Annotated in this window: 47 protein-coding genes (1 of these 47 running past the window's edge); 31 read left to right on the plus strand and 16 right to left on the minus strand. The window is 66.3% G+C overall.

Features of this window, described 5'->3' with window-relative positions; all coding sequences use genetic code 11:
- From FHW81_RS23720 to FHW81_RS23730, 3 genes are all read left to right on the plus strand, one after another.
- On the plus strand, positions 1–3,258 hold a 3,258-nt coding region (locus tag FHW81_RS23720), incomplete at its 5' end, for an MBG domain-containing protein (protein ID WP_429480611.1).
- A gap of 62 nt (positions 3,259–3,320) precedes the next feature.
- Complete coding sequence (cdrB, locus tag FHW81_RS23725) at positions 3,321–5,027, plus strand: two-partner secretion system transporter CdrB (protein ID WP_003094915.1); 1,707 nt, start codon at positions 3,321–3,323, stop codon at positions 5,025–5,027.
- A gap of 302 nt (positions 5,028–5,329) precedes the next feature.
- Positions 5,330–5,719, plus strand: coding sequence for a hypothetical protein (locus FHW81_RS23730; RefSeq protein WP_003106768.1), 390 nt, complete (start codon positions 5,330–5,332; stop codon positions 5,717–5,719).
- Positions 5,720–5,878: 159 nt separating this feature from the next.
- Here FHW81_RS23730 and FHW81_RS23735 read toward each other — a convergent pair whose 3' ends face one another.
- On the minus strand, positions 5,879–7,090 hold the full coding sequence (locus tag FHW81_RS23735) for an MFS transporter (RefSeq protein ID WP_003110884.1): 1,212 nt from the start codon (positions 7,088–7,090) through the stop codon (positions 5,879–5,881).
- A 310-nt stretch (positions 7,091–7,400) separates the two neighbouring features.
- Here FHW81_RS23735 and FHW81_RS23740 point away from each other — a divergent pair, with 310 nt between their 5' ends.
- Genes FHW81_RS23740 through FHW81_RS23760 form a run of 5 tightly spaced genes read left to right on the plus strand, consistent with a single transcriptional unit; the run spans position 7,401 to position 13,564 of the window.
- A complete protein-coding gene (locus FHW81_RS23740) occupies positions 7,401–10,232 on the plus strand; it encodes a xanthine dehydrogenase family protein molybdopterin-binding subunit (RefSeq protein ID WP_009316241.1) in 2,832 nt (943 codons plus the stop codon).
- On the plus strand, positions 10,225–10,764 hold the full coding sequence (locus tag FHW81_RS23745) for a (2Fe-2S)-binding protein (RefSeq protein ID WP_003110882.1): 540 nt from the start codon (positions 10,225–10,227) through the stop codon (positions 10,762–10,764). Before FHW81_RS23740 ends, FHW81_RS23745 begins: the two co-directional genes overlap by 8 nt.
- Before the next feature lie 2 nt (positions 10,765–10,766).
- Entirely contained in the window at positions 10,767–12,014 is a 1,248-nt protein-coding gene (locus tag FHW81_RS23750; protein ID WP_034054407.1) for a cytochrome c, read from the plus strand.
- Between the two features lie 3 nt (positions 12,015–12,017).
- Positions 12,018–12,989 carry an XdhC family protein gene (locus tag FHW81_RS23755; RefSeq protein ID WP_034037353.1) on the plus strand — a complete coding sequence of 324 codons (972 nt, stop codon included), beginning with the start codon at positions 12,018–12,020 and terminating at the stop codon, positions 12,987–12,989.
- On the plus strand, positions 12,989–13,564 hold the full coding sequence (locus FHW81_RS23760) for a nucleotidyltransferase family protein (protein WP_034054408.1): 576 nt from the start codon (positions 12,989–12,991) through the stop codon (positions 13,562–13,564). The genes FHW81_RS23755 and FHW81_RS23760 overlap by 1 nt, the downstream gene beginning before the upstream one ends.
- Here the strand turns inward: FHW81_RS23760 and FHW81_RS23765 are convergent, their stop codons facing one another.
- Positions 13,565–14,689, minus strand: a complete 1,125-nt coding sequence (locus FHW81_RS23765; protein WP_003112793.1) for a methyltransferase — start codon at positions 14,687–14,689, stop codon at positions 13,565–13,567.
- 327 nt (positions 14,690–15,016) lie between these two features.
- Here FHW81_RS23765 and FHW81_RS23770 point away from each other — a divergent pair, with 327 nt between their 5' ends.
- Both FHW81_RS23770 and FHW81_RS23775 read left to right on the plus strand, forming a co-directional pair.
- Entirely contained in the window at positions 15,017–16,015 is a 999-nt protein-coding gene (locus tag FHW81_RS23770) for a DctP family TRAP transporter solute-binding subunit (RefSeq protein ID WP_003094894.1), read from the plus strand.
- 106 nt (positions 16,016–16,121) lie between these two features.
- Positions 16,122–16,898 carry a ferredoxin--NADP reductase gene (locus tag FHW81_RS23775; RefSeq protein WP_023084835.1) on the plus strand — a complete coding sequence of 259 codons (777 nt, stop codon included), beginning with the start codon at positions 16,122–16,124 and terminating at the stop codon, positions 16,896–16,898.
- A gap of 104 nt (positions 16,899–17,002) precedes the next feature.
- Here FHW81_RS23775 and mscL read toward each other — a convergent pair whose 3' ends face one another.
- Positions 17,003–17,416, minus strand: coding sequence for a large-conductance mechanosensitive channel protein MscL (gene mscL / locus FHW81_RS23780; protein WP_003104883.1), 414 nt, complete (start codon positions 17,414–17,416; stop codon positions 17,003–17,005).
- 42 nt (positions 17,417–17,458) lie between these two features.
- Between mscL and FHW81_RS23785 the strand changes: the two genes are divergently transcribed.
- The 4 genes from FHW81_RS23785 to FHW81_RS23800 all read left to right on the plus strand — a co-directional run bounded on the left by FHW81_RS23785 (position 17,459) and on the right by FHW81_RS23800 (position 20,419).
- Positions 17,459–17,947 carry a hypothetical protein gene (locus FHW81_RS23785; RefSeq protein WP_169433242.1) on the plus strand — a complete coding sequence of 163 codons (489 nt, stop codon included), beginning with the start codon at positions 17,459–17,461 and terminating at the stop codon, positions 17,945–17,947.
- The gene (gene katB / locus FHW81_RS23790) at positions 17,944–19,485 is read left to right on the plus strand and encodes a catalase KatB (protein WP_003094881.1); all 1,542 of its coding nucleotides are present in this window, start codon (positions 17,944–17,946) and stop codon (positions 19,483–19,485) included. Before FHW81_RS23785 ends, katB begins: the two co-directional genes overlap by 4 nt.
- A 53-nt stretch (positions 19,486–19,538) precedes the next feature.
- On the plus strand, positions 19,539–20,090 hold the full coding sequence (locus tag FHW81_RS23795) for an ankyrin repeat domain-containing protein (protein ID WP_003121338.1): 552 nt from the start codon (positions 19,539–19,541) through the stop codon (positions 20,088–20,090).
- A 74-nt stretch (positions 20,091–20,164) separates the two neighbouring features.
- A complete protein-coding gene (locus FHW81_RS23800) occupies positions 20,165–20,419 on the plus strand; it encodes a YdcH family protein (RefSeq protein ID WP_003104887.1) in 255 nt (84 codons plus the stop codon).
- A gap of 61 nt (positions 20,420–20,480) precedes the next feature.
- Here FHW81_RS23800 and FHW81_RS23805 read toward each other — a convergent pair whose 3' ends face one another.
- Positions 20,481–20,915 (minus strand): CopD family protein, encoded by a 435-nt coding sequence (locus FHW81_RS23805; RefSeq protein ID WP_003104889.1) that lies wholly within the window; start codon positions 20,913–20,915, stop codon positions 20,481–20,483.
- Positions 20,916–21,024: 109 nt separating this feature from the next.
- Between FHW81_RS23805 and radA the strand changes: the two genes are divergently transcribed.
- The gene (gene radA, locus FHW81_RS23810; protein WP_003094867.1) at positions 21,025–22,386 is read left to right on the plus strand and encodes a DNA repair protein RadA; all 1,362 of its coding nucleotides are present in this window, start codon (positions 21,025–21,027) and stop codon (positions 22,384–22,386) included.
- A gap of 6 nt (positions 22,387–22,392) precedes the next feature.
- Here the strand turns inward: radA and mapZ are convergent, their stop codons facing one another.
- Positions 22,393–22,770 (minus strand): cyclic di-GMP-binding protein MapZ, encoded by a 378-nt coding sequence (gene mapZ / locus FHW81_RS23815; protein ID WP_003094864.1) that lies wholly within the window; start codon positions 22,768–22,770, stop codon positions 22,393–22,395.
- Positions 22,771–22,972: 202 nt separating this feature from the next.
- On the opposite strand from mapZ, the gene FHW81_RS23820 reads away from it, so the two are divergent.
- The 5 genes from FHW81_RS23820 to FHW81_RS23840 all read left to right on the plus strand — a co-directional run bounded on the left by FHW81_RS23820 (position 22,973) and on the right by FHW81_RS23840 (position 27,602).
- Positions 22,973–23,479 carry a DUF3015 domain-containing protein gene (locus FHW81_RS23820; RefSeq protein ID WP_003094862.1) on the plus strand — a complete coding sequence of 169 codons (507 nt, stop codon included), beginning with the start codon at positions 22,973–22,975 and terminating at the stop codon, positions 23,477–23,479.
- A 337-nt stretch (positions 23,480–23,816) separates the two neighbouring features.
- Positions 23,817–25,883: a carbon starvation CstA family protein gene (locus FHW81_RS23825; RefSeq protein ID WP_003094859.1), complete on the plus strand. Its 2,067-nt coding sequence runs from the start codon at positions 23,817–23,819 to the stop codon at positions 25,881–25,883.
- Between the two features lie 48 nt (positions 25,884–25,931).
- A complete protein-coding gene (locus tag FHW81_RS23830) occupies positions 25,932–26,135 on the plus strand; it encodes a YbdD/YjiX family protein (protein WP_003094856.1) in 204 nt (67 codons plus the stop codon).
- Positions 26,136–26,194: 59 nt separating this feature from the next.
- Positions 26,195–27,199: a GTPase gene (gene yjiA, locus FHW81_RS23835; RefSeq protein ID WP_106120554.1), complete on the plus strand. Its 1,005-nt coding sequence runs from the start codon at positions 26,195–26,197 to the stop codon at positions 27,197–27,199.
- A gap of 22 nt (positions 27,200–27,221) precedes the next feature.
- Entirely contained in the window at positions 27,222–27,602 is a 381-nt protein-coding gene (locus tag FHW81_RS23840; protein WP_106120555.1) for a hypothetical protein, read from the plus strand.
- A 77-nt stretch (positions 27,603–27,679) separates the two neighbouring features.
- Here FHW81_RS23840 and glyA read toward each other — a convergent pair whose 3' ends face one another.
- The 3 genes from glyA to nfxB form a co-directional block, all read right to left on the minus strand.
- The gene (gene glyA, locus FHW81_RS23845) at positions 27,680–28,933 is read right to left on the minus strand and encodes a serine hydroxymethyltransferase (protein WP_010792235.1); all 1,254 of its coding nucleotides are present in this window, start codon (positions 28,931–28,933) and stop codon (positions 27,680–27,682) included.
- 122 nt (positions 28,934–29,055) lie between these two features.
- Entirely contained in the window at positions 29,056–33,303 is a 4,248-nt protein-coding gene (morA, locus tag FHW81_RS23850; RefSeq protein ID WP_003112799.1) for a cyclic di-GMP receptor MorA, read from the minus strand.
- Between the two features lie 243 nt (positions 33,304–33,546).
- A complete protein-coding gene (gene nfxB / locus FHW81_RS23855; protein ID WP_003094842.1) occupies positions 33,547–34,110 on the minus strand; it encodes an efflux pump transcriptional repressor NfxB in 564 nt (187 codons plus the stop codon).
- Between the two features lie 160 nt (positions 34,111–34,270).
- Between nfxB and mexC the strand changes: the two genes are divergently transcribed.
- Genes mexC through oprJ form a run of 3 tightly spaced genes read left to right on the plus strand, consistent with a single transcriptional unit; the run spans position 34,271 to position 40,038 of the window.
- Positions 34,271–35,434 carry a multidrug efflux RND transporter periplasmic adaptor subunit MexC gene (gene mexC, locus FHW81_RS23860; protein WP_004352726.1) on the plus strand — a complete coding sequence of 388 codons (1,164 nt, stop codon included), beginning with the start codon at positions 34,271–34,273 and terminating at the stop codon, positions 35,432–35,434.
- A gap of 27 nt (positions 35,435–35,461) precedes the next feature.
- Complete coding sequence (gene mexD, locus FHW81_RS23865; protein WP_003116285.1) at positions 35,462–38,593, plus strand: multidrug efflux RND transporter permease subunit MexD; 3,132 nt, start codon at positions 35,462–35,464, stop codon at positions 38,591–38,593.
- 5 nt (positions 38,594–38,598) lie between these two features.
- Positions 38,599–40,038 carry a multidrug efflux transporter outer membrane subunit OprJ gene (gene oprJ, locus FHW81_RS23870; protein WP_003112802.1) on the plus strand — a complete coding sequence of 480 codons (1,440 nt, stop codon included), beginning with the start codon at positions 38,599–38,601 and terminating at the stop codon, positions 40,036–40,038.
- Between the two features lie 50 nt (positions 40,039–40,088).
- Here oprJ and escR read toward each other — a convergent pair whose 3' ends face one another.
- Positions 40,089–40,607, minus strand: a complete 519-nt coding sequence (gene escR, locus FHW81_RS23875) for a TetR/AcrR family transcriptional regulator EscR (protein WP_003134987.1) — start codon at positions 40,605–40,607, stop codon at positions 40,089–40,091.
- Positions 40,608–40,803: 196 nt separating this feature from the next.
- Positions 40,804–40,989 (minus strand): hypothetical protein, encoded by a 186-nt coding sequence (locus tag FHW81_RS23880; protein WP_003161789.1) that lies wholly within the window; start codon positions 40,987–40,989, stop codon positions 40,804–40,806.
- Positions 40,990–41,099: 110 nt separating this feature from the next.
- Here FHW81_RS23880 and ettA point away from each other — a divergent pair, with 110 nt between their 5' ends.
- The 8 genes from ettA to gdhA all read left to right on the plus strand — a co-directional run bounded on the left by ettA (position 41,100) and on the right by gdhA (position 52,257).
- Positions 41,100–42,764, plus strand: coding sequence for an energy-dependent translational throttle protein EttA (gene ettA / locus FHW81_RS23885; RefSeq protein ID WP_003094829.1), 1,665 nt, complete (start codon positions 41,100–41,102; stop codon positions 42,762–42,764).
- Positions 42,765–43,270: 506 nt separating this feature from the next.
- On the plus strand, positions 43,271–43,957 hold the full coding sequence (locus tag FHW81_RS23890) for an ABC transporter ATP-binding protein (protein ID WP_003103142.1): 687 nt from the start codon (positions 43,271–43,273) through the stop codon (positions 43,955–43,957).
- Positions 43,954–45,147 carry an ABC transporter permease gene (locus tag FHW81_RS23895; RefSeq protein ID WP_003103140.1) on the plus strand — a complete coding sequence of 398 codons (1,194 nt, stop codon included), beginning with the start codon at positions 43,954–43,956 and terminating at the stop codon, positions 45,145–45,147. Before FHW81_RS23890 ends, FHW81_RS23895 begins: the two co-directional genes overlap by 4 nt.
- On the plus strand, positions 45,140–46,621 hold the full coding sequence (locus FHW81_RS23900; protein WP_003123404.1) for a TolC family protein: 1,482 nt from the start codon (positions 45,140–45,142) through the stop codon (positions 46,619–46,621). The genes FHW81_RS23895 and FHW81_RS23900 overlap by 8 nt, the downstream gene beginning before the upstream one ends.
- Positions 46,611–47,888, plus strand: coding sequence for an efflux RND transporter periplasmic adaptor subunit (locus FHW81_RS23905; RefSeq protein WP_106120556.1), 1,278 nt, complete (start codon positions 46,611–46,613; stop codon positions 47,886–47,888). The genes FHW81_RS23900 and FHW81_RS23905 overlap by 11 nt, the downstream gene beginning before the upstream one ends.
- Before the next feature lie 596 nt (positions 47,889–48,484).
- Positions 48,485–48,973: an alkane oxidation protein activator PraA gene (gene praA / locus FHW81_RS23910; RefSeq protein WP_003119407.1), complete on the plus strand. Its 489-nt coding sequence runs from the start codon at positions 48,485–48,487 to the stop codon at positions 48,971–48,973.
- Between the two features lie 259 nt (positions 48,974–49,232).
- Positions 49,233–50,624 carry an outer membrane protein transport protein gene (locus tag FHW81_RS23915; protein ID WP_003123403.1) on the plus strand — a complete coding sequence of 464 codons (1,392 nt, stop codon included), beginning with the start codon at positions 49,233–49,235 and terminating at the stop codon, positions 50,622–50,624.
- A gap of 295 nt (positions 50,625–50,919) precedes the next feature.
- Positions 50,920–52,257 carry an NADP-specific glutamate dehydrogenase gene (gdhA, locus tag FHW81_RS23920; protein ID WP_003094817.1) on the plus strand — a complete coding sequence of 446 codons (1,338 nt, stop codon included), beginning with the start codon at positions 50,920–50,922 and terminating at the stop codon, positions 52,255–52,257.
- A 58-nt stretch (positions 52,258–52,315) separates the two neighbouring features.
- Here the strand turns inward: gdhA and ccpA are convergent, their stop codons facing one another.
- The 6 genes from ccpA to FHW81_RS23950 form a co-directional block, all read right to left on the minus strand.
- Positions 52,316–53,356 carry a cytochrome-c peroxidase CcpA gene (gene ccpA, locus FHW81_RS23925; protein WP_003094815.1) on the minus strand — a complete coding sequence of 347 codons (1,041 nt, stop codon included), beginning with the start codon at positions 53,354–53,356 and terminating at the stop codon, positions 52,316–52,318.
- Between the two features lie 123 nt (positions 53,357–53,479).
- Positions 53,480–53,857, minus strand: a complete 378-nt coding sequence (locus tag FHW81_RS23930; RefSeq protein ID WP_003107850.1) for a hypothetical protein — start codon at positions 53,855–53,857, stop codon at positions 53,480–53,482.
- Between the two features lie 101 nt (positions 53,858–53,958).
- Entirely contained in the window at positions 53,959–54,984 is a 1,026-nt protein-coding gene (rtcA, locus tag FHW81_RS23935; protein ID WP_003112809.1) for an RNA 3'-terminal phosphate cyclase, read from the minus strand.
- Positions 54,981–55,793, minus strand: a complete 813-nt coding sequence (locus FHW81_RS23940; RefSeq protein ID WP_003105094.1) for a nucleotidyltransferase domain-containing protein — start codon at positions 55,791–55,793, stop codon at positions 54,981–54,983. Before FHW81_RS23940 ends, rtcA begins: the two co-directional genes overlap by 4 nt.
- A 36-nt stretch (positions 55,794–55,829) precedes the next feature.
- Complete coding sequence (locus tag FHW81_RS23945) at positions 55,830–57,044, minus strand: RtcB family protein (RefSeq protein WP_003161782.1); 1,215 nt, start codon at positions 57,042–57,044, stop codon at positions 55,830–55,832.
- 55 nt (positions 57,045–57,099) lie between these two features.
- Positions 57,100–57,671: the end of a slipin family protein gene (locus FHW81_RS23950; RefSeq protein WP_023090851.1), read on the minus strand. Its footprint extends 574 nt past the window's final position; the window shows 572 of its 1,146 coding nt (coding positions 575–1,146); the start codon falls outside the window, past its right edge — the gene reads right to left on this strand; the stop codon is at positions 57,100–57,102.

Here is a 57,671-nt window from a genome sequence, read left to right on the forward strand (position 1 = left end):
ACCAAGGCGCTGCTGAATGTGATCGCCGACGCCAAGACCAAGGTCTACGGCGATGCCGATCCGAGCCTGACCTACCAGGTCAGCGGCCTGAAGAATGGCGATACCGCTGGCGCGGTGCTCAACGGCGGCAGCCTGAGCCGCGTGGCTGGCGAGAATGTCGGCGTGTACGGCATCAACCAGGGCGACCTGGCATTGAACAGCGGCAACTACGATCTGAGCTACCAGGGCAACAACCTGACCATCACCAAGGCGCTGCTGAATGTGATCGCCGACGCCAAGACCAAGGTCTATGGCGATGCCGACCCGAGCCTGACCTACCAGGTCAGCGGCCTGAAGAATGGCGATACCGCTGGCGCGGTGCTCAATGGCGGCGGCCTGGTTCGTGTCTCCGGCGAAAACGTAGGCAACTATGCGATTCAGCAGGGTGGCCTGGGTCTGGTCAGCGGTAACTATGACCTGGCTTACCAGGGCAACAACCTGACCATCACCAAGGCGCTGCTGAATGTGATCGCCGACGCCAAGACCAAGGTCTACGGCGATGCCGATCCGAGCCTGACCTACCAGGTCAGCGGCCTGAAGAACGGTGATACCGCCGGTTCGATCCTGACCGGTGGGTTGAACCGCGCCGCAGGCGAGAACGTGGGTGTGTATGGCATCAACCAGGGCGACCTGGCATTGAACAGCGGTAACTACGACCTGAGCTACCAGGGCAATAACCTGACCATCACCAAGGCACTGCTGAATGTGATCGCCGACGCCAAGACCAAGGTCTACGGCGATGCCGATCCGAGCCTGACCTACCAGGTCAGCGGCCTGAAGAACGGTGATACCGCTGGCGCGGTGCTCAACGGTGGCAGCCTGAGCCGCGTGGCTGGCGAGAATGTCGGCGTGTACGGCATCAACCAGGGCGACCTGGCATTGAACAGCGGTAACTACGACCTGAGCTACCAGGGCAATAACCTGACCATCACCAAGGCGCTGCTGAATGTGATCGCCGACGCCAAGACCAAGGTCTACGGCGATGCCGACCCGAGCCTGACCTATCAGGTCAGCGGCCTGAAGAATGGCGATACCGCTGGCGCGGTGCTCAATGGCGGCGGCCTGGTTCGTGTCTCCGGCGAAAACGTAGGCAACTATGCGATTCAGCAGGGTGGCCTGGGTCTGGTCAGCGGTAACTATGACCTGGCTTACCAGGGCAACAACCTGACCATCACCAAGGCACTGCTGAATGTGATCGCTGATGCCAAGACCAAGGTCTACGGCGATGCCGATCCGAGCCTGACCTACCAGGTCAGCGGCCTGAAGAACGGCGACAGCGCCGGTTCGATCCTGACCGGCGGGCTGAACCGCGCCGCAGGCGAGAACGTGGGTGTGTATGGCATCAACCAGGGCGACCTGGCATTGAACAGCGGTAACTACGACCTGAGCTACCAGGGCAACAACCTGACCATCACCAAGGCACTGCTCAATGTGATCGCCGATGCCAAGACCAAGGTCTACGGCGATGCCGACCCGAGCCTGACCTACCAGGTCAGCGGCCTGAAGAACGGTGACAGCGCCGGTTCGATCCTGACCGGCGGGCTGAACCGCGCCGCAGGCGAGAACGTGGGTGTGTATGGCATCAACCAGGGCGACCTGGCATTGAACAGCGGCAACTACGATCTGAGCTACCAGGGCAACAACCTGACCATCACCAAGGCACGGTTGAATGTGATCGCCGACGGCAAGACCAAGGTCTACGGCGATGCCGATCCCAGCCTGACCTACCAGGTCAGTGGCCTGAAGAACGGCGATACCGCTGGCGCGGTGCTCAACGGTGGCAGCCTGAGCCGCGTGGCTGGCGAGAATGTCGGCGTGTACGGCATCAACCAGGGTGGACTGGGCCTGGTCAGCGGTAACTATGACCTGGCTTACCAGGGCAACAACCTGACCATCACCAAGGCACTGCTGAATGTGATCGCTGATGCCAAGACCAAGGTCTACGGCGATGCCGATCCGAGCCTGACCTACCAGGTCAGCGGCCTGAAGAACGGCGACAGCGCCGGTTCGATCCTGACCGGCGGGCTGAACCGCGCCGCAGGCGAGAACGTGGGTGTGTATGGCATCAATCAGGGCGACCTGGCATTGAACAGCGGCAACTACGATCTGAGCTACCAGGGCAATAACCTGACCATTACCAAGGCGCTGCTGAATGTGATCGCCGACGGCAAGACCAAGGTCTATGGCGATGCCGATCCGGCACTGACCTACCAGGTTTCCGGGCTGAAGAACGGCGATACCGCTGGCGCGGTGCTCAATGGCGGCGGCCTGGTTCGTGTCTCCGGCGAAAACGTAGGCAACTATGCGATTCAGCAGGGTGGCCTGGGTCTGGTCAGCGGTAACTATGACCTGGCTTACCAGGGCAACAACCTGACCATCACCAAGGCACTGCTCAATGTGATCGCCGACGGCAAGACCAAGGTCTATGGCGACGCCGACCCGAGCCTGACCTACCAGGTCAGCGGCCTGAAGAACGGTGACAGCGCCGGCTCGATCCTGACCGGCGGGCTGAACCGCGACGCAGGCGAGAACGTGGGTGTGTATGGCATCAACCAGGGCGGCCTGGTGCTGACCAGTGGCAACTATGACCTGGCCTACCAGGGTAATGACCTGACCATCACCAAGGCGCTGCTCAACGTATTCGCCGATGCCAAGAGCAAGCAGGTCGGCACCGCCGACCCGGCGCTGACCTATCAGGTTTCCGGCCTGAAGAATGGCGATAGCGCCGGTCAGGTGCTCGCCGGCGGGCTCGGTCGGGTGGGCGGCGAAGCCGTAGGCCAGTACGACATCCTCCAGGGTGGGCTTGCCCTCACCAGCGGCAACTACCAGCTCAACTACCAGGGCAACCTGCTGAGCATCCTGCCGCTGCCGGTCACGCCGGGCGACCTGGGGCAACTGGCAGCGCTCTCCGACTTGCGCGAACTGCAGAAGGGGCGCGATCCGGATACCCCCGGGGATGCGGTCTACCGCACCACCACGCTGGAAAACCCGTTCCTCGAAAACCCGTTCCTGCGCGCCTACGCTCTGGGCATGGACGTCAGCGATCCTAACCTGCTGCCGGCTACCGCCGCGGGTCCGGCGGAGGACGCCAGCGCCAAGCGGGTGGGGCAGTTCACCGATCGTCCGCTCAGGGCAGAGGCCGAGAGTGGGGCGGGTTGCTCGAACCAGAGCTACCTGGCCGACTACTGGAGCTGCTTCAACAAGCCTCTGAATTTCTAACCCTTTTCGCAATGCGCACTATCGTCTCCGGGCGGTAGTGCGTCATCTGCCCGAGGTGAATGATGAAACCTTCGCAATGGACGCTTCGCTGGGTGACGCTCTGTGGCTGCGGGATGCTGGCAGCTTCCGCCGCCGCCGTGGAGTTGCCAGGGACTGTACAGCCATCCCAGCTCGATGAACGCTTCAAGCCCCGCAGCGAGCCGCAGGCCAAGCCCGAGGCGCCGCTGGTGGTGCCCAAGCAGGTCGCGCCGCAAGGCAGCGAACAGATCCGCTTCGAACTGCGCGAGATACGCATCGAAGGCAACACCCGCTATGACAAGGCGGTGCTCGAGTCCTATTACCAGCATATGCTCGGCAAGCAGGTGTCCCTGGCCGAACTGGTCGACCTGGCCAACCGCCTCACCGCCAAGTACCGCCAGGACGGCTACCTGTTGACCCAGGTAGTGGTGCCGGAGCAGAGCATCGAGGGCGGCAAGGTACGCCTGCAGGTGATCGAGGGTTACCTCGAACACGTGCAGATCAAGGGAACCGTCGATGGGCCGCGGGTGCGGGTGGAGGAACTGCTCGCACCGCTGACCGAAAAACGTCCGCTGGATGCCGATACCCTGGAGCGCGGCCTGCTGCTGGTCGGCGACCTACCGGGGGTCAACGTGCAGAGCGTGCTCAGCCCGGGTCAGGCGCTGGGCTCGTCGAACCTCGACGTGGCCTTGCAGCAGCAGCGATACGAAGGCTTCGTCAGCCTCGACAACCGCGGTTCGCACTACACCGACCCGACCACCCTGGCCTTCGGCGCCACCGAGTTCTCCCGCCTGGGCTTCTACGAGCAGATCGACGTGCTCGGTGCGATCTCGCCGTTCAGCGATGCCACCCGCTACATCCAGTTGCGCGGCACGTTGCCGCTGGGCGGCATGTTCGCCGGCGATACCCTGCAGATCATGGGTTCCTATTCGAAGGTCAACCCGGACATCCCGGACTCGGTATTCCCCTTCGACAGCGTCAGCAAGAGCACCGAAGGCAGCATTTCCTACAACCATCCCTTCATCCGCTCGCGCTCGCAGAACCTGAGCGGCGGCCTGGCGTTGCAGTGGAAGGATACCGAGACCCGCCTGCGCGACTTCGCCAGCGACGCCTCGAACCCCGGTCGTGACCATGTGCGGGTGTTCCAGCAACGCCTGACCTATGACTGGGTCGACCGTTGGATGGGCATCAACCTGGCGGAGGTGCGCAACAACATCGGCCTGGACATGTGGGGCGCGACCAAGAAGGACGATGAACGTCGTTCCCGCGAAGTGGCCGACGGACGTTTCGTCTATCTCAACGGCAACATCGGGCGTCTGCAAGGGCTCGGCGGACCCTGGTCGGTGTATGGCGAGTTGCAATGGCAGTACAGCTTCGACCCGTTGCTGCCGAGCGAGCGCTTCGGCGTTGGCGGCAGCGGGATCGGTCGCGGCTTCGCCCCGGGCAACATCACCGGTGACCGTGGCTTCGCCCTGAAGCTCGAACCGCGCTATGGCCAGGCGGTGGGCTATAGCTGGCTGCGCAGCTACCAGGCCTACGCTTTCTACGACTGGGGCAAGACCTACAACCTCGACGTGGACGATGACGAGCAGCAGAAGCTCGGCTCGATCGGTGCCGGGGTGCGCTTCAACCTCACCGACCAGTTGTCGTTCAACCCGGAGATTGCCCGCCAGGTCATCGGCGAGCCAGCCGACCAGCGCGATGGGAAGCGCGAGACGCGGGTCCTGTTCAACGTGGTGGCGCGCTTCTGAACCCTGCCGGCCTCCGTTCCGGAGGCTGCTGACGGAGCCCCTCTCCGGTTCTGCGGAGAGGGAGGTCCGTGCTCAATTCCGAGTGTTTTTCTCAAACTTTCGATTTCTTCGATTCTTCATATCGATGCCGTCAATCCGTGTCGAGGTCGGTCGGAGAGGCGTATTCTTGCTGTAACTGCTGTGCTAGAGCGGTTATTCGCACTATTTCAAACGTCGATGAATACTATTGGCGCGCTTCGTTTTCCAATCGAGTTTCCCGAACAGAGAATGGCCCCACGTAACGAATACCTGGAGCCACTGCCATGAAACGCCCGCTGATCCTCGCCATCGCCCTTGCTACCCTGACCGCCAATGCCGCCTTCGCCGCACCGCGGGTCGAATCCATCGCCCTGCGCGGTGCCCAACAACTGATCGCCTCCGACGGTTCCGACCGTACCCTCGAGCGCCTGCGCAAGACCCAGGCGCCGCGCGTCCAGGAAGAACGCCGGGTCGCCGAAAGCGGCAGCGAGCAGACCATCGATCGCTTGCACCGCGACATGACCAGCCGCGAGGCGCGCCTGGCCGAGAACGGCAGCGAACAGACCGTCGACCGTCTGCACAAGGACATGGGGCGCGTCGATCTGCGCCTGGCCGACAACGGTAGCGAGCGCACCGTCGACCGCCTGCATCGGGAGATGCGGCGCCCCGCCTGACACCGCGGATCACGCCGCAAGGTGCGAGAAAAGCCCGGCTCGATGCCGGGCTTTCTTATTGCCGAGAAGGTGCGGTGTTCCATGGGGAGGACGGATAACGCCCCAGGCGTTATCGCCGATACGCCGCTGTCGGGGCAGCGACGCGCGACGGCATTGGCCTCAGTGCAGGCGGTCGCGTTGCGCCAGGCTAGGGAACAGCTTCATCCATGCTCCGGTGACCACCAGGGTGCCGATCCCGCCGAGGACCACTGCCGGTACCGTGCCGAACCAGTGTGCGGTGAGCCCGGACTCGAACTCGCCGAGCTGGTTCGAGGCGCCGATGAACAGGCCGTTCACCGCGCTGACCCGGCCGCGCATCTCGTCGGGGGTCTCGAGCTGCACGAAGGCGCCGCGGATGACCATGCTGACCATGTCCGCGGCGCCGAGTACCACCAGCACGCCGAGGGACAGCCAGAACGATTTCGACAGGCCGAAGGCGATGGTTGCCAGGCCGAAGATGCCCACGGAGAGGAACATGATCCGCCCGACGTTGCGTTCGATGCTGAAGTGCGCCAGCCAGAACGACATCGCCAGGGCGCCCACCGCTGGAGCCGAGCGCAGCAGGCCGAGGCCCCAGGGCCCGGTGAGCAGGATGTCCTTGGCGAACACCGGGAGCAGGGCGGTGGCGCCGCCGAGGAGCACGGCGAACAGGTCGAGGGAGATTGCGCCGAAGATGTCCGGTCGGCTGCGGATGAAACGGATGCCGGCGAGCAGCGAGTCGAGGGTGGCCTTGCCCTGGGTGAGCGGCTGGTTGCGTACCGGCAGGCTGAGCGTCAGGACGCAGGCGAGGACGTAGAGAGTCGCGGTCGGCACGTAGACCCAGGAGGCACCGAACGCATAGAGCAGGCCGCCGAGGGCCGGGGCGGCAATGGTCGCCGCCTGCATCGCCGAAGCCGAAGCGGCCACCGCGCGCGGGAACAGTCCGGCCGGTACCAGGTTCGGCAGCAGCGCCTGGGTGGTCGGCATTTCGAAGGCGCGGGCGGTACCGAGGGCGAAGGCGAGGACGAAGATCATGTTGCGGGTGATCTCTCCCGAAGCCGCGCCGAGCACCAGCGCCACCGCCACCAGGGCCTGGCCGGTCTGGCAGAGGGCGGCGATTCTGCGTCGGTCGTAGCGGTCGGCAACGTGCCCGGTGTGGAGCATGAACAGTACCCGCGGGAGGAATTCGACCAGGCCTACCAGGCCCAGGTCGAGGACATTGCCGGTCAGTTCGTAGATGTGCCAGCCGATGGCCACGGTGAGCATCTGGAAGCCGCTGGCGGTGCAGACGCGGGCCAGCCAGAAGGCGAGGAAGGGACGATGGCGGAGCAGGGAGCTGGGTTGGCTGGACATGCTGGGGTCGGGCGTTTCGAGAGGAGGGCGGAGAGTAACATGCGGTTACCTCTTGGCTGTTGCCATTGCCGAAATCGAAGATTCAGAGAAGCGCACGAAAAGGTTGGAGCCGACCTGGCGGACGACCAAAGTCGAGTGTCCATGGGGCCTTCCAGCGGTAGACGGGACTTTTCCTCGGGTGCGACTTGTCGCTAAAATTAACTACTGAGTCAGGTTTTTCCGCCTGCGTGCTCCACCTCGTCCGTCCGGACGAGCTGTTCAAGCCTGAATAACGACATGGGTGGGAACCGTACCACCCAGAGGAACTTGCATGTCCAACCGTGATATATCCCGGCGCGCCTTTCTCCAGGGCGGGTTGATCGCCGGCGTGGGTGTCACCCTGGCGCCGCTCGGCAGCCAGGCGTTCGCTGCCTTGTTCGAGAACCAGGTGACCGTTTCCGCCCAGCGCTGGATGGCGGGCAACGGCCAGGTCCGTTTCCGTAACGACGCCTTGTCCAAGGTCTGCGGCAACAAGGTGTTCGCCCGCGATATCCGCGCCAGGGACATGCCCGGCTGGCCGCAGCAGCAAGGCCACGCCATGTTGCTGAAGACCGTTCGCGCCGACCGCATCTACGAAGGCCACGACCTTTCCTGGCTGGGCGCCGAATTGCAGCCGGACCGTATCGTCACCGCCGCCGACCTGGAGAAGGACGGCATCGTCTTCCCCGAGGCGCATTCGCCCGATCCGCTCCTGCCGCCGGGCAAGGTGCCGATGTTCATCGGCCATCCGGTGGCGATCCTGATCTGGAACGACTTCGAGCGCTTCCGCCGGGCCAAGCTCAAGCTCAAGTTCAACGACAAGGCGATCCGCTATGGCGCCCAGGCCCCGCTGTACCAGGGCGATCCCTACGGCAGCTATCGCTTCGTCCGGGTCGGCGGCAAGACGCCCTACGAGGACGACGAGTTCTCCAGCCTGAAGGACTCGATGCTGTTCCCCACCATCCTCAACCGCAAACCGGTATGGACCCGCGAGCCGAAGCTGCACGGCGACCTCACCGAGCAGGGGCTGTTCCATGCCAAGCGCATGGCCGAGCAACTGGAAAACCCGCCGCAGGACTGGCTGGTCTTCGACGAGCGCTACAAGACCCCATCGATCGAGCCGGCGGCACTAGAGCCGGACAACGGCAACGGCTGGTACGACGCGGCGAGTAAGACCTTGCACTTCGTGGTCGCCACCCAGTGCCCGTTCGAAGTCGCCTACGAAAGCGTGCACATGATCAAGCCGTCGCGCTTCGCCCTGGAGAAGCTCAACATCCATCCGGGCTATACCGTCGGCTACGGCTCCAAGGACAACAACATCTTCGTCTTCTATGCCGCGCTCGCCGCGCTGTATGGCGAGGGTGTGCCGGTGCGCCTGGCCAACGACCGCTACGAGCAGTTCCAGAGCGGCATCAAGCGCCACCCGTTCGACATCCGCTACCAACTGGCGGTAGACAGGAACGACCTCGGCTTCCGCATCTTCCGCGCCGACATGAGCGCCGACGGCGGCGGGCGCGCCAACTACAGCGCCTCGGTGGCGGCGGTGGGCGCCACCGCCGCGCAGTCGATCTACTACATGCCGCAGAACGACCTGGCGGTCACCGCCTATCATTCGCGCGGCGTGGAGGCCGGCTCGATGCGCGGCTACGGTACCCTGCAGACCATGGCCGCGACCGAGATGATGGTCGACGAGATCGCTGGCCGGCTGGGCGTCGACGCCATCGACCTGCGTCGTCGCAACGCCCTGCGCTCGGGCATGAAGAACACCCAGGGCGCGGTCCCGGCCGGTGCCCTGCGCCTGCACGAGATCCTCGACAAGGCCGCTGCCCACGAGGTCTGGAAGGACCGCGACGCACGCAAGAAGCGCTACGACGCGGAGGACCCGGACAACTGGTATGGGGTCGGCTTCGCCATTTGCCAGAAGGACTTCGGCACCGGTGCCGAGGCGCCGATGGCGAGCATCGAGTTCAGCGCCGACGGGCGCATCAGCCTGCGCCACATCGGCACCGAGATCGGTACCGGGATGTCCACCTCGCAGGCCTTCGTGGTCGGCGACTTCCTCGGCCGTCCGGCGGACGAGGTGAAGACCGCCGAGACCGAATGGCCCGAGCTGCGGCTCACCACCAAGGGCAATCCCTACCTGATGAGCCAGGCCGAGCAGGACGCCGCGCTACGCGATCCGCGCTGGGTCGGCAAGCTGGCCTCGCCGTCGTCGGCGACCAACTCGGCGTTCTATTTCAGCCACGCCACCCGCGAAGCCGCGCGCGTGCTGTTCAACCACGGCCTGTGGCCGGCGGCCCTGGAGCTGTGGCGCAGCGGTCCGTTCGGCGGCCAGGCCAATCCCTATGTGGTGCGCCGCGAAAACGCGGTATGGGTCGACGGCCAGTTGACCGGCAACGGCCTGGCGCCGATTCCCTTCGCCGAGCTGGCGAAGAAGGCCCACGAGATGGGCCTGGTCACCGGCGTCAGCGTCCACGGCTTCAACCGCTGGAGCTGGGCCGAGGCGGACTTCGTCATCGATGGCGTGCGCGAACGCCTGCCGCTCGACGCCATGGCGGTGAAGTACGGCGACGGTGCGCCGGGAGTGAAGAAGGCGATGATGAACAGCGCCGGCTTCCACCTGCTCGACCGGCAGAATCCGGCTTATCCGGCGACCCAGCTGAACAACGCGATGGTCACCTACTACAGTCCGGTGGCGACCCTGGTCGAGCTGAAGGTGAACAAGGGCAGCGGCGAGGTGCAGGTGCTCGACCACCATTCCTGGATCGAGTGCGGCCGGGTGCTGGTGCCGGAGCTGGTCAAGGGCCAGCTGGAGGGCGGCATCGCCATGGGTATCGGCCATGCGCTGCTGGAGGAAATGCCGCTCTACGAGGGCGGCCCCGCGGAAGGGGACTGGAACTTCAACCGCTACCGATTGCCGCGGGCGAAGGACGTGGCGGTGTGGAACCAGACGGCGGAGATCCTACCGCCGCTGTCACCGACCGATCCGGCCAAGGGCATCGCCGAGGTGGTGATGATCCCGGTGGTCGGCGCCATCGCCAACGCCGTGGCGCACGCCACCGGCAAGCGCGTCCGCGACCTGCCCATCACTCCCGCCCGCATCAAGGAGGCCCTCCATGGCTAACCGCAAGCTCCAGATGACCCTCAACGGTCAAGCCGTCGGTCCGGTGGAGGTCGCCGAAGACCTGCCGATGATCGACTACCTGCACGAATACCAGAACCTCACCGGCTCGCGCCTGGGCTGTGGCCAGGGCATCTGCCATGCCTGCGTGGTGATCGTCGACAATCCGGACGGCACCAGCGAGGAAGTGCGCACCTGCATCACCGGCGCGCACTACTTCGACGGCAAGAAGGTTCGCACCATCGAGGGCCATGCCCAGCGCGACGAGAACGGCGACATCCGCGAGCTGAGCCCGATCCAGCAGAAGTTCGTCGACCAGTTCGCCTTCCAGTGCAGCTATTGCGCGCCGGGCTTCGTCAACGCCGCCACCGTGCTGGTGGAAAAAGCCCAGCGCCAGCCGATCAAGCGCAGCGAGCTGGAGCAGGCGATCGAGGACAGCCTCGGCCATCACATCTGCCGTTGCACCGGCTACGTGCGCTACTACAGCGCCACCCGCGACGTGCTCGACGAACTCGGCCTGGTCAAGGAGGCTTGAGGATGAAGTGCACCCTTTCCGGCCTCGCCCTGGCGCTGGCCGCGCTGTCGCCGTTCCTGGCCTCCGCCGCCGGCGCCGACGCGGCGCTGGTCAAGCGCGGCGAATACCTCGCCCGCGCCGCCGACTGCATGGCCTGCCATACCGCCGAGGGCGGCGCGCCGTTCGCCGGCGGGCTGCCGATCCAGTCGCCGTTCGGCACCATCTACGGCACCAACATCACCCCGGACAAGGAACACGGCATCGGCGCCTACAGCGCCGACGAGTTCTTCGCCGCTCTTACCGAGGGCAAGCGCAAGGACGGCGCCTACCTCTATCCGGCGATGCCCTACACCTCCTATCACCTGATCGAGCGCGAGGATGCCGACGCCATCTACGCCTACCTGATGGCCCAGGAGCCGATCGCCCGGCCGGCGCCGCAGACCAGCCTGAGCTTCCCGTTCAACGTGCGCATGGGCCTGGCCGGCTGGAACCTGCTCTACGGCAAGAGCGTGCGCTTGCAGCCGGAGGAAGGGCGCAGCGAGGCCTGGAAGCGCGGGCAGTACATGGTCGAGGTGCTCGGCCACTGCGGCGAGTGCCATACCCCGCGCAACCTGGCCGGCGCCCTGGAGCAGGACAAGCGCCTGAGCGGCGGCCTGCTCAACGGCTACCTGGCGCCCAGCCTGCTGCCCGGCGACCTTGCCGCGCGCGGTTGGACCCAGCCGGACCTGGCGAGCTTCCTCAAGCACGGCATGAGCGCCCAGGGCAGCATGTTCAACGAGATGTTCCCGGTGGTGCACCACAGCACCCAGCACCTCGACGACAGCGACCTGGCAGCCATGGCCACCTACCTGCTCGGCGACCAGCCGCCGCCGGCCAAGGTGGTCCAGGCGCTGCCCGAGGCGCAGCTGAACGACAGCGGCAAGCGCGGTCGCCAGCAGTACCTCAACGTCTGCGCCGGCTGCCACGGCGGCGAAGGCGAGGGCAAGCCGCATATCGCGGTGGCGATGAACGGCAACACTACCCTGCGCCTGCAAGACCCGCGTAATCTGTTGCGAGTGATCGAAGACGGCATCGTCGAACAGCAGTTCACCGGCTTCGAACGCATGCAACCGATGCCCGGTTTCGCCGGGAAACTCGACGACGAGCAACTCACGGACCTGCTCAACTACCTGCGCCAGACCTGGGGCGGATTGCCCGGTGACCTCGGTCCCCAACAGGTCGCGCAATTGAAGATGGAGAGCGCTTCGGCGCATACCGTCAAGGTGAAGTGAATCGTGCAACACCTCGATCTACAGGTGGTCCGCAAGGCGCTGAAGTGGTCCGTGGGCGGCGAACGGGTGTGGTTCTGTACCGTGCTCACGACCTACGGCTCGGCGCCCCGCGCGCCGGGATCGCTGCTGGCGGTGAACGCCAGCGGTGAATGGATCGGCTCGCTGTCCGGCGGCTGCGTCGAGGATGATTTCCTCGAGCGGGTCGCCGCCGGCGGTTTCCCCGATCCCGCGGTGATCGTGCGCTACGGCGAGGCCGACGACCCGAACTCGAACATCCGCCTGCCCTGCGGCGGCATCCTCGACGTACTGGTGGAAAACCTGGCGCCGGGCTGCGATGTCCAGGCCCATCTGCGCGAGCTGGAGTCGGCGTTGCTTGGTCAGCGCCGCCTGCTGCGCGAGGTCGAGCTGGGCAGCGGCGCGCGCAGCCTGCGCGACGATTCCAGCCACGGCCCTCGGGCTGAACGCGACGGCGAGTGCGTGCGCTTGCGCGTCGGCGCTGCCCAGCGCCTGCTGCTGGCCGGCTATTCCAGCGTCGCCCATGCCTGCGCCGAGTTCGGCAAGGGCCTGGGCTTCGAGGTGATCCTCTGCGACCCGCGCGAAGAAGCCTTGCGCGGCGTGGTGCTGGAGGGCATCGAGATCCGTCGCGAGCTGCCCTCGCTGTTCATCGCCGACGGCGGTTGCCACGCCGATACGGCGGTGGTGGCGTTGACCCACGATCCGAAGATCGACGACCTGGCGATGCTCGAGGCGGTGCGTACCGAAGCCTTCTATATCGGCGTGATGGGATCGCGGGCGACCTCGGAGAAACGCTTCGAGCGCCTGCGGCGCATCGGCGGCCTGGGCGATGCCGAACTGGCGCGGATCCACGCGCCGATCGGCCTCAACCTCGGCAGCAAGACGCCGGCGGAAATCGCCCTGGCGGTGCTGGCGGACATTCTTCGCATCCGCAACGGCATTCCCCGCGAGCGGCTCTGATGGTCGCCGCCGACGAGGTGCTGTGCCTGGTCCTGGCGGCCGGGCAGGGGCGCCGCTTCGGCAGCGACAAGCGCCTGGCGCGCCTGGCTGATGGCACGACCCTGCTGGCGGCCAGCGTGGCGCGGGCGCGCGAGGCGTTCGCCGAGGTGCGGGTGGTGGTGCGTGCCGGAGACACCCCGGCGAGCCTGGGCCTGCCGGCGCAGCAGCGGCTTGTCCACAGCCTCGATGCATCGTTGGGCATGGGCCACAGCCTGGCCGCCGGCGTCGCGGCGGCGAGGAACAGCACGGCCCGGGCCATCGCCGTCCTGCTCGGCGACATGCCCTGGATCGCCGCCGATACCCTCGAGCGTCTGGCCGCGATGGCCACTCCCGAAGCCATCGTGTTTCCCCTGTACGACGGTCAGCGCGGCCATCCGGTGCTGTTCGGCCGCGCTTTCTGGGACGCGCTTGCGCAACTGGACGGCGACCAGGGCGCGCGCCGTGTGCTGCAGGCCTATCGTCCGGCCTGGTGCGAGGTGCCGTGCGACGATCCGGGCGTACTCCGCGACGTGGACACCCCGGCGGCGCTCGGCTGACTATTTTCCCGCTTTCAGGATCACGAACTTCGGATTCGCCGCGACCTGCTCGACCCCGCGGAACAGCCGCTTGAGCTTGGCGTGGTAGCCCAGGTGGCGGTTGCCGACGATCCACAGTTCGCCGCCCGCCGCCAGGGCATCGCGAGCCTGGAGAAACATGCGCCAGGCGAGGAAGTCGCCGACCACCTGCTGCTGGTGGAACGGCGGGTTGCACAGGACCAGGTCCAGCGAGCCCGCCGCCTGGCCGGCCAGGCCATCGTCGGCGCGGAACGTCGCCGGCCGCTCGCCCAGCGCCGCTCGCCAGTTTTCCCGCGCCGACTGCACGGCCATGTACGACTCATCCACCAGGGCCAGCTCGGCCTGCGGGTTGAGCAGCGCGTAGGCGATGCCGAGCACCCCGTTGCCGCAGCCCAGGTCGGCGGCGCGTAGCGCGCCGAGGCTGCGCGGCAGGTGCGGGAGGAAGGCGCGGGTGCCGATGTCGAGACCTTCTCGGCAGAATACGTTGGCGTGGTTGAGCAGCGTCAGCGGCGGCTGCTCCAGGCGATAGCGGGTCGGATAGGGCGAGCGCGGTTGCGGGCGCTCCGCTGCCTCGGCGATCAGCAGGCGGGCCTTCTTCACCGCCAGCGAAGCGTGCATCGGGCCGATGTAGCGTTCCAGCAGGTCGCCGGCGGCGCGCGGCAAGTGCTTGACCATCCCCGCGGCGACGACCTGCGCGCCCGGTGCCAGTTGGCCGTGCAGGCGGATCAGTTGCTCCTCCAGCAACGCGAGGGTCTTCGGCACCTTGACCAGCACGTGATCGAAGGGCCCCACGGCGGTTTCGCTGGCCGGGACGAAGCGCACCGAACCCAGGTCGAGGCCGTTGCGCGCGAGGTTCTTGCGCAGGGCGAGGAAGCCCAGGTGCGAATCGCCGCTGCTGGTGACCTGGACGTGCGGCGCCAGGCTCGCGGCGAGGGCGCCGAAGGCGTCGTTGAGGACCAGCACCCGGCATTGCGCCGTCACGCCCCGTTCGTGCAACTGGTTGAGCAGGTATTCGTCGGCGGCATCGAACGCCTGGAGGGGCTCGCCGTCCTGCTCGGGCTGGCGGACCAGGTCGAGCTGGGCGAAGGGGGTGGCGAATAGAGGCATCGGGTTCCCGGCGGGGCGAATCCCGCTCGTCAATTAACAATCTGTCGAAACTGAGAGCTGGTTGGAGTTCTCCAGCTTGTGCGGCACACGGATATGCCGAAAAATTCTTTACCCGGCTCTGGTTAGTCGTTTCCTTACCGACGAGTCATCCAGCCGGGCACGCCAATAATAACCGGGCTAGGGCTTCGATAGCGCCTGTCATGACCCGGTAGCGCCTGGACGGGCGCCTTCGCCACTTCGAGCGGTGACCGTCACCCAACCCGTTTTCCGAACGAGACCCGTGCGAGCCGTCGCGGGGCTCGTCGTTGCCATCGCACAGGTACATCGATGTTCAAGCCGTTTGTCGGTGTGGCGCTCGCCGCACTGTTCGCCGTTTCCGCCGTCGCCCATGCCGAGGACGCCGGCCCGATCGTGATCAAGTTCTCCCATGTGGTCTCCGACGACACGCCCAAGGGCAAGGGGGCGCTGTTGTTCAAGAAGCTTGCCGAGGAGCGTCTGCCGGGCAAGGTCAAGGTCGAGGTCTACCCCAACTCGACGCTGTTCGGCGACGCCGATGAGATCGAGGCCCTGCGCGCCAACAAGGTGCAGATGCTGGCCACCTCGCTGTCCAAGTTCGAGCCCTATACCAAGCAACTCCAGGTGTTCGACCTGCCGTTCCTGTTCGATGACCTGGAGGCCCTGAAGCGTTTCCAGAAGCGCGACAAGAGCCGCGAACTGCTGCGCTCCATGGCCAAGCACGGTATCTATGGCCTGGCCTACTGGAACAACGGCATGAAGCAGCTTTCCGCCACTCGCGAGCTGCACCGGCCGGACGATGCCAAGGGCCTGGTCTTCCGTATCCAGCCGTCGTCGGTGCTGGAAGCGCAGTTCGCCATGCTCGGCGCCACCGCCAAGCAGTTGTCCTACGCCGAGACCCTCAAGGCCATGCAGGCCGGCAGCGTGCAGGGCACCGAGAACACCTGGTCGAACCTCGCCGGACAGAAGATCGACAGCGTGCAGCCGTACATCACCGAGACCAATCACGGTGCGCTCAGCTACATGCTGATCACCAGCTCGGCATTCTGGACCAGCATCCCCTACCAGACCCGCACCGAACTGGAGAGCATCGTCGACGAGGTCACCCTGGTGGTGAACAAGGAAGCCGAAGCGCTCAACCAGAAGGAGCGCGAGCACCTGCTGGCAGCCGGCAAGAGCCGCCTGGTCAGCCTCAGCGCGGAAGAGCACGAGGCCTGGCGCAACGCCATGAAGCCGCTGTGGAAGAACTACGAGGCGCAGATCGGTAGTGACGTGTTGCGCGCGGCCCAGGTGGTCAACCGCAAGCGCTGATCGGCCGCTGGCTATTCCCGTCAGCGGGGATAGCCACAAGCCTTGCGGGTGTTTCTGCCGGGTGCTTTGCGGGACACTAGGGGAGTATCGGTATCCGGAGCGGACCATGACCGCCAGCGAAGAGAAATTCACCCGCCAGACGCTGCTCGACGTGCAGCCTCTGACTCCCAACCTGTTCACCCTGCGTACCAGCCGTGACGCGGGATTCCGGTTCCGCGCCGGGCAATTCGCCCGGCTCGGCGTGTACAAGCCCAGCGGCAGTATCGTCTGGCGCGCCTACTCGATGGTTTCGGCGCCTCATGACGAATTCCTCGACTTCTTTTCCATCGTCGTCCCGGACGGCGAGTTCACCAGCGAACTCAGCCGCCTGCGCGAGGGCGACCAGTTGCTGGTCGATCGCCAGGCCTTCGGCTTCCTCACCCTCGACCGCTTCGTGGATGGTCGTGACCTTTGGCTGCTGGCCACCGGTACCGGTGTGGCGCCGTTCGTCTCGATCCTGCAGGACTTCGAAGTCTGGGAGCGCTTCGAAAGCATCAAGCTGGTCTACAGCGTGCGTGAGAGCAAGGAGCTGGCCTACCGCGAGCTGATCGCCGGCCTCGCCGAGCGCGAATACCTGGCCGAGCATGCCCACAAGCTGCAGTTCATTCCGGTGGTGACCCGCGAGCAGGTACCCGGTTGCCTGAACGGACGTATCACCACGCTGATCGAGAACGGCGATCTGGAGCGTGTCGCCGACCTGGAATTGACCCCGGAGCATTCGCGAGTGATGCTCTGCGGCAACCCGCAGATGATCGAGGACACCCGCGCCGTGCTGAAGGCTCGCGGCATGAACCTCAGTCTGACGCGGCGCCCGGGGCAGGTGGCGGTGGAGAACTACTGGTAGGTGCGTGCCCGCGCAGTAGCGGCGGATAACGCTGCCGCCCGGCGTGTTGTCCGGCAATGAAAAAGGGCCCGTTCGGGCCCTTTTTCATTGTTCCGCCGACGCGATCACGACTTGTTCTGCTGGGCTTTCAGCAGATCGCGGATCTCGGTCAGCAGGGTTTCCTCGGCACTCGGCACTGGCGGTTCGGACGGCGCGACGGCTTCTTCGCGCTTGAGGCGGTTGATCGCCTTGACCCCCATGAAGATGGCGAAGGCCACGATGACGAAGTCGAGTACGGTCTGAATGAACTTGCCATAGGCCAGCACCACCGCCGGCACGTCGCCTTCGGCGGCCTTCAACGTTATTGCCAGGTCGGAGAAGTCGACTCCGCCGATCAGCAGTCCGATCGGCGGCATGATCACATCGCCCACGAAGGACGAGACGATCTTGCCGAAGGCCGCGCCGATGATGATACCGACAGCCATATCCACGACATTGCCCTTGACGGCAAAGGCTTTGAATTCACTCAGAAGACCCATGGGTTCACTCCCTGTATTTCGCTAATAGGTAAAGGCAGTCTAATGCAGCCTTCGGCAAGTTGCTCAGGCTGGAAGATTGGTGTTTTGGTTCCCCCCGGCAACGCGAAAATTCGCAAGGCATACGTTTGCGTCGGGTCTTGTGGGGAGAAACGAAGTTTAGAGGAAAAACATTACACTCATGTCGATTTTCAGGAATTCGCCAAGAAAGAAGACAAAGCAACTTCGGCAACTTGGAACTGCGCCATGCAGATGCCGGAAGTTGAAGTTGGAGTGGCGAGGTTCTCCGACCTAACTTCGCAGGCAAATAACGAAGGTGAACTCGTTTACCGGCGAGCGAACTGGGAGTGCCTGGTGCACCAGCGCGGGCTTTCTTCGGCTGGCGGTCTTTTTTATTTCTTTTTGCGATTCATGGGCGCATTGATATTCCTAATCGGCGCGGTGAGGTTTTTCAATTTAGCGTCGCCGGCGGCGCTCCTTACCTTGGTCGGGCGCAACAAGACGCCTGACAAGCCATTAGGAGCTCTTCCATGAACCCTTCCCTGAACGCCTTCCGTCCCGGCCGCCTGCTGGTGGCGGCAAGCCTGACCGCCAGCCTCCTGTCGCTGTCCGTGCAGGCCGCGACCCTGACCCGTGACAACGGTGCGCCAGTGGGCGACAACCAGAACTCGCAGACCGCCGGGCCCAACGGTTCGGTGCTGCTGCAGGACGTGCAACTGCTGCAGAAGCTGCAACGTTTCGACCGCGAGCGTATTCCCGAACGCGTGGTGCATGCCCGCGGCACCGGCGCCCATGGCGAGTTCGTCGCCAGTGCCGATATCAGCGACCTGAGCATGGCCAAGGTCTTCCGCAAGGGCGAGAAGACCCCGGTATTCGTGCGCTTCTCCGCGGTGGTGCACGGCAACCACTCCCCGGAAACCCTGCGCGATCCGCGCGGTTTCGCCACCAAGTTCTATACCGCAGACGGCAATTGGGACCTGGTGGGCAACAACTTCCCGACCTTCTTCATCCGCGATGCGATCAAGTTCCCGGACATGGTCCATGCCTTCAAGCCGGACCCGCGCAGCAACCTCGACGACGACTCGCGACGCTTCGATTTCTTCTCCCACGTGCCGGAGGCGACCCGCACCCTGACCCTGCTGTATTCCAACGAGGGCACCCCGGCCAGCTACCGGGAAATGGACGGCAACAGCGTGCATGCCTACAAGCTGGTCAACGCCAGGGGCGAAGTGCACTACGTGAAGTTCCACTGGAAGAGCCTGCAGGGCCAGAAGAACCTCGATCCGAAACAGGTGGCGGAAGTCCAGGGGCGCGACTACAGCCACATGACCAATGACCTGGTGAGCGCGATCCGGAAGGGCGACTTCCCGAAATGGGACCTGTACATCCAGGTGCTCAAGCCCGAGGACCTGGCGAAATTCGACTTCGACCCGCTGGACGCGACCAAGATCTGGCCGGGCATTCCCGAGCGCAAGATCGGCCAGATGGTGCTGAACCGCAACGTCGACAACTTCTTCCAGGAAACCGAACAGGTCGCCATGGCGCCGTCGAACCTGGTGCCGGGCATCGAGCCCTCCGAGGATCGCCTGCTCCAGGGACGGCTGTTCGCCTACGCCGATACCCAGATGTACCGGGTCGGCGCCAACGGCCTGGGCCTGCCGGTCAACCGCCCGCGCAGCGAGGTCAATACCGTCAACCAGGACGGCGCGCTGAACGCCGGACACAGTACCAGCGGGGTGAACTACCAGCCGAGCCGGCTCGATCCGCGCGAGGAGCAGGCCAGCGCCCGCTACGTGCGGACCCCGCTGAGCGGCACCACCCAGCAGGCGAAGATCCAGCGCGAGCAGAACTTCAAGCAGACCGGCGAGCTGTTCCGCTCCTACGGCAAGAAGGACCAGGCCGACCTGATCGCCAGTCTCGGCGGGGCGTTGGCGATCACCGACGACGAGAGCAAGTACATCATGCTTTCCTACTTCTACAAGGCTGACAGCGACTACGGCACGGGCCTGGCCAAGGTGGCCGGGGCCGATCTGCAGCGCGTCCGGCAACTGGCGGCGAAGCTCCAGGATTGATCGCAACCGGGGCGGCCATCCAGGCCGCCCTTCCTCTATCGGTTTGGTGGGAGATGACGACGATGCGAGGTTGGATTCTGGCAGGCTTGCTGCTCGCGGCGCTGGCCGCGCAAGCTGGCGAGGTGCATGGGGTCGAGGTCGAAGCGCGGTTGCGCGACTACTTCTTCGATGCCGCCCGACGCGGTGACCAGGCCATGCTGAAGGAGTTCGTCGAGGCCGGCTTCGACCTCGATGTGCAGGATGCCAAGGGCTATACCGGGCTGATCCTGGCCGCCTACCACGGCCATGGCGGAGCGGTGGAACAATTGCTGGAGGCCGGGGCCGACCCCTGCGTCCAGGATGCGCGCGGCAACACCGCCCTGATGGGCGCCATCTTCAAGGGCGAGGTCCGCATCGCCCGGCGCCTGATCGGCGCGCAATGCAGCCCCGACCAGCGCAACGGCGCAGGGCAGACCGCGGCCATGTACGCGGCGCTGTTCGAGCGCGAGGAGCTGCTCCAGGCGCTGTCGGCGCGCGGTGCCGACCTTGGCGCCCGCGATGCGCTGGGCAACAGCGTGGAAAGCCTGCGACGCGGCGAACTGAACGGCACTGCGGCGGCGAGGTGATCGGGGGCAATGTTCGGAGGAGGCCTGCTGGGCTAGTCTGGAGGTGTCGTATACAACGTCAGAGGAGGTCCGTCATGCCGCTCGAGCAACATCCGCTTTCCCGGGAGTTTCCGGATTTTCATGCCGAACTGAAGCAACTTCATGGCAACGACGCCCACTTCACTCGCCTGGCGGCGGACTATGAGAGCCTCGACAAGCGCATCTATGAGGTCGAGGGCGGTCGCGAACCCCTCGACGACCTGGCGCTGCAGGGGTTGAAGCAGCAACGGGTGCAACTCAAGGACGAAATCGCCGAGAGGCTGAGGAAGGCCAACGGAAAAGGCCATTGATTCATTCACGACAACGGCATGAAAAAGGGCGCCTCCGGCGCCCTTTTTCATGTGGGCATGCTCAGAAGGCGCCGCCGAAACGGAAACTCTGTCCGACCGCGACGAAACCCAGGCCCACCAGGGTGATCGCGGCGATGTGCCAGCCCAGCTTCGGCAGGCTCTCGGCGTCCAGGTTCGGGATCAGGCGCAGGCGCGCATGCACGCCCAGGGCGGCGGTCGCCGCCAGGAGCAGCAGCTTGAGCTGCAGGGCACGGGCCACCGACGTGGCGCCGAACCAGTGGTCGAACGGCAGCCACAGGCTGGCCAGCCACAGGCCGCTGACCACCTGCAGCAGCAGGGCGGGGATGCCGATCCGCTCGTAGACCTGCTCGAAGGCGCGGATCGCCTGGGGATCGCGGCGGCGCAGGGCGCCGGGGAGGATGCCGAGGGCCAGGACCAGGTGGCCGCCGACCCAGATCGCGGCACCCAGCAGGTGCAGGAACAGCAGTGTGCGCATGGAAGTCTCCTTGTCCGGCCATCAGTGTCGCGCGAAGCGCGGTCGATCGAGGCTGATCGGAATCAAGCCAGCGGCTATCATCTGCGCTTTGCCCGCGAGAGGAGTTCCCATGGCCAAGGCCAAGCGCATGTACGGCTGCACCGAGTGTGGCGCGACCTTCCCGAAATGGGCCGGCCAGTGCGCGGACTGCGGGGCCTGGAACACCCTGGTGGAGACCGTCGTCGAGGCCGCGCCGAGCGGCTCCGGCCGCGGCGGCTGGGCCGGCCAGCAGGCCAACCTGAAGACCCTGGCGGAGGTCAGCGTCGAGGAAATGCCGCGCTTCACGACCGGCTCCACCGAACTGGACCGGGTTCTCGGCGGCGGCCTGGTGGACGGTTCGGTGGTGCTGATCGGCGGCGATCCCGGCATCGGCAAGTCGACCATTCTCCTGCAGACCCTTTGCAACCTGGCCAGCCGCGTCCCGGCGCTGTATGTCACCGGCGAGGAATCCCAGCAGCAGGTGGCGATGCGCGCGCGGCGCCTGTCGTTGCCGGAAGACAAGCTCAAGGTGATGACCGAGACCAGCATCGAAACCATCATCGCCACCGCGCGCCAGGAGCAGCCGCGGGTGATGGTGATCGACTCGATCCAGACCATCTTCACCGAGCAGTTGCAATCGGCGCCGGGCGGCGTCGCCCAGGTCCGCGAGAGCGCCGCGATGCTGGTGCGCTATGCCAAGCAGAGCGGCACGGCGATCTTCCTGGTCGGCCACGTGACCAAGGAAGGCGCCCTGGCCGGCCCGCGGGTGCTCGAACACATGGTCGACACCGTACTGTATTTCGAGGGCGAATCAGACGGCCGCCTGCGCCTGCTGCGGGCGGTGAAGAACCGCTTCGGCGCGGTCAACGAACTGGGAGTGTTCGGCATGACCGACAAAGGCCTGAAGGAAGTGAGCAACCCTTCGGCGATCTTCCTCACGCGGGCCCAGGAAGCGGTGCCCGGCAGCGTGGTGATGGCCACCTGGGAAGGCTCGCGGCCGATGCTGGTGGAGGTCCAGGCGCTGGTCGACACCAGTCACCTGGCGAATCCGCGGCGGGTGACCCTGGGCCTCGACCAGAACCGCCTGGCGATGCTGCTGGCGGTGCTGCACCGGCACGGTGGTATCCCGACCTACGACCAGGACGTGTTCCTCAACGTGGTGGGTGGGGTCAAGGTGCTGGAAACCGCCTCCGACCTGGCGTTGATGGCGGCGGTGATGTCCAGCCTGCGCAACCGCCCGCTGCCGCACGACCTGCTGGTGTTCGGCGAGGTCGGGCTGTCCGGCGAGGTGCGTCCGGTGCCGAGCGGCCAGGAGCGCCTGAAGGAAGCCGGCAAGCATGGTTTCAAGCGTGCCATCGTACCCCTCGGCAACGCGCCGAAGGAGGCGCCGGCGGGATTGCAGGTGATCGCCGTGACGCGCCTCGAGCAGGCCCTGGACGCCCTCTTCGAGTGACCCGCCTCAGTCGTCGTGGGCGCTGACCAGCAGGGCCAGCTCGCGCTCGAGGAGTTCCTCGTCGCCCAGGTTCAGTTCCACCAGGCGGCGCAGGTGGCTGATGGAGTCGAGGTCGATGTGCTGGCATTCGAAGCCGAGCAGGCCGTCGCGAGCCCAGGCCAGGCTGATCTCCATGCGGATCAGTACATCCAGGCCCAGGTACAGGCGGGCCTCGAAGGGCCGTTGCGGGTCGCCGTTCCAGTCCTGCGGCTGGCCGACCAGGATGCCGTGCAGGGAGACGTCGTGGAGCAAGACCTCCCAGCGCCGTTCGCCCTGGAGGATCTCGCTGTCGGCGTCGAAGGCGATCCGGTGGAAACGTCGACGTTCGTCGTGCTGGTCACTCATGTCGCGATCCCTCGGTGCGCGCTGCTGGATACCACTATAGCCAAGCCATGCCGGCGGGGAAGTGGCGGAATTCGATCGGCGGTGCCGTCCGTCCCCGCCTGTGCGGCTGGATCGGCGGCATGTGTCCGAGTTTGACAGTTCGTCAAGTCTCGCCAAAGCTGCTAAAGCGTTTTTCTCCAAAATACAACTGCGGAGCGCAGACATGGACAAGCGACTTTTGAGCAAGGGGTTGGTTCTGGGGCTGCTGAGCCTGGGCAGCATGACGGCACACGCCGACGCGGCAGGCGGTAATGGCTGTGGTTGGGGCAACATGGTGTTCGAGGGCCAGCGCGGCCTGTTCCCGCACCTGCTGGCCACCACCACCAACGGTACCTCGGGCAACGCCACCTTCGGCATGACCTCCGGGACCAACGGTTGCAACACCAATGCACGCCTGGGCTATGGCGGCCGCTCGATCTTCGCCATGAACGGGATGCTCGACAACATCGCCGAGGACATGGCCAAGGGCCAGGGCGAAGCGCTCGACGCCTATGCCGTGCTGCTCGGCGTGGAAGCCAAGGACCGGGCGCACTTCGCCCAGGTCACCCAGCAGCATTTCGGCGAGATCTTCGCGAGCAAGGATGCGACGGGCGAACAGGTCCTGAGCAACACCCTGGCGGTGATGAGTCGCGACGGCACCCTGGCGCGCTACGCCAAGCAACCGGCCTGAGACCTCAGGCCCAGGAAAGAGCCCGCTACGGCGGGCTTTTTCGTGTGCGCGTCCTGCCCGCCGGAGGTTGCCGCCTTCGTTGCCACGGCAGACGAACGGCTTGGGCATGCGGCGTTTTCCCAGGGCGCTTCCTACGGAGAGGGCAAGGCCGCGCCGAAGCGTTTTCGCCTGGCCGGCCCTTGTCGGCCATGGACTTTTCCGGCGGATTCCTGCGACATTGCGCCTACCGCCATCGCGCGGTAACCGCTCTAGACTAAGGTCGTATGACCCCTGGTCGGTTCGCGGCTAGAATTTTCGCTGCAGAACTGCGCCCTCCATCTGTCGGAAGCCAAACACTATGAACAATAACAATAGCCTGCTACGTCACCTCGCCTGGCTGGTGGTGGCGATCGTGGGCGCCGCGGCCCTGGGCGTCGTCGCCCTGCGTCGTGGCGAAGCGATCAACGCCTTGTGGATCGTGGTGGCGGCGGTGGCCATCTACCTGGTCGCCTACCGTTACTACAGCCTGTTCATCGCCAGCAAGGTGATGCAACTGGACCCCAACCGCGCCACTCCCGCGGTACTCAACAACGATGGCCTGGACTACGTCCCGACCAACAAGCACATCCTCTTCGGCCACCACTTCGCCGCCATCGCCGGCGCCGGTCCGCTGGTCGGTCCGGTCCTTGCCGCGCAGATGGGCTACCTGCCCGGCACCCTCTGGCTGATCGCCGGCGTAGTCCTCGCCGGCGCGGTGCAGGACTTCATGGTCCTGTTCATCTCCAGCCGTCGCAACGGCCGCTCGCTGGGCGAGCTGGTGCGCGAGGAAATGGGCCAGGTGGCCGGGACCATCGCGCTGTTCGGCGCCTTCCTGATCATGATCATCATCCTCGCGGTGCTCGCGCTGATCGTGGTGAAGGCTCTGGCCGACAGCCCCTGGGGCATGTTCACCGTCCTCGCGACCATTCCCATCGCGCTGTTCATGGGCGTCTACATGCGCTTCATCCGCCCCGGCCGGATCGGCGAGATCTCGATCATCGGGGTGTTCCTCCTGCTCGGTTCGATCTGGCTCGGCGGGCAGGTCGCGGCCAGTCCGGAATGGGCGCCGCATTTCACCTTCAGTGGAATCCAGATCACCTGGATGCTGATCGGCTACGGCGCCGTCGCCTCGGTACTGCCGGTGTGGCTGCTGCTGGCGCCGCGCGACTACCTGTCGACCTTCCTCAAGATCGGCACCATCATCGGCCTGGCGATCGGCATCCTGATCGTCATGCCGGAACTGAAGATGCCGGCCCTGACCCAGTTCACCGACGGCACCGGCCCGGTCTGGAAAGGCAGCCTGTTCCCGTTCCTGTTCATCACCATCGCCTGCGGCGCGGTGTCCGGCTTCCACGCGCTGATCTCCTCGGGGACCACGCCGAAGCTGCTCAACCGCGAGCCCGACGCCCGCTACATCGGCTACGGCGGCATGCTGATGGAGTCCTTCGTGGCGATCATGGCGATGGTCGCCGCCTCGGTGATCGAGCCGGGCATCTACTTCGCCATGAACAGCCCGCCGGCGGTGGTCGGCGCCGACGTCAACGCGGTGGCCGCGACCGTCAGCAGCTGGGGCTTCGCCATCACGCCGGAGCAACTCACCCAGACCGCCCAGGACATCGGCGAGACCACCATCCTGGCCCGTGCCGGCGGCGCGCCGACCCTGGCGGTGGGGATCGCGCACATCCTCCACCAGGTGCTGCCGGGCGAGAACACCATGGCCTTCTGGTACCACTTCGCGATCCTCTTCGAGGCCTTGTTCATCCTCACCGCGGTGGACGCCGGCACCCGTGCCGGGCGCTTCATGCTGCAGGACCTGTTGGGCAACTTCGTGCCGGCGCTGAAGAAGACCGAGTCGTGGACCGCCAACATCATCGGCACCGGCGGCTGCGTGGCGCTGTGGGGCTGGCTGCTGTACCAGGGCGTGGTCGACCCGCTCGGCGGGATCAATACCCTGTGGCCGCTGTTCGGCATTTCCAACCAGATGCTCGCCGGCATCGCGCTGATGCTCGCCACCGTGGTCCTGATCAAGATGAAGCGCCAGCAGTATGTCTGGGTCACCATCCTGCCGGCGGCCTGGCTGCTGATCTGCACCACCACCGCGGGCCTGATCAAGATCTTCGACAGCAACCCGGCGGTCGGCTTCGTCGCCCTTGGCGAGAAGTACGCCACCGCGCTGGATGCTGGCCAGGTGCTGGCGCCGGCCAAGGATATCGGCCAGATGCAGCACGTGGTGCTGAACGCCTACATCAACGCCGGTCTGACCGTGCTGTTCCTGCTGGTGGTGTTCAGCGTACTGTTCTACGCCATCAAGGTCGGCATCGCGGCCTGGGGCAAGAGCGAGCGGACCGACAAGGAAACCCCGTTCGAGCCCATTCCCGACGCCTGACCGGCCGCGCTCCCCGGTTCGCCGGGGAGCCTTAACGAGGAACTCGCCATGTTCAACGACCTCAGCCGCATGGGCAAATACCTGGGCCAGGCCGCCCGGATGCTGGTCGGCATGCCCGACTACGACACCTATGTCGAGCACATGCGCAACAAGCACCCGGACAAGCCGGTGATGACCTACGAGGAGTTCTTCCGCGAGCGCCAGGAGGCGCGCTACGGTGGCGGCAAGGGTCGGCCGATCCGCTGCTGCTGAATCCCCATCCTTCCGCGGGCCACGTCTGACGTGGCCCGCGTCTTTTCTGGAAGTTGCGCATGTCCGAAGTAGCCAACGACAACCACGCCCCGATCCCCGTCACCGTGCTCACCGGCTTCCTCGGCGCCGGCAAGACCACCCTGCTCAAGTACCTGCTGCAGGCCGAGCACGGCATGAAGATCGCGGTGATCGAGAACGAGTACAGCGAGACGCCGATCGACGGCCAGTTGCTCGGCGTCGAGCCGGTGCAGGTGATGACGCTGTCCAACGGCTGCGTCTGCTGCTCGATCAACACCGACCTGGAAAAGGCCCTGTTCCTCCTGCTGGAGCGCCGCGACAACGGCGAGATCGACTTCGACCGCCTGGTGATCGAGTGCACCGGCCTGGCCGATCCGGCGCCGGTGGCGCAGACCTTCTTCGCCGACGAGGAACTCTGCCAGCGCTACGTGCTGGACGGCATCATCACCCTGGTGGACGCCGCCAACGCCGAGCGTCACCTGCAGGAAACCATCACCCAGGCCCAGGTCGGCTTCGCCGACCGCATCCTGGTGAGCAAGACCGACCTGGTCGACGCCGCCACCTTCGAGGCCCTGGGCCAGCGCCTGCAACGGATCAACCGGAGGGCGCTGGTGCATGTGGTCGAGCACGGCCGCATCGACCTGGCGCACCTGCTCGACGTACGTGGCTTCAACCTCAACGCCGACCTCGGTCCTGGCATCGGCCTGCGCCCGCTGCGAGCGGTGGCAGCCAAGGACAGCCGCGATCGCATCGGCACCCTGGTACTGCGCAGCGACACGCCGCTCGATCTCGAAAGGCTGAGCGAGTTCATGGATGACCTGTTGCAGTGGCATGGCAATTCCCTGCTGCGCTACAAGGGCGTGCTGAACATCGCCGACGAGCCGCGTCGCCTGGTGTTCCAGGGCGTGCTGCGACTCTACGGCTTCGACTGGGATAGCGAGTGGCGGGACGACGAGGTGCGCGAGAGCGTGATCGTGTTCATTGGCGACAACCTGCCGGAGGACAGTATCCGCGAGGGCTTCGAACGCATCGTCGAAGGCCGCTGAGACGCATCGACGCCAAAGGAGCGTGGAAATGGACAGGGACGCATTGATCGGCGCCTGGCGGGACTGCATCCGTGGCGCGGACAAATCCTGGGTGCTGTTCGCCCAGGGCACTTGCGTGATCCTCACGCAGCCGGAGCCGGACCTCGCGGCCCAGGCGCGGGCATTGCTGGCCGAGTGGGGAGCGGTACAGGTCGGCACGCCGGCGGGCGACTTCGGCGTGATTACCCTGGACAACGGCCGCGGCTGGGTGGTGACCGGGCATCACCCGGACATCCTTACCTTCGTCCCTCGCGAGGAACTGGAGGAGGACGCCGGCGAGGTGCTCGTCGGCATGCACGGCCGCTCCCGGCGGGGCGAGGATGCCGAGGCCTTGGCGGTGATCCATGTCGAGGACCGGCGATAACGCTACCCGGCGCCTCCTCCCTCGGAGGAAATGAAAAAGCCCGGCATTTGCCGGGCTCTTTCGTCTTGCCTTGTCGCTTAGTTGCCGTAGACCGGGAACTTGGCGCAGATCGCCTTGACCTTCTCGCGTACGCCGTCGACCACGGACTCGTCGCCCATGTTCTCGAGGATGTCGCAGATCCAGCCGGCCAGCTCGCGGCACTCGGCTTCCTTGAAGCCGCGGGTGGTCACGGCCGGGGTACCGATGCGCAGGCCGGAGGTGACGAACGGCGAGCGCGGGTCGTTCGGGACCGAGTTCTTGTTCACGGTGATGAACGCGCGGCCGAGGGCGGCGTCGGCGTCTTTGCCGGTGATGTCCTGCTTGATCAGGGAGAGCAGGAACAGGTGGTTCTGGGTGCCGCCGGAAACCACGTCGAAACCGCGGTCGAGGAAGACCTGGGCCATGGTCTGGGCGTTCTTCAGGACCTGCTGCTGGTAGGTCTTGAACTCCGGCTGCAGGGCTTCCTTGAAGCACACCGCCTTGGCCGCGATTACGTGCTCCAGCGGACCGCCCTGGGCGCCGGGGAATACCGCGGAGTTGAGCTTCTTCTCGATCTCCTCGTTGGCGCGCGCCAGGATCAGGCCACCGCGCGGACCGCGCAGGGTCTTGTGGGTGGTGGTGGTGACCACGTCGGCGAACGGCACCGGGTTCGGGTAGACGCCAGCGGCGACCAGGCCGGCGACGTGGGCCATGTCGACGAACAGGTAGGCGCCGACCTTGTCGGCGATGGCGCGGAAGCGGGCGAAATCGAGGACCTGGGAATAGGCGGAGAAGCCGGCGACGATCATCTTCGGCTTGTGCTCCACGGCCAGGCGCTCGACTTCGTCGTAGTCGATCAGGCCATTGGCGTCGATGCCGTACTGCACAGCGTTGTACAGCTTGCCGGAGGAGGAGACGCTGGCGCCGTGGGTCAGGTGGCCGCCATGGGCCAGGCTCATGCCGAGGATGGTGTCGCCGGCCGACAGCAGGGCCAGGTAGACCGCGGCGTTGGCCTGGGAGCCGGCGTGCGGCTGGACGTTGGCGTAATCGGCGCCGAACAGTTGCTTGGCGCGGTCGATGGCCAGTTGCTCGACGATATCGACGTACTCGCAGCCGCCGTAGTAGCGCTTGTGCGGATAACCTTCGGCGTACTTGTTGGTCAGCACCGAACCCTGGGCTTCCATCACCGCCGGGCTGGTGTAGTTCTCGGAGGCGATCAGCTCGATGTGCTCTTCCTGGCGCTGGGCTTCCTGCTCCATCGCGGCAAAGAGTTCGGCATCGTAGCGGGCGAGGGTCAAATCACGGCTGAACATGGCGGTCCTCATAAGGATCGGTGCTGGGAAAAGGCGCGCATTCTAACCCATGCGGCGGGTGCTGGCACATGAAAGGCCATCATGTCGCGGACAAGCGGCGCTCAAGCGCGCCGCACGGCGGCTCAGCCCTCGTTGAACATGAACAGCACGTCGCTGGCGTAGAGCATGCCGAACTGCTCGGCGGGCATCGGCCGGCCGAACAGGTAGCCTTGCACCTCGTCGCAGCCGTGCTCGCGAAGGAAGTCCAGCTGGGCCTGGCTCTCCACGCCCTCGGCGATCACCATCAGGTTCAGGCTGTGGGCCATGGCAATGATCGCCCGGGCGATCTGTGCGTCCTGTTCGCCGTGGGGCAGGCCGTCGACGAAGCTGCGGTCGATCTTCAGCACGTCGATGGGGAACTGCTTGAGGTAGTTCAGCGAGGAGTAGCCGGTGCCGAAGTCGTCCACCGCGATGGCCAGGCCGAGGCGCTTGAGCCCGGAGAGGATCTGCATGGCCTCGGCGACGTCACTCATCAGGATGCTTTCGGTCAGCTCCAGCTCCAGGCAGGCCGGCGGGATGCCTGTCTCGTAGAGGATCGCGGCGATCCGCTCGCCCAACTGGCCATCGGCGAACTGCCGTGCCGAGAGGTTCACCGAGACCTTCGGCACCCGCACCTTGGCCTTGTGCCAGCTGCGCAACTGCTTGCAGGCTTCCGCCAGCAGCCAGTCGCCGACCTGGGCCACCAGGCCGATCTCCTCCAGCACCGGAATGAACTCGCTCGGCGGAACCAGTCCGCGGCGCGGATGCTGCCAGCGCAGCAGGGCCTCGGCGCCGGTCAGGCGGCGGCCGTCGCCGGTGAACTGCGGCTGGTAGTGGAGGACGAACTCGCCCAGTTCAAGGGCGCGGCGCAGGTCGCTTTCCAGTTCCAGGCGCTCCAGGGCGCGAGCGTTCATCTCGGCCTGGTAGAACTGGAAGTTGTTCTTGCCCATCTCCTTGGCGTGGTACATCGCCGTGTCGGCGTTCTTCATCAGCAGGCTCAGTTCGGCGCCGTCCTGGGGCGACAAGGCCACGCCGATGCTGGCGGTGACGAAGAATTCACGGCCTTCCAGGGTGAACGGCCGGGCCAGACGGCCGAGGATCAGCTCGGCGACCTGGATCGCCCGTTTCAGGGCGATCTCGCGGTCGCCCTGGGAAGGCAGCAGCAGGGTGAATTCGTCGCCGCCCATGCGCGCCACGGTATCGTCCTGGCTGACGCAGGCGCTCAGGCGGGTCGCCACTTCCTGCAGCATGCGGTCGCCGGCGGCGTGGCCGAGGGAGTCGTTGATCGGCTTGAAGCGGTCGAGGTCGAGGAACATCAGCACCACCCACTGGCCGTTGCGCTCGGCCTGCTGCAGGGCGGTATGCAGACGGTCCTGGAACAGCGTGCGGTTGGGCAGGTGGGTGAGGGCGTCGTAGTAGGCCAGGCGGTGGATGCGCCGCTCGCTGGCCTTGCGCTCGCTGATGTCGCTGAAGAAGCAGACGAAGCTGACCAGGTCGCCTTCCTCGTCGCGCACCGCGGTGATGCCGACCCAGGATGGATAGAGCTCGCCGGTCTTGCGCTTCTGCAGGATCTCGCCTTCCCAGCTGCCGCTGTGCTGCAGGCTGGCGAGCACGTGCTTGAGCTGGTTGGCTTCCTGGCGGTCGGCGGTGAGCAGGCGCGGCTGCTGGTCGAGCACGTCGGCCGGGCTGTAGCCGGTCAGGCGCGAGAAGGAATCGTTGACCTGGACGATGTAGCCGGCCGGGTCGGTGACCATGATCGCCGCCGTGGAGTGTTCGAATACCGTCGCCGCCATCCGCAGCTCGCGTTCGGCGCGGCGCTGCTGGCTGATGTCGCGGGCGATGCCGAGCAGGCCTTCGAAGCGGTCGTGCTCGTCCCACATCAGGACGATCCGCAGTTCGATGGGAATCTTGCGTCCGTCGGCGCGCAGGCAGTCGAGGGCGAACAGATGCTGGCCAGGGTTTTCCCGCAGCTCGGCGAGCTTCTGGCGGTCGCCGATGGCGTGCCGCACGCGGCGCAGCAGGCCGTTCAGGCGGCCGAGCTGGCGCGGGTTGGTGGCGGTCTGATGGAGGCCGTTGAGCAGCGCCCATTCCGGGCTGTAGCCGAACACGTGCTGTACCGAGGGGCTGACGTAGCTGGCGTTGAGTTCGGCGTCGGTGGAGAAGATCACGTCGCTGATGTTTTCCGCCAGCATGCGGTAGCGTCGGCCGTTCTCGCGCAGCGCGTTGTTCGCCTCGACGGTGAAGGTGATGTCCTTGGCCACGCCGATCAGGCGCGCCACGCGACCGCTGCGGTCGCGGCTGAAGGCCTGCTCGCGGATGTCGAACCAGTGCCAGCGGCCGTCGCGGTGGCGCCAGCGCAACTGGCTGTCGAGCAGCAGGCCGTCGCCGACCACGTGCTGCAGGTTGCGGATGCGCCAGTAGTATTCCTGGTCGTCGGGGTGCAGCAGGGTTTCCCAGAAGTTCTCGCCCATCCGCGCCAGTTCTTCCTGGTTGTAGCCCAGTTGCTGGCCCAGGTGATGGTTGCTGAAGATCACCCGGCGCGCGTGCAGGTCGTGGATGTAGAGGGTATCGGGCACCGCCTGGACCGCGTCCGACCAGAACTTCTCGCGCTCGATCAGCGACAGTTCGACTTCCTTGCGACTGGTGACGTCGGACAGGCTGAGGGTCACCGCATGCCATTCGCCGGGGTTTTCCGGCAGGCGCAGTTGCAACCACAGGTGCCGCGGCGTGCTCTTGCCGCAGCGCAGCGTGGCTTCAAGTTCGAGTACCGGCCGGCGCTCGATGAGCGCCTCGATCACCTGCAGGCGCAGGCTGTCCGGTTGTAGCGGGCCGTGGTCGAGCAAGCGCTGCCAGGCCTGTTCGGTGGAATCGATCTGTAGCAGGCGGCGACTGACATCGTTGATCTCGGTGATGCGGATCCGCTCCAGCAGCGCCTGCTGCCGCCCGGGTTCGCCGGCGAGCCAGGCGCGCAGTGCGGCGCAGCTGTCCAGGCCTTGCTCCACAAGAGCCTGGCGCAGGGCGGAGAGGTCGAGCACGCAGAGGGCCACGCCGACCCCTTCGAAGATGTCCTGGTAGCGCCGCCGGGTTTCCTCCAGGACGCCGAGGGCGTGCTGTTCCTCGGTGACGTCGCGCAACACCCAGACCTGCCCGCCCTGGAGGATCTGCTCGCGGAGGGTCCAGGCCTGGTCGGCGAGCGCCGGATAGCTGGCCAGCGGATGGCGGCTGAGGGTGAACGTCCGCGGCTCGCCGCGCACCCGCAGCGGCAGCAGCTCGCTACGGGTCTCGCCGTCGCCACCGGCGTCCGTCAGCCAGCCTGGCTCGAGGTCCGGCAGCAGGCCCAGCAGATGATGCTGGCGGGCCTGGGCCGAACTGATGCCGAAGAGGCGTTCGGCCTGGGGATTGAGGTAGCTGAGGCGGCCGTCGGCGCGGGTCACCAGCACCCGCTCGTCGATCGCCGCCAGTGCCGTGGCCGCCTGGCGCAGGCTGCGCTGCGAGGCCAGGGTCATGGCGCGCAGGCCCTGTTGCTCGCGGTGCAGGCGCAGCAGCATGTACACGGTGACGCCGACCAGCAGGAGGAAGATCGCCAGCTCGCCGCCGATTCCCGGCAGCAGGCCGAGCCGCACTCGCGTGCTGTCGTAGAGCCCGCGAAGCTGCCAGTCGCTGTTGCGCAGCGGTTCCACGCCGAGGGTCTGCATGTCGTCGAGCAGCGCCGTGCTCCCCGGGGTATGCCAGAGCACCCGCCCGGCGTATTGGTCTTCCAGGCGCCAGAGCAGGTTGCCGGTGGGCAGGTCGGGACTCCACTGGGCGAGGCTGTCGCTGGCCAGGTGCAACAGCCAGAAGCCACTGTCGCGGCGGCTGCCGGGTTCGCGCAGGGTCAGGTAGAGGGATTCGCCGTCGCGCGGGTCGAGGCAATAGTGGTAGAGGCCGGAGCCGGCGTGCTGGCGCAACTGCTCGGGCAGCGTCGTTTCCGGCGACGGGCTGTCCGTCTGCGGGGCGCTGTCCACCCATTGCAACTGGCGGACCTGCGGCAGCGCATCGCTGATGCGCGGCAACAGCCTGCCCTGTATCTCGCCACGCTCGCTGGGGGGCACGCCCGGGAGCAGGGCGAGGGCGGTGCGCGCCTTGAGTTCGAGGGTCAGGGACAGGCGGTCGTTGAGACGATCGAGCTGGGCCGCGGCTCGCTCGTGTTCGAAGCGTTCCTGCTGGCGCAGCTCCTGGCTCATCTGCCAGAGCAGCAGGCCGAGCATCAACAGGACCAGCAACAGCAGGCCAGCCTTGGCTGCCGGTCGGTCGGGTACGGTCAGTGGGTCGCCGGCGGGAGGCGGCGACGGGGTTAGCGAGGGGGTCGACACTGACCGGAATTCCTGGGGGAGGTGTGATTCGGTAGACAGTTAGGATGCCCGGAAGCAAGGCCAAGTGCCAGTATCGCCGACGAGCGTCACGGTCCTTTCCGGCTGTCGAGGCACTTTGTCGCAGGACCGGTGACGACTGATCTTCCCGAGTGTCGAGCAGGCCTCCGGGCGGCCGAAGTCGACGGCACGCGGATCGGTCCGTGCCATGCGGCGACGAGAGGGGCGCCGCCGCGGGCGCGAGGGTCAGGAGCGCGCCGGATTGGAGGCGCCATGGAGGAACATCTGCTCCAGGGTATGCGCGGAATTGGAGCTGGCCGCCCGTCCGCGACGTTCCGCATCGACCATGCCGTAGACCAGGGTGATGAACAGTTCGGTGAACACGGCCGCCGTGATGTCGATGCGAAACACGCCTTTCTGCTGTCCGCGCAGGAAGAAGGCGTCCAGCGCTTCCAGGTAGGACTGCCAGCGTGCGCCTTCGCCGTGCGGGTCGAGGAAGTCCGGGCGGTACTGGAATACCAGGAATACCAGCAGCTCGCGGTGGGTGAGGTGTTCCTTGATCAGGCGCTGCAACGCCTCCAGAGGCTCGGCATGCTCCAGGTCGCAGGCCTGGATGATCTGGTTCAGTACGGTCTCTCCGTGATCCTCGAGCATCTGCACCAGGTTGTCCCGCGTGCCGCAGAAGCGGTGCAGGGTGGCCTTGCTTACGCCGGCCGCCTCGGCCAGTTCCTTCAGCGTCGCTCGTGGGCGGTCGACGATAGCGACTGCCAGCGCCTTGATGAGTCGCTCGTCATGGGAAATCAGGGTCATCGATGGGTCCCGGTTGGTTTTTCTGATTGTGCGCATTGTGCAGAAAACTGGCCTCGCGTCCAAAGGAATTAGCTGTCAAAAGATCATTTGAGACAATATTGACTCAATTAGCTCGAAAAAGTACCATTCGATCCGTTTTCAATCAACGGTCGGGTGTGTCATGGCTGATTTGCGTGCAATAGGAAGGATCGGGGCGTTGGCTATGGCCATCGCGTTGGCGGGTTGTGGGCCGGCGGAAGAGCGACAGGAGGCCGCCGAAATGGTGTTGCCGGTGGAGGTCCTGACGGTGCAGGCCGAGCCCCTGGCGCTGAGTTCGGAACTGCCTGGGCGGATCGAACCGGTGCGTGTCGCCGAGGTGCGCGCGCGGGTGGCCGGCATCGTCGTGCGGAAGCGCTTCGAGGAGGGCGCCGACGTCAAGGCTGGCGACCTGCTGTTCCAGATCGATCCGGCACCGCTGAAGGCTGCGGTGTCGCGCGCCGAGGGTGAGCTGGCGCGGAACCGCGCGGTGCTGTTCGAGGCGCAGGCGCGGGTGCGTCGCTACGAGCCGCTGGTGAAGATCCAGGCGGTCAGCCAGCAGGACTTCGATACCGCCACCGCCGACCTGCGCAGCGCCGAGGCGGCGACCCGCTCGGCCCAGGCCGACCTGGAGACCGCGCGCCTGAACCTCGGCTACGCCTCGGTCACTGCGCCGATCTCCGGGCGCATCGGCCGCGCGCTGGTGACCGAGGGCGCGCTGGTCGGGCAGGGCGAGGCGACGCTGATGGCGCGCATCCAGCAGCTCGATCCGATCTATGCGGATTTCACCCAGACCGCGGCCGAGGCCCTGCGCCTGCGCGACGCCCTGAAGAAAGGCACCTTGGCCGCCGGCGACAGCCAGGCGCTGACCCTGCGCGTCGAAGGGACGCCCTACGAGCGCCAGGGCGCGTTGCAGTTCGCCGACGTGGCGGTGGATCGCGGCACCGGCCAGATCGCCCTGCGCGGCAAGTTCGCCAACCCCGACGGGGTCCTGCTGCCGGGCATGTACGTGCGCGTACGTACGCCCCAGGGCATCGACAACCAGGCGATCCTGGTGCCGCAACGGGCCGTGCACCGCTCCAGCGACGGCAGCGCCCAGGTGATGGTGGTGGGCGCCGACGAGCGCGCCGAGGCGCGCAGCGTCGGTACCGGCGTCATGCAGGGTTCGCGCTGGCAGATCACCGAGGGCCTGGAGCCGGGTGACCGGGTCATAGTCGGCGGCCTGGCTGCGGTGCAGCCGGGGGTGAAGATCGTGCCGAAGCCGGATGGTGCCCAGGCGCAAGCCCAGTCACCTGCGCCGCAACAGTAAGGGCGGGTTCGCCCCGAGGATTTTCCGATGTCCGAATTCTTCATCAAGCGGCCGAACTTCGCCTGGGTGGTGGCCCTGTTCATCTCCCTGGCCGGCCTGCTGGTCATTTCCAAATTGCCGGTAGCGCAGTACCCCAATGTCGCGCCGCCACAGATCACCATCACCGCCACCTATCCCGGCGCCTCGGCGAAGGTGCTGGTGGACTCCGTCACCAGTGTGCTCGAGGAGTCGCTGAACGGCGCCAAGGGCCTGCTCTACTTCGAGTCGACCAACAACTCCAACGGCACCGCCGAGATCGTCGTCACCTTCGAGCCGGGCACCGATCCGGACCTGGCCCAGGTGGACGTGCAGAACCGCCTGAAGAAAGCCGAGGCGCGCATGCCGCAGGCGGTGCTGACCCAGGGCCTGCAGGTCGAGCAGACCAGCGCCGGTTTCCTGCTGATCTATGCGCTCAGCTACAAGGAAGGCGCTCAGCGCAGCGACACCACCGCCCTCGGCGACTACGCCGCGCGCAATATCAACAACGAGCTGCGGCGCCTGCCGGGCGTCGGCAAGCTGCAATTCTTCTCTTCCGAGGCGGCCATGCGGGTCTGGATCGATCCGCAGAAGCTGGTGGGCTTCGGCCTCTCCATCGACGACGTGAGCAATGCCATCCGCGGGCAGAACGTGCAGGTGCCGGCCGGCGCCTTCGGCAGCGCACCGGGCAGTTCCGCGCAGGAGCTGACGGCGACCCTGGCGGTGAAGGGCACCCTGGACGATCCGCAGGAGTTCGGCCAGGTAGTGCTGCGCGCCAACGAGGACGGCTCGCTGGTCCGGCTCGCCGATGTCGCGCGCCTGGAACTCGGCAAGGAGAGCTACAACATTTCCTCGCGACTGAACGGCACGCCCACCGTGGGCGGGGCGATCCAGCTGTCGCCCGGGGCCAACGCGATCCAGACCGCTACCCTGGTGAAACAGCGTCTCGCCGAACTGTCGGCGTTCTTCCCCGAGGACATGCAGTACAGCGTGCCCTACGACACCTCGCGCTTCGTCGACGTGGCCATCGAGAAGGTGATCCACACCCTGATCGAAGCGATGGTCCTGGTGTTCCTGGTGATGTTCCTGTTCCTGCAGAACGTCCGCTACACCCTGATCCCGTCCATCGTGGTGCCGGTGTGCCTGCTGGGTACGCTGATGGTGATGTACCTGCTGGGGTTCTCGGTGAACATGATGACCATGTTCGGCATGGTCCTGGCGATCGGCATCCTGGTGGACGACGCCATCGTGGTGGTGGAGAACGTCGAGCGGATCATGGCGGAGGAGGGGATTTCCCCGGCCGAGGCCACGGTCAAGGCGATGAAGCAGGTATCCGGCGCCATCGTCGGCATCACCCTGGTGCTCTCGGCGGTGTTCCTGCCGCTGGCTTTCATGGCCGGTTCGGTGGGGGTGATCTACCAGCAGTTCTCGGTGTCGCTGGCGGTCTCGATCCTGTTCTCCGGCTTCCTCGCCCTGACCTTCACCCCGGCGCTGTGCGCCACGCTGCTCAAGCCCATTCCCGAAGGGCACCACGAGAAGCGCGGCTTCTTCGGCGCCTTCAACCGTGGCTTCGCCCGCGTCACCGAGCGCTATTCGCTGCTCAACTCGAAGCTGGTGGCGCGCGCCGGACGCTTCATGCTGGTGTACGCCGGCCTGGTGGCCATGCTCGGCTACTTCTACCTGCGCCTGCCGGAAGCCTTCGTGCCGGCGGAAGACCTCGGCTACATGGTGGTCGACGTGCAACTGCCGCCTGGCGCTTCGCGCGTGCGCACCGATGCCACCGGCGAGGAGCTCGAGCGCTTCCTCAAGTCCCGCGAGGCGGTGGCTTCGGTGTTCCTGATCTCGGGCTTCAGCTTCTCCGGCCAGGGCGACAATGCCGCGCTGGCCTTCCCGACCTTCAAGGACTGGTCCGAGCGAGGCGCCGAGCAGTCGGCCGCCGCCGAGATCGCCGCGCTGAACGAGCATTTCGCGCTGCCCGACGATGGCACGGTCATGGCCGTGTCGCCGCCACCGATCAACGGTCTGGGTAACTCCGGCGGCTTCGCATTGCGCCTGATGGACCGTAGCGGGGTCGGCCGCGAAGCGCTGCTGCAGGCTCGCGACACTCTTCTTGGCGAGATCCAGACCAACCCGAAATTCCTTTACGCGATGATGGAAGGACTGGCCGAAGCGCCGCAACTGCGCCTGTTGATCGACCGGGAGAAGGCCCGTGCCCTGGGGGTGAGCTTCGAGACCATCAGCGGCACGCTGTCCGCTGCCTTCGGCTCGGAGGTGATCAACGACTTCACCAATGCGGGGCGCCAACAGCGGGTGGTGATCCAGGCCGAACAGGGCAACCGGATGACCCCGGAAAGCGTGCTCGAGCTATACGTGCCTAACGCTGCTGGCAACCTGGTACCGCTCAGCGCCTTCGTCAGCGTGAAATGGGAAGAGGGACCGGTGCAATTGGTGCGCTATAACGGCTACCCGTCGATCCGCATCGTCGGTGACGCCGCGCCCGGCTTCAGTACCGGCGAAGCCATGGCGGAAATGGAGCGCCTGGCCGCGCAGCTGCCGGCCGGCATCGGCTACGAGTGGACCGGCCTGTCCTATCAGGAGAAGGTCTCCGCCGGGCAGGCCACCAGCCTGTTCGCCCTCGCCATCCTGGTGGTGTTCCTGTTGCTGGTGGCGCTCTACGAGAGCTGGTCGATCCCGCTGTCGGTGATGCTGATCGTGCCGATCGGCGCCATCGGCGCGGTGCTCGCGGTGATGGTCAGCGGTATGTCCAACGACGTGTATTTCAAGGTCGGCCTGATCACCATCATCGGTCTTTCGGCGAAGAACGCGATTCTCATCGTCGAGTTCGCCAAGGAACTCTGGGAGCAGGGGCATAGCCTGCGCGACGCCGCCATCGAGGCCGCGCGCCTGCGCTTCCGGCCGATCATCATGACTTCCATGGCGTTCATCCTCGGCGTGATACCCCTGGCCCTGGCCAGCGGTGCCGGCGCGGCGAGCCAGCGTGCCATCGGCACCGGAGTGATCGGCGGGATGCTCAGCGCCACCTTCCTCGGCGTGCTGTTCGTACCTATCTGTTTCGTCTGGCTGCTGTCGCTGCTGCGCAGCAAGCCGGCACCCATCGAACAGGCCGCTTCGGCCGGGGAGTGAACGAGATGCGCAAACCTGCTTTCGGCGTATCGGCGCTGCTGATCGCCCTGACCCTCGGCGCCTGCTCCATGGCGCCGACCTACGAACGTCCCGCCGCGCCGGTGGCCGACAGCTGGAGCGGCGCCGCCGCCCAGCGCCAGGGCGCGGCGATCGACACGCTGGATTGGAAGAGTTTCATCGTCGATGCCGAACTACGCCGCCTGGTGGACATGGCCCTGGATAACAACCGCTCGCTGCGCCAGACCCTCCTGGATATCGAGGCGGCCCGCGCGCAGTACCGAATCCAGCGCGCCGACCGGGTTCCGGGCCTGAATGCCGCTGCCACCGGCAACCGCCAGCGGCAGCCGGCCGACCTGTCCGCCGGCAATCGCTCGGAAGTGGCCAGCAGCTACCAGGTCGGGCTGGCCCTGCCGGAGTACGAACTGGACCTCTTCGGTCGGGTCAAGAGCCTGACCGACGCAGCCCTGCAACAGTACCTGGCCAGCGAGGAGGCAGCGCGCGCGGCACGGATCGCCCTGGTCGCCGAGGTCAGCCAGGCCTACCTGAGCTACGACGGCGCCCTGCGGCGCCTGGCGCTGACCCGTCAGACCCTGGTCAGCCGCGAGTATTCCTTCGCCCTGATCGACCAGCGCCGCGCGGCCGGCGCCGCCACCGCGCTGGACTACCAGGAAGCCCTTGGCCTGGTGGAGCAGGCGCGCGCCGAGCAGGAGCGCAACCTGCGGCAGAAACAGCAGGCATTCAACGCGCTGGTGTTGCTGCTGGGCAGCGACGATGCCGCGCAGGCGATTCCGCGGAGTCCGGGGCAGCGGCCGAAGCTGCTGCAGGACATCGCTCCCGGCACGCCGTCCGAGCTGATCGAGCGACGCCCGGACATCCTTGCCGCCGAACATCGTTTGCGGGCGCGCAACGCGGATATCGGCGCGGCGCGCGCGGCGTTCTTCCCACGCATCAGCCTGACCGGCAGCTTCGGCACCTCCAGCGCGGAAATGTCCGGCCTGTTCGATGGCGGCTCGCGCTCCTGGAGCTTCCTGCCGACGCTGACGCTGCCGATCTTCGATGGCGGGCGCAACCGTGCCAACCTGAGCCTGGCCGAGGCGCGCAAGGATTCGGCGGTGGCTGCCTACGAGGGGACCATCCAGACCGCTTTCCGCGAGGTCGCCGACGCCCTGGCGGCCAGCGATACCCTGCGTCGCGAAGAGAAGGCCCTGCGCGCCCTGGCGAACAGCAGCAACGAAGCCCTGAAGCTGGCCAAGGCACGCTACGAGAGTGGCGTCGACAACCACCTGCGCTACCTCGATGCGCAGCGCAGCAGCTTCCTCAACGAGATCGCCTTCATCGACGGCAGCACCCAGCGGCAGATCGCCCTGGTCGACCTGTTCCGCGCGCTCGGCGGAGGCTGGGACGAGGGACGGAGCCTGGTGGTACATCGAGGCGGCAGGAGTTGAGCGGGTAAACGTGTGGGAAACGGTGCTAGCGGGTGGCAACTGCCGCCCGCTCAAGGGCTGGCAGGTTGTGCGGGGTTCGACGCGCCACGCAGGAACAGCTCCTCGAGTGTGGCGGACAACCCGGCGCTGGCCGCGCGACCGCGGCGCTCGGCATCGACCATGCCGTAGATCAGGACGATGAAGAGTTCGCTGAAGGTCGCCGCGCTGATATCGATACGGAACACACGCTTCTGCTGGCCGCGCAGGAAGAAGGCGTCCAGGGCTTCGACATAGGACTGCCAACTGGCGTCCCCATGCCCGGCGTGGCGTCCCGGGTTCTGCTCGAACATCAGCAGCGCCAGCAGGTCGCGCTGGGCGAGGTGTTCCCGGATCAGCTCGCGTAGCGCTTCCCGCGGCTCCAGGCGCTGCAGGGCGGCGCTGTGGGTGAGGCGTTCGAGGGTACTCCTGGCATGGCTTTCCAGGCGCCGCTTGAGACCTTCGCGGGTACCGCAATGACGGTTCAGGGTTGCCCTGCTCACTCCTGCCAGTTCCGCCAGTTCTCCCATGGTGGCGCGCGGATGATTGACCATCGCGGTGGCCAAGGCCTTGAGCAGGCGCTGGTCCTGAGACGACGGGGTTGGCGCTGGGTCGAGACTGTCCCTGTGCGGGGAGTCGGGTAGCTGGGCGGATCTGGGAGCGAGTGTCATTTTTGAGGTTTTTTTTGTTCTTTTGAGACTGATTTGGATCAATTGTAGCAGGCTGGATCTCCCCACGCCTTGCTTCGCGTCAGGTCTTGAGCGGCAGCACCATGGCCGCGAGCAGTGCCAGGCCCACCCAGACCTCGCACGGGGCGATGGTCGCCGCCTCGCTCAGGCAGAACGCCTTTGACAGGACGAGGGTGGCGGAGACAGTAAGGGCGGCCAGTACGCTGCTCAGCGTCACCGTAGCGGCCTGGAATCGGACGGCGAACATCCGCCGGCAAAGCGCCCCGCCCCACGAAAACCGGGGTGGCTGGCCAGCTTTCTCTCGGTCTGTCATATACTTGGCCGAGTTTTTTTCCTTTTCTTCATGAGGTGCTCGTTTTGGCTCAGTACGTCTACACCATGCATCGGGTCGGCAAGATCGTTCCGCCCAAGCGTGAAATCCTCAAGGACATCTCCCTGTCGTTCTTCCCCGGCGCCAAGATCGGCGTGCTCGGCCTGAACGGCGCGGGCAAGTCCACCCTGCTGCGGATCATGGCCGGCGTCGACACCGAGATCGAAGGCGAGGCCCGGCCGATGCCGGGGATCAACGTCGGCTACCTGCCGCAGGAGCCCAAGCTGGACCCGCAGGCCACCGTGCGCGACATCGTCGAAGAGGCCGTCGGCCAGATCAAGCAGGCCCAGGCGCGGCTGGACGAGGTCTATGCCGCCTATGCCGAGCCGGATGCCGACTTCGACGCCCTGGCCGCCGAGCAGGCCAAGCTGGAGGCGATCCTCCAGGCATCCGACGGACACAACCTGGAACGCCAGCTGGAAGTCGCCGCCGACGCCCTGCGCCTGCCGCCGTGGGATGCCAAGGTCGAGCACCTGTCCGGCGGCGAAAAGCGCCGCGTAGCGCTGTGCCGTCTGCTGCTGTCGGCTCCCGACATGCTGCTGCTGGACGAACCGACCAACCACCTGGACGCCGACTCGGTGGCCTGGCTGGAGCATTTCCTGCACGACTTCCCCGGCACCGTGGTGGCGATCACCCACGACCGCTACTTCCTCGACAACGTCGCCGGCTGGATCCTCGAACTCGACCGTGGCCATGGCATCCCGTTCGAAGGCAACTACTCCGGCTGGCTGGAATCCAAGGCCGCCCGCCTGGCCCAGGAAGCCAAGCAGGAAGCCTCCCACGCCAAGGCCATGAAGGCCGAGCTGGAGTGGGTACGCCAGGGCGCCAAGGGCCGCCAGGCCAAGTCCAAGGCGCGCCTGCAGCGCTTCGAGGAACTGCAGTCGCAGGAATTCCAGAAGCGCAGCGAGACCAACGAGATCTACATCCCGGCCGGTCCGCGCCTGGGCGACAAGGTCATCGAACTGCACAATGTGACCAAGGGCTACGGCGACCGCGTGCTGATCGACAACCTGTCCCTGAGCATTCCCAAGGGCGCCATCGTCGGTGTGATCGGCGGCAACGGCGCGGGCAAGTCGACCCTGTTCCGCATGCTCACCGGCAAGGAGCAGCCGGACTCCGGCACCATCGAGATCGGCGAGACCGTGCAGATCGCCAGCGTCGACCAGAGCCGTGACAGCCTGGAAGGCAACAAGACCGTGTGGGAGCAGGTTTCCGACGGTTTCGAGCAGATCAAGATCGGCAACTACGAAGTCCCGTCGCGCAGCTATGTCGGTCGCTTCAACTTCAAGGGCGCCGACCAGCAGAAGTTCGTCAAGGACCTCTCCGGCGGTGAGCGTGGCCGTCTGCACCTGGCCCTGACCCTGAAGCAGGGCGGCAACGTGCTGCTGCTCGACGAACCGTCCAACGACCTCGACGTGGAAACCCTGCGTGCGCTGGAAGAGGCGCTGCTGGACTTCCCCGGCTCCGCCATCGTGATCTCCCACGACCGCTGGTTCCTCGACCGGATCGCCACCCACATCCTCTCCTACGAGGACGATGGCAAGGTGACCTTCTTCGAAGGCAACTACACCGAGTTCGAGGCGGACCGCAAGAAGCGCCTGGGCGACGCCGCGGCCCAGCCGCACCGCGTGCGCTACAAGAAACTGGCGTAAGCGCGCCCTCGAGAAACCGCCCGCCGGCGTTGCCGGCCGGCGGTTTTTTCATGCCTGGAATTCAACGAGCCATGCGCTGGGGAACATGGGAACTGCGCAGGGACACCTCCATCGGCGGTACCCGGGGGAGGCTCCCACGCAGCATGCCTGAGCCTTCACCTAACTAAAGATGGGGGTGCATCGACGGCCGCGATGGTGTCAGCTCTGCTAGTGGTCTGCGCAGCCGATCCGTGCGCTCAATACCGCCTGCCCGGAGAGGCCGCGCCATATGGCGAAGCCCGGCGGAATCGAGTACCGGCATTGGCCGGGCGGACCAGCCGCTACCTTCGCTCGGCGCTGGCGCCTCGGGGTAGCGTTGCCGGTGGTGGCGGCTTGTGCGCTGTCTCCATCATCAGCAGTATGGCCGTTCGGCCTGTATCGCCGGCCTTGCGGCGGTACGACCGGGCGGGCCTTGAAGGGATGCGAGCGGTCGGGTGCGAATGCCAACAACAAACAAGCACGAATCATTGATCTCCCTGCGGGGGATCGGCAAGGGCTACCTCCTGGGGGGGCAGCCGCTGCAGATACTGAAAGACGTCTGCCTGGACATCTTTCCCGGAGAAAGCTGCGCGATCGTCGGCGCGTCGGGCTCGGGCAAGAGCACCCTGCTGAATATCCTCGGCCTGCTCGACCGCCCGGACAGCGGTGCCTACCGCTTCGCCGAGCACGACATCTTCAGCGTCGACGGGGACCGACTGGCGGCGATCCGCAACCGCCTGATCGGCTTCGTCTTCCAGAGCTTTAACCTGTTGCCGCGGCTGAACGCGCTGGACAACGTCGCGCTGCCCCTGAGCTATCGAGGGATGCCGCGCCGCGAGGCACTGGAGCGGGCCGAGGCGATGCTCGCCCGGGTCGGCCTGGCCGAGCGCGCCGGCCATCGTCCGGCGGACCTCTCCGGCGGCCAGCGGCAGCGCGTCGCCATCGCTCGCGCGCTGGTCGGTGAGCCGGCGCTGATCCTCGCCGACGAACCAACCGGCAACCTCGACGCGAGCACCGCGAAAGAAGTGCTGGAGCTGCTCCTCACCCTCAACCGCGAGCGCCAGGTGACCCTGGTGGTGGTCACCCATGATCCCAGCCTGGCCGCCCGTCTCGGGCGCCAACTGACAGTGCGGCATGGCGAGGTGCACGAGGACCTGGCGGAGGCCTGCCGGTGAGCGCCAGCCCGTCGCCCCGGCAATTGCTTCACGAGGCCCTCGCCAGTCTTCGCGGGCTGGGGCGCCGCTCGCTGCTGGCGTTGCTGGGTATCGTCATGGGCTGTTCATCGGTGATCGCGATGCTGAACATCGGCAGCAACGCGACCGACGAAGCGATGAGCATCTTCAAGGACATGGGCACCGACACCCTGGTGGTGCAGTTCCCGTTCGCCCCGCAGGCGCCGATGCCGATGCCGGCGTCGCTCGACACCGAACCGCTGCTCCGCGACGTGGCCGGTCTGGAGCACCTGGCGGCGCTGGGCCTGTACTCGGCGCCGGTGACCTTTCACGGACGCACCAGCAACGCCAGTATCGTCGGCGCCAGCGCCGGGCTCGCGGCTGCCGCCAGGCTGCGGCTGCGCGAAGGACGTTTCCTCTCGCGCTTCGACGATCACGACACCTACGTGGTGGTGGGCGCGACAATCGCCGAGGCCCTGGGGGCGCCCGGCGATCCGCTGCGCCTCGGCGAGCAACTGACGGTCAACGACTATCTGTTTCGCGTGATCGGCATTCTCCAGCCGCAGGCCAGCGCCGCTCTCTTGCCGTTCGCCGCCAACGACTCGCTGTTCGTGCCGGCGCCGGGCATGCCGCGCCTGCAGCCGGCCGCCGAGGTCAGCCATGTGGTGGCGCGGGTCTCGCCGGGAGCGGACGTCTATAGCGTCGGCGCGGCCCTGGGCGCGGCCCTGACGGCGCGGTTGCCCGGCCACGAGGCGCAGGTCCAGGTCTCGCAGCAGGTGCTCGATGGACTCAAGCGGCAGACCCGGACCTTCACCTACCTGCTGGCCGGACTGGGGATCATCTCCCTGCTCGGCGGCGGCGTCGGAGTGATGAACGTGATGCTGATGAGTGTCGCCGAACGCCGCCGGGAAATCGGCGTGCGCATGGCGCTGGGCGCGCGCCAGCGGGACATCCGCAACCTGTTCCTGATCGAGGCGGTGACCCTGACCGCCGCGGGCGCGCTGTCGGGCGCGGTGCTCGGCGTGGCGGCTGCGTATCTCTACGCCAGGTTCTCCGGCTGGACCTTCTCCCTGGCCTACGCGGCCCTGCCGCTGGGGATGGGCAGTACCCTGCTGGTGGGGCTGTTCTTCGGGCTCTATCCGGCGGTCTCGGCGGCTCGCCTGCAACCGGTCGAGGCGCTGCGCGATGAATAGGTGGGGCCTGGGCGTGCTGTGGCTGGTCGCCGCTCTTCCAGTGGCGGCCAGCTTCAACCCGGCGCTGAGTCCGGACGTACCGAGCATGGCCCGCGAGCAGGGCAGGTCGGTGCTGCTCAGCGAGCAGGTGATCGACCTCAGCCTGAGCGACGCGGTCTATCTTGGCCTGCGCAACAACCGTGGAATCCGTAGCGCCTACCTGCAACGGATCGCGCAGAAGTTCGACCTGCGCGTCGCCGCCGACGCCTTCAACCCTAAGCTGGTGGTGCGCGGCGACTATCGCGCCAACCGCGCCACCGAAGACCGCACGAGGACCAGCAATGTCTCGCCCACCGCGACCCTGCTTGGCGAATATGGCACTCGCTTCAGCCTGGCCTGGGTCAAGCAGTTCCGCACCGCCGACGAGGCCGGGCGCTACCGCAGCGATGGCCTCGACCTGACCGTCGTCCAGCCGTTGCTGCGCGATGCGGGCTGGGACGTCACCACCGCGCCGCTGCGCCTGGCACGTCTCTCCGAAGACGCCAATCGCCTGCAACTCAAGGCCAGCGTGTCGCAGACCATCAGCCAGGTCATCGGCGCCTACCGGGAGCTGCTGCGCGCCCAGGAGCAGGCGCGCATCGCTCGCGAAGCCCTGGCGCGGACCCAGGAGCTGCTCGAGGTCAACCGGGCGATGATCCGCGCCGGGCGAATGGCCGAATTCGAGATCGTGCAGACCGAGGCCGACGTCGCCAGCCAGGAGCTCAATGTCGAGGAGTCCACCAACCAGGTCGACAGCGCACGCCTGGCCCTGCTGCAACTGCTGGCGCTGGACCTGTCGACGCAAATCCGCGCCAGCGATGCGCTGGCCGCCACGCCGATCGAGGTCGACCGCCAGCAGGCGATCAGGACCGCCCTGCAGCAGCAACCGGAATACCTGCAACGCCTGATCGGCAGTCGCCAGGCCGACCTCAACCTGGTGCTGGCGAAGAACCAGCGCCTGTGGGATGTCTCGCTGGTGGGCGGCGCCAGCCAGATCCGCGACCGCTACAGCGAGGGCGGTGGTGACAATTCACGCAGTTGGGACAGCTACGCCGGGGTACAGGTGGAAATTCCCATCGGCGACCTCAGCCGCCGGCAGGCCGAGGTGCGCGCCCAGGTCGACGTGGAGAACCAGAAGATCCTGATCGAGGATGCCCGGCAGACCCTGGAGCAGAACGTCATCGATGCGGTGCGCGACCTCGGCACGCGCTGGCGCCAGTACCAGATCGCCCAGCGCGCCACCGCGTTGTCGCGGCGCAAGCTGGAGATCGAACGGGAAAAGCTGCGCGTCGGGCGTTCGAGCAACTTCCAGGTGCTGAGCTTCGAGACCGACCTGCGCAACGTCGAGAACACCCAATTGAATGCCCTGATCTCGTTTCTCAATGCGCAGACGCAGCTCGACCTGATCGTCGGCATGACCCTGGATAGCTGGGAGATTTCGCTCAATGACCACTGACCGGTTTTCCTTCCTGCGCCGGCCGGCATTGTCGCTCGCCGCCGGCCTGGCGGTTGTCGCGGCGCTGGCCTGGCTGGTCCTCGCCGGCGGCACCGCGAAACGCACGGAAGGGGAGCGCTGGGTCGCCGTACGGGCGGCCCCGCTGGTGCATCAGATCGGCCTGGTCGGACGCCTGGAACCGGGGCGCGTGGTGACCCTGGCGGCGCCCTTCGCCGGCAATGTCGAGGCGCTGCTGGTGGAGCCGGGACAGCGGGTCGCGGAAGGACAGGAGCTGCTGCGCATGGACACCCGCGAGATCGCCGTGCAGGTGCGCGAGGCACAGTCGGCGTTGCTCAAGGCCCGTCGCACCCTGCAGGACCTGCGCGACTGGGAGCGTGGCGAGGACATGGCGCGGGTCCGTCGTGCCCTGCGCAGCGCGCAGCTGGCGCAGAGCAGCACCGAGCGCAAGTTGCGCGAGACCCGCGAGCTGTTCCAGCGCGGGATCGTCCCGCGCAACGAACTCGACGATCTCGAACAACAGGCCAGCCAGCAGCGCATGGACCTGGAGGCGGCCCGGCGGGAAGTGGAGTCGACCCGCGCCAAGGGGCAGGGCGAGAATCGCCAGATCGCCGAAATGGACCTGGCCAACGCCAGCGTGAAATACGAGACGCTGCAGGCCCAGCTGGATGGCCGTACGGTGCGCGCGCCCTTTGCCGGTATCGTCGTCGTGGCGCCCGGCCTGGCTGGCGAGCAGGGCAGCCGCGAACCGGTGCAGGCCGGTAGCAAGCTGGGGCAGGGCCAGGCGTTGTTCGGCCTGGCCAGCGTCGAGCGGCTGAAGGTATCTGCGAAGGTTTCCGAACTGGATATCAACCAGTTACGCGAAGGGCAGGCGGTGGAAATCAGTGGCGACGGCTTCGAGGGCACCACGCTGGCGGGCGTCATCGCCGCCCTCGGTGGTCAGGCTCTGCCCGGCATGGCCCAGGGAGGTAGCCCGCAGTTCGAGGTGACGGTGTCGGTAGCGCCGCTCGATCCCCGCCAGTTGCAGAAGATTCGTCTGGGAATGAGCGCCAAGCTGACGGTCACCACCTATCGCAACGAACAGGCCATCGTCGTGCCGCCGGAGGCGATACGCCACGAGGGTGACCGGCTGTTCGTGGACTTTCGCCAGGCTCCCGGCGCCAGCGTGATGGCGCAACAGGTCAAGATCGGACGCTCCACGCCGGAGGGCGTGGAGGTGTTCGAGTTGCAGCCGGGTCTCGTTCGCGTGCCGTCCTCGTCCGACCGATAGTTGGCAACCTAACTTTGGGTTGGCTGGGTCGCTTCGCGAGCTGCCAATTCTGGTAGGTACGCCCCGTCATGGTGCGTTTCTTCCCGACGCGGATGTTGACAGAGGTATCAGGATTCCTTCGCGACGACGCTTCGTCCGCCCTCCACGGCATTCACCGACCTTCCTTCGGAGGGTCAACCCCCTTCTTTCGCTAGGCTTTTCCAGAGCCGTGCTGACCGTACTCTGGCCCCCGTCGTTGACTGGTCCACTGCCCCTTCGTGGTGATTGCCAGCCCTGTCAGGCCTGCGTTCGCGGAGGTCGGCCAGGAGGGCATCTCGAGGCGCGGCGGGTTGGCAAACCCTATCGGATCTTTCCGATATCCGGTCTGTCCCGGCTCGTCGTGGGAACCGTCAGCGTCGGCACCGGATAGGACTCATGAGGTAAAGCCTCTCCCGATCCCGGTACGCACGGCCAAGGCGGGTGGTGTGGTTCGCCTGGCAGGTGGATCGGACGGGAAGGCACAAGGTGGTCGTGGGGGCGGGTCGGTGACGATCCTGCCGCATGATCAAGGCTCGGCAACCGCGAGCGTTGCCAACTCACTGGAAGGATACAAAACAATGAAATCCATCAAGTCCCTGCCGTCCTTTGCTGCTCTTGCTCTCTGCCTGAGCGTTTCGTCCATGGCCAGCGCGGCCACCATCACCCCGGTCAACTCGGCCTTCACCGCACCTGGCACCATCAGCGTGAGCTCGCCGGCGTCGCTCAATCTGCCAGTGACCTGCAACATCACCTTCAAGGGCAAGACCGCCGCCGATGGCTCCTATGCCTCGATCGACAGCGTCACCGTCAGCGGCAGCAACACCCTGTGCAGCGTGCCGCAGATGACCGGCCTGCCGTGGAAGCTGACCGTTTCCAGCACCACCGCCGGCAAGGTCGATGGCGTCGGCTTCAAGATTCTCTCCTCTACCTGTGGCCCGAGCACCGTCAACGGTTCCTGGAGCAACGCCACCAATACCCTCAGCGCCAGCAATCAGTCGCTGGCAGGCAACTGCAAGATCAACAGCCTGAGCGTGAAGCCGACCCCGGCCTTCGTAGTCAACCCGTAATCCGGGCTGCCGCTGGCGCCCTCGGCGCCAGCGGTTTCGCGCTCCCGCTGCCAGGCGTCCTTCGCGGGCCGGCAGGTCCGAGGGAGTTTCCGCCGGAAGCGGCGCAGAATCTCGTTCGCACATGGAAAACGGTCTGGGGGAGGGTGTCCGCCAGGACGCTCAAGCAGGCCGACCATCGTGCCCCGTGCACTAGCAGTCCACCAGGGGTGAAACCTTGAACAACAAAAACGATATTTCCTGCCTGTTTGCCAGAAAACCATTGCCATTGCTCTGCGCCCTGATCGTCGGCGGACTGTTCGGCACGTCCCAGGCGCAAGCCGGCGGCTTCATGGTGCCGACCACCAACACGGCGGGCTGGGGCCGTGCGATGGCAGGCGGTTCGCTGTTTCCCAACGATCCGAGCGCCGCGTTCAACAACCCGGCGGCCATGGCGTTCATCGACAAGCGGATCGCCCAGTTGACGGTCAACTACGCCGATATCGACATCAAGTACAACGGCGATGCCTACGACTACCAGGGTAATCCCATGACCGGCGGCTACCAGGACGGGCCGGGCACCCCCGAGCTGGGTACCAACGATGGTGGCCAGGCTGGATTCGGCGCGTGGCTGCCGACCGGCTTCCTGGTCGTACCGATCAACGACCGCTTCGCCTTCGGTCTGAGCCAGGTCGTTCCGATGGGAATGCGCAGCACCTGGGACCCGAACTGGAAAGGCCGCGATTTCGCGGTGGACACCAAGATCGAGACGATCGGCCTGACCGGCTCCCTGTCGTTCAAGGTCAACGACAACTTCTCCCTGGGCGCCGGGGTGATCATCCAGCGCACCTCCGGCTTCGTCAGCCAGAACCTCGATCTCTATGCCTCGGCCGCCAACTCCCCGGGCATGGGCGGGATTCCGTTCCCGGCCTCGAACTCGTCCGCGCTGATGCGGGTCAAGGTGGACAACACCTCGCCCGGCTTCTTCGCCGGCGCGGTGTGGAAGCCGACCGACCGCGACACCCTGGGCTTCGCCTACCACGCGAAGATCCGCAACAAGCTGAAGGGGCACTACAACCTCTACGACCACGACGGTGGACTGACCGAGGGCGCCATCGAGGGCGGCACCCCGGGCCTGGCCTATCCGGGCCTGGACCTGCGCATGGGCGCTTCCGCCTCGGCGCGCCTGGATATCCCCGCCTACGCCTCGCTGGATTGGGTACACCAGTTCAACGACCGTCTGAGCCTGGGCGCCAGCGCCACCTGGACCGAGTGGTCGTCGTTCCAGGACCTGACCCTCAAGTCCCACGGCAACACGATCGTCTCCATCCCCTACACCTACCGGAACACCTGGACCCTGGCGGTGGGCGGCGACTACAAGGTGACCGACCAGTGGACCATGCGCGCCGGGGTCGCCTACGACCAGACGCCGACCCACAATGCCACCCGCGACCCGCGGATTCCCGACGGCGATCGCTACTTCGCCTCCCTGGGCGCCGGCTATCGCTTCCAGTCGATGCCGGAGTTGTCGATCGACGCGGCCTACTCGCGGCAATTCGTCAAGGAGGTGCCGTTGAAGACGGTCAACCAGGATCGCCTGGGCGGCGGGCGGCTGGATGGCAGGGCAACCAGCAAGGGACAGGTGTTCAGCCTGTCCGCGACCTACGACTTCTAGACCCGGCCGTAGGTAGAGGAAGGGCCTCCCCCTGGCGGGGGAGGCCCTTTCGCATCTGGCGCCGGGATGCACGCGAACGGTGCTTTCGTCGCCCTTCAACAGTGCGTGGCCAGCCCGGGAGGCAGCCTGGTTCCGGGCGCGTGCTCTGGCCCGAGCCGTTCTGGCGGACCCGGAAAGTTTCAGTTTTGCACCATAAAGATTCATCAATGCGTCATTTCGCACTTTCTAGGTGCTGCCTGGCTTGTTAGAGTCACGCGCAAAAAATTGTTCACAAAACTAGAAACCGGTGAGAAAAATGACGCAATCCGTCGACGCTTTCCTCGAGCGCCTGAAGCGGCGCGATCCCGATCAGCCCGAATTCCACCAGGCGGTGGAAGAGGTGCTGCGTTCCCTCTGGCCGTTCCTCGAGGCCAACCCGCACTACCTGGAAGCCGGCATCATCGAACGCATCGTCGAACCCGAGCGGGCGATCCTGTTCCGCGTACCCTGGGTCGACGACCAGGGCCGGGTACGGGTCAACCGTGGCTACCGGGTGCAGATGAGCAGCGCCATCGGCCCCTACAAGGGCGGCCTGCGCTTCCATCCCTCGGTCAACCTCGGGGTGCTGAAGTTCCTCGCCTTCGAGCAGGTCTTCAAGAACTCCCTGACCACTCTGCCCATGGGCGGCGGCAAGGGCGGCTCCGACTTCGATCCGAAGGGCAAGAGCGACGCCGAGGTGATGCGTTTCTGCCAGTCGTTCATGAGCGAGCTGTACCGCCACGTCGGCGCCGACCTGGACGTGCCGGCCGGCGACATCGGCGTCGGCGCGCGTGAGATCGGCTACCTGTTCGGCCAGTACAAGCGCCTGTCCAACCAGTTCACCTCGGTGCTGACCGGCAAGGGCCTGAGCTATGGCGGCAGCCTGATCCGCCCGGAGGCGACCGGCTTCGGCTGCGTCTACTTCGCCCAGGAAATGCTCAAGGATCGTGGCCGCGGCTTCGACGGCCAGCGGGTGGCGATCTCCGGCTCGGGCAACGTCGCCCAGTACGCGGCGCGCAAGGTCATGGAAATGGGCGGCAAGGTGATCTCGCTGTCCGATTCCGAAGGCACCCTGTATGCCGAGGCGGGGCTCTCCGACGAGCAGTGGGAATACCTGATGGAGCTGAAGAACGTGCGCCGCGGGCGCATCCGCGAGATGGCGGAGCAGTTTTCCCTGCAGTTCCTCGAAGGGCGCCGGCCCTGGGGCCTGGCCTGCGATATCGCGCTGCCCTGCGCGACCCAGAACGAACTGGATGCCGAGGATGCGCGGCGCCTGCTGGCCAACGGCTGCGTCTGTGTCGCCGAAGGCGCCAACATGCCCTCGACCCTGGAAGCCGTCGACCTGTTCCTCGAGGCCGGCATCCTCTACGCGCCGGGCAAGGCGTCGAACGCCGGCGGGGTGGCGGTGAGCGGCCTGGAGATGTCGCAGAACGCCATGCGCCTGCGTTGGAGCGAGGGCGAGGTGGATACCAAGCTGCACGGCATCATGCAGTCGATCCACCATGCCTGCCTGCTGTACGGCGAGGAGCAGGGGCGGGTCAACTACGTGAAGGGGGCGAACATCGCCGGCTTCGTCAAGGTCGCCGATGCGATGCTGGCGCAGGGCGTGGTCTGAGGTCGTCCCATAGAGGAAAAACGGGGCTCCAGGGGAGCCCCGTTTTTCCTTGTGCCGGTTATTCCGCGGGACGCGGCGTGGTCTCCGTGCTGGCCGGCAGCAGCGGATATTCGACGCGCGGCTGCTTGCCGCTCAGGCTGTGCAGGAAGGCGACGATGTTCTCCACGTCGTCCGGCGCCAACTGCTTGCCGAGCTGGGCGTTGCCCATGATCGCCACCGCGTCCTTGAGTTCCCAGACCTGGCCGCTGTGGAAGTACGGCGCGGTGAGGGCGACGTTGCGCAGGGGCGCGGCGCGGAATACGTACTCGTCGCTCTGGGTCTTGGTCACGGCGAAGCGGCCCTTGTCGCCGCTGGGCAGCACGCTGGCGTCGGGCTTCTTCACCAGGCCGAACGGGAAGTAGGCCTGGCCGCCCAGGTTGATGCCGTTGTGGCAGGCGCTGCAGCCACTGTCCATGAATGCCTTGAGGCCTTTCTTCTGCTGTGCGTCGAGGGCCTTGTCGTCGCCCTTGAGATACAGGTCGAAGGGCGAGTCCGGAGTCACCAGGGTCGCCTCGTAGGCCTCGATGGCCAGCGCCATGTTGTCGAAGCTGACCGGCTTGCCGGCCTTGGGGAAGGCCTTGCGGAAGGCGTCCACGTATTCCGGGATGCTGCCCAGGGTCTGTTCGACCAACTGCGGGGTACTGTGCATCTCGACGCTGTTCTGGATCGGACCCTTGGCCTGCTCCCCCAGGTCCTTGGCACGGCCATCCCAGAACTGCGCGGCATTGAACACGGCGTTGAAGACCGTCGGTGAATTGCGTGGCCCCTTCTGCCAGCCGTGACCGACCGACGTCGGTACGTTGTCGGCGCCGCCGGTGCCGACGTTGTGGCAGGTGTTGCAGCTGAGCACATGGCTGCGTGACAGGCGCGGGTCGAAGAACAGTTTCTTGCCGAGTTCGCGCTGTTGCTCGCTGATGGGCTGGCCGCGTAGCTCGGTGACCTGCTCGGGGATGGGTTTGAACAGCGCGCTGGCCTGGTCATGCAGGGCATCGGCCTGGGCGAGGGGCGTGGCGAACGACAGCAACAGGCTGCCAAGCGGGAGCAGTTGCGAGGACTGCATCTTTTTTTCTCCTTATCAGGCGTTACAACCGGTCCTGTGAGGAGAGGCCAGCGGCGCGCTGCTCGGCTTGACGTGGATCAAGCGCACCGGGATCGGTGCTGCGGATGGTTGTCGCAGCGTGCTTCAGCGCTCGCGCAAGGCCCGGGCCAACGCGCGGTCGCGGTCGCGCTGCCAATCGTCGTCGCGGTCGTCCCACTGGCGCTCCTCGAAACGCCGCCGCTCTTCGCTCCGCGCCATCGACCGGCATTGCTCGAAGCCGTCGCCCCAGCCGCTGGCGTAGATCGCCTCACGCAGGTAGCGGGGGACGTCCTTGCGGAATTCGCCGCTGATCGAGCCGGCCGCCTGGCGGCCGCTACCGCAGCCATCGTCGAAACCGTCGGCATAGGCGGGCGGGTAGCCCTTGGCGAGCAGGTACTGGTGGGTGCTTTCGCAGCCGCCGAGCAGGGTGGCGGTGAGCAGGATCAGGGCGAGGACAAGCACGCCGAGACGCGAAGAAGACATGGCCGGGACTCCTCGACCGCCGGGATGGGGCTCCCGGAGATTCGCGCCGGGCCCGCTGGCAGGTCCGGCGCGAGTCTAGGTCGGCATTGGTGAGGAATTCGTCAAGCCGATGTGATGACGATGCGATGACCGCCGCCGTCCAGCGCCTGGTCGCCGATCCTCACCGGCAGGAAGCGTTCGATAACCCGGCGGTTGCTTTGCAGATGGGCGCTCAGCCGCGGCGTGGTGAAGCTGCCGGCGCCGGCCAGGGCCATGGGCAGCAGCAATTGGTCGGCGAGGTGCTCGTCCGCCGCGCAGCCGCTTTCCATCCAGCCGATGGCTTGCGTCGCGACCTGTTCCGCCACCCGTTCGGCGCTGACGCCGGCCTGGCCGAAGGCGCAGAAGGTCGCGCAGATGTGCTCGCAGTCGATCCGCAGCAGCAGGGCGTTGCCCGGCCCCTGGTCCTCCGCGAGGAACTCCAGCTGGCGTTCTTCGTCGCTCCAACCGAGGCGCTGGCGGACCCTCTCCAGCTCACGCTCGCCGACGTGCCCGGGAATCCCGGCGAGCAGCGCCCGCGCCTGGCGCCGCAGCGCCGCGCCGGGATGCTCCAGTTGCAGCGGCCGCCAGCGTGCCGGGCGTACCCGCGCCAGCAGCTCGCCACCGCCGGCGGGTACGAAGCCGTGGCGCAGCAGTTCCAGGTCGACTTCCGCGCCCATCCGCTGCAACAGCGGCAGCCAGCTGTCGCGGAGAAAGTCCGCCGGCGGCGCCAGTGGATTGTGGGTGCCGCCGCTGATCCTCACCCGGCTTTCGCCGTTGGCCGCGAGCAGCGCCGGCAGCAGGGTTTGCAGTACCAGCGAGCAACTGCCGGCGGAGCCGATGGCGAAGGCGTAGTCGCCGGCGCGGATCGCACCGGGCCGGAACGCCAGCTCGCGTGAGCCGAGCTCGGCACCCTCGACCTCGGCCGCGCAGATTTCCGCCGCCGCGCGCACCGCGGTGAGGTGCTGCCGCAGCAGCCCCGGACGGCTGCGCCGGCCACGGATGTTGCGGATGCGCAGCGGCTGGCCGCTGGTCATCGACAGGCTCAGGGCGCTACGCAGGATCTGCCCGCCGCCTTCGCTGCCGTCGAGTTCGATGAGGTCCTTTCTCATGAGGTTTCCCTTGTGTATTGCCATATCTTGTCGTGGAGGTAGCGATCCAGCAGTCGGCTGTCCTGGCGCGCGCCGGTTGGTTGGGTGGCCCCTCGTTCGGCCTGGAGCAACTCCGCTTCGATGAAGCGTTGCAGCGCCAGGCGCGGAGGGCCGTAGGCCGATTCGTCGCGCTGACGCTTGAGGCTCAGCAGGGCATCCAGTTCTTCGCGCAGCGACGGATCGTCCAGCGTGGCTTCCACTAGCCTCTCGAACGCCACCGGCGGCAAGCCCAGGCCTGCATCCAGCCAACGCACCGCGAACAACGGACGCAGGACGTAGAGGTATTTCTTCAGCCGGACGCTGTCGCCCTTCAGGTAGCCCCGGTAGTTCTTGCGTGCCATCGACAGGTAGTGATGGCGACTGCCTGGTACGGAGTGAAAGGCGCTGCCCAGCCAGAGCAGTTCCTCGCGCACGCCAGGCTCTTCCCGATACACCAGCGGCGAGCCGAGCCACTCCAGCAGGGCCGGGTTGGATTTGCGCATCAGGCGCAACGCCTTGCGCAGTTCCCAGCCGCTGATGTCCAGCTCGTCGCTCAGCGGACGTTCTATCACGTCGCGAGGTTCCTCGACGCGCTGATACCACTCGGGCTGATGCACATAGACGAAGCGTACGTCGTAGTCGCTGTCCGGCGAAGCGAAGCCCCAGGCCCGGCTGCCCGACTCGCAGGCGTAGAGCACGACTACGTCGTGCTCGCGTTCGATCCGTTCCAGCTCATCCAGTACCCGCTCGCGCATGGCGGCGGGGAGCGGATGGCGTTCTTCCCTGTTCATTTCGATTCTTCCCCAGCGGGCGCCACAGGGCGCCCGTCATCCTTTCACGCACACCACCTGACGCAGGGTGTGCAGCACTTCCACCAGCTCGCGCTGGGCTTCCATGACCCGGTCGATGTCCTTGTAGGCCATCGGGATCTCGTCGATCACGTCGGCGTCCTTGCGGCATTCGACGTGGGCGGTGGCGCGCGCCTGGTCGGCGACGCTGAAGACCTTCTTCGCCTTGGTCCGGCTCATGGTCCGCCCGGCGCCGTGGCTGCACGAGCAGAACGCTTCCTGGTTGCCGAGGCCGCGGACGATGAAGCTCTTCGCCCCCATCGAGCCGGGAATGATGCCGAGCTGGCCCTTCTGCGCGGACACCGCGCCTTTGCGGGTGACCAGTACCTCCTGGCCGAAGTGGCGCTCCTTCTGCACGTAGTTGTGGTGGCAATCGACCGCCTCCAGGTTGGCTTCGAACGGCTTGCGGATCACCTGGCGCGCCGCCTCGATCGCCGCGTGCATCATCAGCGCGCGGTTCTGCCGGGCGAAATCCTGGGCCCAGCCGACCGCTTCCACGTAGTCGTCGAAGTGCCGGCTGCCTTCCTCGAAGTAGGCCAGGTCCTTGTCCGGCAGGTTGGCGATGTGCTGGCGCATGTCCGCCTTGGCCAGTTCGATGAACAGGTTGCCGATGGCGTTGCCGACCCCGCGCGAACCGCTGTGCAGCATGAACCAGACGCGGTCGGCCTCGTCCAGGCAGACCTCGATGAAGTGGTTGCCGGTGCCGAGGGTTCCCAGGTGCTGGCGGTTGTTGGTCTTCTCCAGCCTCGGGTGCTTGTCGGTGATCGCCTTGAAGCGACCGGCGAGCGCCTTCCAGGCCTGGTCGGCGGCCTCCGGTACCTCGTGCCAGGCGCCGCGGTCGCGGCGGCCGAAGGTCTTGCCGTGGGGTACCGCCTGCTCGATGGCGCTGCGCAGGCCGTGCAGGTTGTCCGGCAGGTCGGCGGCGACCAGCGAGGTGCGCGCGGCGATCATTCCGCAGCCGATATCCACGCCCACCGCGGCCGGGATGATCGCGCCGAGGGTAGGGATCACGCTACCGATGGTCGAGCCCTTGCCCAGGTGTACGTCAGGCATCACCGCCAGGTGCTTGAAGATGAAGGGCATCTTCGCCGTGTTCAGCAACTGCTGGCGCGCTTCCTCCTCCACCGGGACGCCCTGGGTCCAGAGCTTGATCGGCTTGCCGCCGGCCACTTCGAGGATATTCATGTCTTTCATCGTGCTTTCCTTGTGCTCCGCGCCGTCTTGTCGACGGCGCGGCTATCGTTCGTGATCAGGCCTGCTTCAGCGTGACCAGTCCGTTCAATACCTGGTCCAGGCCACCGAATACCGAAATCCGGTCGATGCGCTCGGCCACCCGCTCCAGGGTTTCCAATTCCTTCAGACGCAGCGCGGTCGGGTTTTCCTCCATGACCTTCGCGGTATTCAGCAGCGAGCGGGTCGCCGAGGTTTCCTCGCGGCGGCGGATCACATTGGCCTGGGCCGCCTTCTCCGCCTCCACCACCTGCGCCAGCAGGGTCTTCATTTCGCCCGGGAGGATGATGTCGCGTACGCCCAGGCCGCTCACTTCCAGGCCGCTGTCTTCCAGCTTGGCGGCCAGGTGGGCGCTGACCGCTTCGTCGATCGACTGCTTGTTCTCCAGCAGTTCGTCGAGGGTACGGGTGCCCACTGCCGCCCGCAGGCCGAACTGCAGCTCGCGGTACAGATACTCCAGCGGTTTGCTCAGCCGCGAGAAGGCGGTGAGCACGTCGCTGTAGCGCCAATTGGCGGCGAGGTTCAGGCGCAGGCTGACCTTGTCGCGGGTGAGGATCTCCTGGCCGCTGACCTCCAGCGCCTGGATACGGG

Source organism: Pseudomonas sp. RC10-4-2 (genome assembly GCF_050433085.1).
GTDB classification, from domain to species: domain Bacteria; phylum Pseudomonadota; class Gammaproteobacteria; order Pseudomonadales; family Pseudomonadaceae; genus Pseudomonas; species Pseudomonas aeruginosa.

Excerpts from the sequence above, each read along its gene's own strand:
- cdrB (WP_003094915.1), top strand. The coding sequence starts at position 3,321 with ATGAAACCTTCGCAATGGACGCTTCGCTGGGTGACGCTCTGTGGCTGC.
- FHW81_RS23730 (WP_003106768.1), top strand. The coding sequence starts at position 5,330 with ATGAAACGCCCGCTGATCCTCGCCATCGCCCTTGCTACCCTGACCGCC.
- FHW81_RS23735 (WP_003110884.1), bottom strand. The coding sequence starts at position 7,090 with ATGTCCAGCCAACCCAGCTCCCTGCTCCGCCATCGTCCCTTCCTCGCC.
- FHW81_RS23740 (WP_009316241.1), top strand. The coding sequence starts at position 7,401 with ATGTCCAACCGTGATATATCCCGGCGCGCCTTTCTCCAGGGCGGGTTG.
- FHW81_RS23745 (WP_003110882.1), top strand. The coding sequence starts at position 10,225 with ATGGCTAACCGCAAGCTCCAGATGACCCTCAACGGTCAAGCCGTCGGT.
- FHW81_RS23750 (WP_034054407.1), top strand. The coding sequence starts at position 10,767 with ATGAAGTGCACCCTTTCCGGCCTCGCCCTGGCGCTGGCCGCGCTGTCG.
- FHW81_RS23760 (WP_034054408.1), top strand. The coding sequence starts at position 12,989 with ATGGTCGCCGCCGACGAGGTGCTGTGCCTGGTCCTGGCGGCCGGGCAG.
- FHW81_RS23765 (WP_003112793.1), bottom strand. The coding sequence starts at position 14,689 with ATGCCTCTATTCGCCACCCCCTTCGCCCAGCTCGACCTGGTCCGCCAG.
- FHW81_RS23770 (WP_003094894.1), top strand. The coding sequence starts at position 15,017 with ATGTTCAAGCCGTTTGTCGGTGTGGCGCTCGCCGCACTGTTCGCCGTT.
- FHW81_RS23775 (WP_023084835.1), top strand. The coding sequence starts at position 16,122 with ATGACCGCCAGCGAAGAGAAATTCACCCGCCAGACGCTGCTCGACGTG.
- mscL (WP_003104883.1), bottom strand. The coding sequence starts at position 17,416 with ATGGGTCTTCTGAGTGAATTCAAAGCCTTTGCCGTCAAGGGCAATGTC.
- FHW81_RS23785 (WP_169433242.1), top strand. The coding sequence starts at position 17,459 with ATGCAGCCTTCGGCAAGTTGCTCAGGCTGGAAGATTGGTGTTTTGGTT.
- katB (WP_003094881.1), top strand. The coding sequence starts at position 17,944 with ATGAACCCTTCCCTGAACGCCTTCCGTCCCGGCCGCCTGCTGGTGGCG.
- FHW81_RS23795 (WP_003121338.1), top strand. The coding sequence starts at position 19,539 with ATGACGACGATGCGAGGTTGGATTCTGGCAGGCTTGCTGCTCGCGGCG.
- FHW81_RS23800 (WP_003104887.1), top strand. The coding sequence starts at position 20,165 with ATGCCGCTCGAGCAACATCCGCTTTCCCGGGAGTTTCCGGATTTTCAT.
- FHW81_RS23805 (WP_003104889.1), bottom strand. The coding sequence starts at position 20,915 with ATGCGCACACTGCTGTTCCTGCACCTGCTGGGTGCCGCGATCTGGGTC.
- radA (WP_003094867.1), top strand. The coding sequence starts at position 21,025 with ATGGCCAAGGCCAAGCGCATGTACGGCTGCACCGAGTGTGGCGCGACC.
- mapZ (WP_003094864.1), bottom strand. The coding sequence starts at position 22,770 with ATGAGTGACCAGCACGACGAACGTCGACGTTTCCACCGGATCGCCTTC.
- FHW81_RS23820 (WP_003094862.1), top strand. The coding sequence starts at position 22,973 with ATGGACAAGCGACTTTTGAGCAAGGGGTTGGTTCTGGGGCTGCTGAGC.
- FHW81_RS23825 (WP_003094859.1), top strand. The coding sequence starts at position 23,817 with ATGAACAATAACAATAGCCTGCTACGTCACCTCGCCTGGCTGGTGGTG.
- FHW81_RS23830 (WP_003094856.1), top strand. The coding sequence starts at position 25,932 with ATGTTCAACGACCTCAGCCGCATGGGCAAATACCTGGGCCAGGCCGCC.
- yjiA (WP_106120554.1), top strand. The coding sequence starts at position 26,195 with ATGTCCGAAGTAGCCAACGACAACCACGCCCCGATCCCCGTCACCGTG.
- glyA (WP_010792235.1), bottom strand. The coding sequence starts at position 28,933 with ATGTTCAGCCGTGATTTGACCCTCGCCCGCTACGATGCCGAACTCTTT.
- nfxB (WP_003094842.1), bottom strand. The coding sequence starts at position 34,110 with ATGACCCTGATTTCCCATGACGAGCGACTCATCAAGGCGCTGGCAGTC.
- mexC (WP_004352726.1), top strand. The coding sequence starts at position 34,271 with ATGGCTGATTTGCGTGCAATAGGAAGGATCGGGGCGTTGGCTATGGCC.
- mexD (WP_003116285.1), top strand. The coding sequence starts at position 35,462 with ATGTCCGAATTCTTCATCAAGCGGCCGAACTTCGCCTGGGTGGTGGCC.
- oprJ (WP_003112802.1), top strand. The coding sequence starts at position 38,599 with ATGCGCAAACCTGCTTTCGGCGTATCGGCGCTGCTGATCGCCCTGACC.
- escR (WP_003134987.1), bottom strand. The coding sequence starts at position 40,607 with ATGGTCAATCATCCGCGCGCCACCATGGGAGAACTGGCGGAACTGGCA.
- FHW81_RS23880 (WP_003161789.1), bottom strand. The coding sequence starts at position 40,989 with ATGTTCGCCGTCCGATTCCAGGCCGCTACGGTGACGCTGAGCAGCGTA.
- FHW81_RS23900 (WP_003123404.1), top strand. The coding sequence starts at position 45,140 with ATGAATAGGTGGGGCCTGGGCGTGCTGTGGCTGGTCGCCGCTCTTCCA.
- FHW81_RS23905 (WP_106120556.1), top strand. The coding sequence starts at position 46,611 with ATGACCACTGACCGGTTTTCCTTCCTGCGCCGGCCGGCATTGTCGCTC.
- praA (WP_003119407.1), top strand. The coding sequence starts at position 48,485 with ATGAAATCCATCAAGTCCCTGCCGTCCTTTGCTGCTCTTGCTCTCTGC.
- gdhA (WP_003094817.1), top strand. The coding sequence starts at position 50,920 with ATGACGCAATCCGTCGACGCTTTCCTCGAGCGCCTGAAGCGGCGCGAT.
- ccpA (WP_003094815.1), bottom strand. The coding sequence starts at position 53,356 with ATGCAGTCCTCGCAACTGCTCCCGCTTGGCAGCCTGTTGCTGTCGTTC.
- FHW81_RS23930 (WP_003107850.1), bottom strand. The coding sequence starts at position 53,857 with ATGTCTTCTTCGCGTCTCGGCGTGCTTGTCCTCGCCCTGATCCTGCTC.
- rtcA (WP_003112809.1), bottom strand. The coding sequence starts at position 54,984 with ATGAGAAAGGACCTCATCGAACTCGACGGCAGCGAAGGCGGCGGGCAG.
- FHW81_RS23940 (WP_003105094.1), bottom strand. The coding sequence starts at position 55,793 with ATGAACAGGGAAGAACGCCATCCGCTCCCCGCCGCCATGCGCGAGCGG.
- FHW81_RS23945 (WP_003161782.1), bottom strand. The coding sequence starts at position 57,044 with ATGAAAGACATGAATATCCTCGAAGTGGCCGGCGGCAAGCCGATCAAG.